Origin of the sequence: Paenarthrobacter sp. CAP02, from assembly GCF_040137855.1 — a bacterium.
Lineage (GTDB): Bacteria > Actinomycetota > Actinomycetes > Actinomycetales > Micrococcaceae > Arthrobacter.
This window is the reverse complement of the sequence record NZ_JBEEII010000013.1, coordinates 1-57671: the sequence shown is the minus strand read 5'-3', so window position 1 is coordinate 57671 and position 57671 is coordinate 1. Positions and strand designations below refer to the sequence as shown.

Annotated in this window: 50 protein-coding genes and 1 tRNA gene (1 of these 51 running past the window's edge); 28 read left to right on the top strand and 23 right to left on the bottom strand. The window is 62.6% G+C overall.

What is annotated here, in order from left to right; translation table 11 throughout:
• From ABHM97_RS19020 to ABHM97_RS18995, 6 genes are all read right to left on the bottom strand, one after another.
• On the bottom strand, window positions 1-2000 hold the 5' portion of the coding sequence (locus ABHM97_RS19020) for a thiamine pyrophosphate-binding protein (RefSeq protein ID WP_235521924.1). It extends 373 nt beyond the left edge of the window; only the first 2000 of its 2373 coding nucleotides appear in the window; it begins with the start codon at window positions 1998-2000; the stop codon falls past the left edge of the window.
• A gap of 128 nt (window positions 2001-2128) precedes the next feature.
• Entirely contained in the window at window positions 2129-2446 is a 318-nt protein-coding gene (locus ABHM97_RS19015; protein ID WP_349471853.1) for a putative quinol monooxygenase, read from the bottom strand.
• Between the two features lie 61 nt (window positions 2447-2507).
• Window positions 2508-3008, bottom strand: coding sequence for a DUF1097 domain-containing protein (locus ABHM97_RS19010; RefSeq protein ID WP_235521926.1), 501 nt, complete (start codon window positions 3006-3008; stop codon window positions 2508-2510).
• Between the two features lie 77 nt (window positions 3009-3085).
• Window positions 3086-4120, bottom strand: a complete 1035-nt coding sequence (locus ABHM97_RS19005; protein WP_349471852.1) for an NAD(P)-dependent alcohol dehydrogenase — start codon at window positions 4118-4120, stop codon at window positions 3086-3088.
• On the bottom strand, window positions 4117-4935 hold the full coding sequence (locus ABHM97_RS19000; protein ID WP_349471851.1) for an iron-sulfur cluster assembly protein: 819 nt from the start codon (window positions 4933-4935) through the stop codon (window positions 4117-4119). Before ABHM97_RS19000 ends, ABHM97_RS19005 begins: the two co-directional genes overlap by 4 nt.
• Window positions 4932-5978, bottom strand: a complete 1047-nt coding sequence (locus ABHM97_RS18995; protein WP_235521929.1) for an amidohydrolase family protein — start codon at window positions 5976-5978, stop codon at window positions 4932-4934. The genes ABHM97_RS19000 and ABHM97_RS18995 overlap by 4 nt, the downstream gene beginning before the upstream one ends.
• 162 nt (window positions 5979-6140) lie before the next feature.
• On the opposite strand from ABHM97_RS18995, the gene ABHM97_RS18990 reads away from it, so the two are divergent.
• From ABHM97_RS18990 to ABHM97_RS18980, 3 genes are all read left to right on the top strand, one after another.
• On the top strand, window positions 6141-7643 hold the full coding sequence (locus ABHM97_RS18990) for an AAA-type ATPase lid domain-containing protein (RefSeq protein WP_349471850.1): 1503 nt from the start codon (window positions 6141-6143) through the stop codon (window positions 7641-7643).
• A 259-nt stretch (window positions 7644-7902) separates the two neighbouring features.
• On the top strand, window positions 7903-8172 hold the full coding sequence (locus ABHM97_RS18985) for a DinB family protein (RefSeq protein WP_349471849.1): 270 nt from the start codon (window positions 7903-7905) through the stop codon (window positions 8170-8172).
• A gap of 191 nt (window positions 8173-8363) precedes the next feature.
• Window positions 8364-8621, top strand: a complete 258-nt coding sequence (locus tag ABHM97_RS18980) for a hypothetical protein (RefSeq protein ID WP_349471848.1) — start codon at window positions 8364-8366, stop codon at window positions 8619-8621.
• A gap of 143 nt (window positions 8622-8764) precedes the next feature.
• Here the strand turns inward: ABHM97_RS18980 and ABHM97_RS18975 are convergent, their stop codons facing one another.
• From ABHM97_RS18975 to ABHM97_RS18965, 3 genes are read right to left on the bottom strand one after another with little or no spacing between them, the layout of a single operon-like run.
• Window positions 8765-9337, bottom strand: a complete 573-nt coding sequence (locus ABHM97_RS18975; RefSeq protein ID WP_349471847.1) for a flavin reductase family protein — start codon at window positions 9335-9337, stop codon at window positions 8765-8767.
• Between the two features lie 2 nt (window positions 9338-9339).
• On the bottom strand, window positions 9340-10377 hold the full coding sequence (locus tag ABHM97_RS18970; RefSeq protein WP_349471846.1) for a methionine synthase: 1038 nt from the start codon (window positions 10375-10377) through the stop codon (window positions 9340-9342).
• A gap of 20 nt (window positions 10378-10397) precedes the next feature.
• Window positions 10398-11390: a DUF1852 domain-containing protein gene (locus tag ABHM97_RS18965; RefSeq protein WP_235521935.1), complete on the bottom strand. Its 993-nt coding sequence runs from the start codon at window positions 11388-11390 to the stop codon at window positions 10398-10400.
• Between the two features lie 120 nt (window positions 11391-11510).
• Between ABHM97_RS18965 and ABHM97_RS18960 the strand changes: the two genes are divergently transcribed.
• Together ABHM97_RS18960 and ABHM97_RS18955 are read left to right on the top strand one after the other, a co-directional pair.
• Window positions 11511-12452 carry a LysR family transcriptional regulator gene (locus ABHM97_RS18960; RefSeq protein WP_235521936.1) on the top strand — a complete coding sequence of 314 codons (942 nt, stop codon included), beginning with the start codon at window positions 11511-11513 and terminating at the stop codon, window positions 12450-12452.
• A 165-nt stretch (window positions 12453-12617) separates the two neighbouring features.
• Window positions 12618-13622, top strand: a complete 1005-nt coding sequence (locus tag ABHM97_RS18955) for an intradiol ring-cleavage dioxygenase (RefSeq protein ID WP_349471845.1) — start codon at window positions 12618-12620, stop codon at window positions 13620-13622.
• Window positions 13623-13631: 9 nt separating this feature from the next.
• Here the strand turns inward: ABHM97_RS18955 and ABHM97_RS18950 are convergent, their stop codons facing one another.
• Complete coding sequence (locus ABHM97_RS18950; RefSeq protein WP_235521938.1) at window positions 13632-14261, bottom strand: DUF1345 domain-containing protein; 630 nt, start codon at window positions 14259-14261, stop codon at window positions 13632-13634.
• Between the two features lie 130 nt (window positions 14262-14391).
• On the bottom strand, window positions 14392-15426 hold the full coding sequence (gene fliG / locus ABHM97_RS18945; protein ID WP_349471844.1) for a flagellar motor switch protein FliG: 1035 nt from the start codon (window positions 15424-15426) through the stop codon (window positions 14392-14394).
• Between the two features lie 565 nt (window positions 15427-15991).
• Here fliG and ABHM97_RS18940 point away from each other — a divergent pair.
• From ABHM97_RS18940 to ABHM97_RS18930, 3 genes are all read left to right on the top strand, one after another.
• Window positions 15992-16717, top strand: coding sequence for an EAL domain-containing protein (locus ABHM97_RS18940; RefSeq protein WP_349471843.1), 726 nt, complete (start codon window positions 15992-15994; stop codon window positions 16715-16717).
• A gap of 532 nt (window positions 16718-17249) precedes the next feature.
• A complete protein-coding gene (locus ABHM97_RS18935) occupies window positions 17250-17834 on the top strand; it encodes a helix-turn-helix transcriptional regulator (protein WP_349471842.1) in 585 nt (194 codons plus the stop codon).
• Between the two features lie 90 nt (window positions 17835-17924).
• Window positions 17925-18599, top strand: a complete 675-nt coding sequence (locus tag ABHM97_RS18930; protein WP_235521942.1) for a DUF1345 domain-containing protein — start codon at window positions 17925-17927, stop codon at window positions 18597-18599.
• A 283-nt stretch (window positions 18600-18882) separates the two neighbouring features.
• On the opposite strand, the gene ABHM97_RS18925 is transcribed toward ABHM97_RS18930, so the two are convergent.
• A complete protein-coding gene (locus ABHM97_RS18925) occupies window positions 18883-19824 on the bottom strand; it encodes a proline dehydrogenase family protein (RefSeq protein WP_349471841.1) in 942 nt (313 codons plus the stop codon).
• On the opposite strand from ABHM97_RS18925, the gene ABHM97_RS18920 reads away from it, so the two are divergent.
• From ABHM97_RS18920 to ABHM97_RS18900, 5 genes are all read left to right on the top strand, one after another.
• Window positions 19709-20365 carry a TetR/AcrR family transcriptional regulator gene (locus tag ABHM97_RS18920; protein WP_349471875.1) on the top strand — a complete coding sequence of 219 codons (657 nt, stop codon included), beginning with the start codon at window positions 19709-19711 and terminating at the stop codon, window positions 20363-20365. The genes ABHM97_RS18925 and ABHM97_RS18920 overlap by 116 nt on opposite strands.
• A gap of 68 nt (window positions 20366-20433) precedes the next feature.
• Entirely contained in the window at window positions 20434-20700 is a 267-nt protein-coding gene (locus ABHM97_RS18915; protein WP_235521945.1) for a hypothetical protein, read from the top strand.
• A gap of 99 nt (window positions 20701-20799) precedes the next feature.
• Complete coding sequence (locus ABHM97_RS18910) at window positions 20800-23382, top strand: bifunctional lysylphosphatidylglycerol flippase/synthetase MprF (protein WP_349471840.1); 2583 nt, start codon at window positions 20800-20802, stop codon at window positions 23380-23382.
• Between the two features lie 85 nt (window positions 23383-23467).
• Window positions 23468-24217 (top strand): ABC transporter permease, encoded by a 750-nt coding sequence (locus ABHM97_RS18905; RefSeq protein ID WP_349471839.1) that lies wholly within the window; start codon window positions 23468-23470, stop codon window positions 24215-24217.
• Between the two features lie 234 nt (window positions 24218-24451).
• A complete protein-coding gene (locus tag ABHM97_RS18900) occupies window positions 24452-27796 on the top strand; it encodes a galactose oxidase-like domain-containing protein (protein WP_349471838.1) in 3345 nt (1114 codons plus the stop codon).
• 21 nt (window positions 27797-27817) lie between these two features.
• On the opposite strand, the gene ABHM97_RS18895 is transcribed toward ABHM97_RS18900, so the two are convergent.
• Window positions 27818-28270 (bottom strand): rhodanese-like domain-containing protein, encoded by a 453-nt coding sequence (locus ABHM97_RS18895; RefSeq protein WP_235521949.1) that lies wholly within the window; start codon window positions 28268-28270, stop codon window positions 27818-27820.
• A 126-nt stretch (window positions 28271-28396) separates the two neighbouring features.
• On the opposite strand from ABHM97_RS18895, the gene fdh reads away from it, so the two are divergent.
• From fdh to nrfD, 3 genes are read left to right on the top strand one after another with little or no spacing between them, the layout of a single operon-like run.
• Window positions 28397-31705: a formate dehydrogenase gene (gene fdh, locus ABHM97_RS18890; protein ID WP_349471837.1), complete on the top strand. Its 3309-nt coding sequence runs from the start codon at window positions 28397-28399 to the stop codon at window positions 31703-31705.
• Window positions 31706-32707, top strand: coding sequence for a 4Fe-4S dicluster domain-containing protein (locus tag ABHM97_RS18885; RefSeq protein ID WP_235521951.1), 1002 nt, complete (start codon window positions 31706-31708; stop codon window positions 32705-32707).
• Complete coding sequence (gene nrfD / locus ABHM97_RS18880; RefSeq protein WP_349471836.1) at window positions 32704-33795, top strand: NrfD/PsrC family molybdoenzyme membrane anchor subunit; 1092 nt, start codon at window positions 32704-32706, stop codon at window positions 33793-33795. The genes ABHM97_RS18885 and nrfD overlap by 4 nt, the downstream gene beginning before the upstream one ends.
• A gap of 15 nt (window positions 33796-33810) precedes the next feature.
• Here nrfD and selD read toward each other — a convergent pair whose 3' ends face one another.
• Window positions 33811-34836 (bottom strand): selenide, water dikinase SelD, encoded by a 1026-nt coding sequence (gene selD, locus ABHM97_RS18875; RefSeq protein ID WP_349471835.1) that lies wholly within the window; start codon window positions 34834-34836, stop codon window positions 33811-33813.
• Window positions 34837-34879: 43 nt separating this feature from the next.
• On the opposite strand from selD, the gene ABHM97_RS18870 reads away from it, so the two are divergent.
• From ABHM97_RS18870 to ABHM97_RS18850, 5 genes are all read left to right on the top strand, one after another.
• Window positions 34880-34974: transfer RNA gene (locus tag ABHM97_RS18870), tRNA-Sec, on the top strand.
• Window positions 34975-35013: 39 nt separating this feature from the next.
• The gene (gene selA / locus ABHM97_RS18865) at window positions 35014-36345 is read left to right on the top strand and encodes an L-seryl-tRNA(Sec) selenium transferase (RefSeq protein ID WP_349471834.1); all 1332 of its coding nucleotides are present in this window, start codon (window positions 35014-35016) and stop codon (window positions 36343-36345) included.
• Between the two features lie 3 nt (window positions 36346-36348).
• The gene (selB, locus tag ABHM97_RS18860; protein ID WP_349471833.1) at window positions 36349-38145 is read left to right on the top strand and encodes a selenocysteine-specific translation elongation factor; all 1797 of its coding nucleotides are present in this window, start codon (window positions 36349-36351) and stop codon (window positions 38143-38145) included.
• A gap of 129 nt (window positions 38146-38274) precedes the next feature.
• Window positions 38275-39306: an aldo/keto reductase gene (locus tag ABHM97_RS18855; RefSeq protein WP_349471832.1), complete on the top strand. Its 1032-nt coding sequence runs from the start codon at window positions 38275-38277 to the stop codon at window positions 39304-39306.
• Between the two features lie 209 nt (window positions 39307-39515).
• Complete coding sequence (locus ABHM97_RS18850; RefSeq protein WP_349471831.1) at window positions 39516-40136, top strand: flavin reductase family protein; 621 nt, start codon at window positions 39516-39518, stop codon at window positions 40134-40136.
• A gap of 78 nt (window positions 40137-40214) precedes the next feature.
• Here the strand turns inward: ABHM97_RS18850 and ABHM97_RS18845 are convergent, their stop codons facing one another.
• Together ABHM97_RS18845 and ABHM97_RS18840 are read right to left on the bottom strand one after the other, a co-directional pair.
• Window positions 40215-41591, bottom strand: coding sequence for an SLC13 family permease (locus ABHM97_RS18845; RefSeq protein WP_349471830.1), 1377 nt, complete (start codon window positions 41589-41591; stop codon window positions 40215-40217).
• 12 nt (window positions 41592-41603) lie between these two features.
• Window positions 41604-42425 (bottom strand): maleate cis-trans isomerase family protein, encoded by an 822-nt coding sequence (locus ABHM97_RS18840; protein ID WP_349471829.1) that lies wholly within the window; start codon window positions 42423-42425, stop codon window positions 41604-41606.
• A gap of 169 nt (window positions 42426-42594) precedes the next feature.
• Here ABHM97_RS18840 and ABHM97_RS18835 point away from each other — a divergent pair, with 169 nt between their 5' ends.
• On the top strand, window positions 42595-43398 hold the full coding sequence (locus ABHM97_RS18835) for an IclR family transcriptional regulator (protein WP_349471828.1): 804 nt from the start codon (window positions 42595-42597) through the stop codon (window positions 43396-43398).
• A 31-nt stretch (window positions 43399-43429) separates the two neighbouring features.
• Here ABHM97_RS18835 and ABHM97_RS18830 read toward each other — a convergent pair whose 3' ends face one another.
• The 6 genes from ABHM97_RS18830 to ABHM97_RS18805 form a co-directional block, all read right to left on the bottom strand.
• Window positions 43430-43834: a hypothetical protein gene (locus tag ABHM97_RS18830; protein ID WP_349471827.1), complete on the bottom strand. Its 405-nt coding sequence runs from the start codon at window positions 43832-43834 to the stop codon at window positions 43430-43432.
• Window positions 43835-43913: 79 nt separating this feature from the next.
• Window positions 43914-44627, bottom strand: a complete 714-nt coding sequence (locus ABHM97_RS18825) for a response regulator transcription factor (protein WP_349471826.1) — start codon at window positions 44625-44627, stop codon at window positions 43914-43916.
• Window positions 44612-46105 carry a sensor histidine kinase gene (locus tag ABHM97_RS18820; RefSeq protein WP_349471825.1) on the bottom strand — a complete coding sequence of 498 codons (1494 nt, stop codon included), beginning with the start codon at window positions 46103-46105 and terminating at the stop codon, window positions 44612-44614. Before ABHM97_RS18820 ends, ABHM97_RS18825 begins: the two co-directional genes overlap by 16 nt.
• A gap of 328 nt (window positions 46106-46433) precedes the next feature.
• Entirely contained in the window at window positions 46434-47825 is a 1392-nt protein-coding gene (locus ABHM97_RS18815) for a sensor histidine kinase (RefSeq protein ID WP_235521964.1), read from the bottom strand.
• Between the two features lie 15 nt (window positions 47826-47840).
• Window positions 47841-49172, bottom strand: a complete 1332-nt coding sequence (locus ABHM97_RS18810) for a BTAD domain-containing putative transcriptional regulator (protein ID WP_235521965.1) — start codon at window positions 49170-49172, stop codon at window positions 47841-47843.
• A 254-nt stretch (window positions 49173-49426) separates the two neighbouring features.
• Window positions 49427-51703, bottom strand: a complete 2277-nt coding sequence (locus ABHM97_RS18805) for a fibronectin type III domain-containing protein (protein WP_349471824.1) — start codon at window positions 51701-51703, stop codon at window positions 49427-49429.
• Window positions 51704-51908: 205 nt separating this feature from the next.
• On the opposite strand from ABHM97_RS18805, the gene ABHM97_RS18800 reads away from it, so the two are divergent.
• From ABHM97_RS18800 to ABHM97_RS18775, 6 genes are all read left to right on the top strand, one after another.
• Window positions 51909-52418: a hypothetical protein gene (locus tag ABHM97_RS18800; RefSeq protein ID WP_349471823.1), complete on the top strand. Its 510-nt coding sequence runs from the start codon at window positions 51909-51911 to the stop codon at window positions 52416-52418.
• Window positions 52419-52534: 116 nt separating this feature from the next.
• Window positions 52535-54145, top strand: coding sequence for a multicopper oxidase family protein (locus tag ABHM97_RS18795; RefSeq protein WP_349471822.1), 1611 nt, complete (start codon window positions 52535-52537; stop codon window positions 54143-54145).
• A complete protein-coding gene (gene lepB / locus ABHM97_RS18790; RefSeq protein WP_235521969.1) occupies window positions 54142-54609 on the top strand; it encodes a signal peptidase I in 468 nt (155 codons plus the stop codon). Before ABHM97_RS18795 ends, lepB begins: the two co-directional genes overlap by 4 nt.
• A gap of 105 nt (window positions 54610-54714) precedes the next feature.
• Window positions 54715-55305, top strand: coding sequence for a sulfite oxidase-like oxidoreductase (locus ABHM97_RS18785; RefSeq protein WP_235521970.1), 591 nt, complete (start codon window positions 54715-54717; stop codon window positions 55303-55305).
• Between the two features lie 10 nt (window positions 55306-55315).
• Window positions 55316-56053 carry a ferredoxin reductase gene (locus ABHM97_RS18780; RefSeq protein WP_235521971.1) on the top strand — a complete coding sequence of 246 codons (738 nt, stop codon included), beginning with the start codon at window positions 55316-55318 and terminating at the stop codon, window positions 56051-56053.
• Window positions 56050-56382: a DUF6510 family protein gene (locus ABHM97_RS18775; RefSeq protein ID WP_235521972.1), complete on the top strand. Its 333-nt coding sequence runs from the start codon at window positions 56050-56052 to the stop codon at window positions 56380-56382. Before ABHM97_RS18780 ends, ABHM97_RS18775 begins: the two co-directional genes overlap by 4 nt.
• A gap of 112 nt (window positions 56383-56494) precedes the next feature.
• Here ABHM97_RS18775 and ABHM97_RS18770 read toward each other — a convergent pair whose 3' ends face one another.
• Window positions 56495-57517: a LacI family DNA-binding transcriptional regulator gene (locus ABHM97_RS18770; protein ID WP_349471821.1), complete on the bottom strand. Its 1023-nt coding sequence runs from the start codon at window positions 57515-57517 to the stop codon at window positions 56495-56497.
• Window positions 57518-57671 lie beyond the last annotated feature (154 nt).

The window sequence follows — 57671 nt, the reverse complement described above, 5'->3', positions numbered from 1 at the left end:
GCTCCCACTCCGACCAGGGTCACAGTGTCCTCGGCCGGGTCATGGCCACTTAGCCGGTAACCGCCGGCTACCGCATGCCTACGGCGTCGCTCCAGCAGTACCGCGTCCGTCGGTATGGCAGCCAGGGCTTGATCCAGTGGACGGGTCGTGAGCCGAAAGTAGGCCGAGCGTCCTCCGGGAATGCCGATCCGGCTCATGGCTTCGAGCATGCACCATTCCAGATCCTGCGCGAAGGCTGGCTCCCAAGCTGTACATTCCGGCTGTTCCAGCCCGATGGAGGGAGTGGTGAGAGACTGATGGGCTCCGCCTTCCGGGGCCAGGGTCACACCCGAGGGCGTTCCAATCAGGATGGACTGCCCGCCAGCGTACATCCCAAACGACCAAGGTTCGAGGGCGCGGGCCACGAACGGGTCGTAGATGGTGGCGATCGGGATCAGCGGTTGGCCCCAACGGCTCCAGGTCGTTCCGAGTTCGGAGACCAAGCCCACGAGATTGGTTTCGGCGATGCCGAGTTCGATGTGTTGGCCTTGGAAGTTCTCAATCCAGCGGAGGACCCGTTCAACGTCGTCCGCGAACCAGTCCTGGCGTTCGCCAACGGACCAGACCCCGGTTTTGTTGATCCAGCCACCAAGATTGGTGGAGGAGGCGACGTCGGGACTGCAGGTAACGACACGGTGGGCCACCTCAGGCGCTGCCCGCTTCAGGTCGGACAGGAACCGTCCCAGCGCGGCTTGGGTGGAAATTCTGTCACCGTAGCTCCATGGCAAAGAATCGGGGATTGGGAGGGTCGGAGCCGGATCGGGTTGCCGGCGCCGGAGCCGGAGGGACGTACGGGCGCAGGCTTGTTCTTCGACGGTGTCCGGCTGGAATTGTTGCCATGGATCGCCAAGGTCCATCCCGGAGGTCTTGGCCAGGGCTTCCATTTGATCCTTGGACAGGAGCGCCGAGTGGTTGTTTGGATGTCCTTCCGTGGCTAGGCCGCGGCCCTTGATGGTGTAGGCAAAGATAACGGTGGGCCGGGTAGGGTCGACTTGCTTGTAAGTGTCAAGCAGCAGTCCGATGTCATGTCCGGCGAGATCTCGTACCGCGGCGGCCTGTTCTGTGGCGGTGAGCGAACCGAGAAGGGTTTCCATGGCGGGGGTCGAACTGCTGGAGCGCAAGCGGTCGAAGATCTCAGAATCGGCTGAGCGGAGCATGCGCTGGTATTCCTCGTTCGGCATGGTCTCGAGCCGGCGGCGTAGATCCGCACCTCCCGGGCGGGCGAAGAGTTCCTGAATCCGGGTTCCCCATTTCCGGGTGAGGACCTGCCAGCCTGCGGCTTCAAACATGCCTTGCAGGCGCATGATCTGCGAGTCCGGTACCACCCGGTCCAAGGACTGCCGGTTCAAATCAACGATCCAGAGCAGTTCGCCAAGCTGCCCAACGGAGGGGTCGGCGACAGCTTCCCAAATAGCACCCTCGTCCAGTTCGGCGTCGCCCAGAAGTCCGATGAAGCGACCCGATTTCCGTGATGCGGCGTACCTGTCGCTCACGAAGCGGTGTGACATGGCCGCCCAGATGGTGGCCGTGGCTCCGATCCCCACACTGCCGGTGGAAAAGTCCACGGTGTCCGGGTCCTTTGACCGGCTGGGGTAACTCTGCAGGCCGCCCTTTTGCCGAAGCGTGCTGAGTTTGCTTTCGTCCAGGTCACCAAGGAGGTAACTGATGGCATGCAGGACAGGAGAGGCATGGGGCTTGACTGACACGCGGTCCGCCTCGGTCAGCTCGGAGAACCAGAGGGAGGTCATGATTTCAACCATGGAGGCGCTGGAGGACTGGTGACCGCCGACCTTGATGCCGCTGGTATTGGTGCGCCCGCGGTTGGCAGCATCCACAATTGCGGTGGCGGTCCAGCGCACCCGCCGGGCAATACTCTCCAAAACTGCCGTCGTGGACCCTGCATCCCCCAGACCGGCAGCGCCGGGACGTGTGGCTTTAATCTGAAAATCTTCGACCCTCATGGTGGTCTCCTCTACAAGTACGCGTTGGGGCACGGTGCTGAACTGCTCTGGTCATCCGGGGGAGCCCCTGAGGGGGGCTTCCCCGGATGACGGTCCATCACAGCGGTAAAGCTCTCGGGGCTATTCGCTTAGCTGACTGCGAGTTCCCCCAGCTTCGACCAACCTTCTACCTTGACGTTGACTATGTCCGGCGTCGCAGAAAGATATCGGGGAAGCTCCTCGCAGGCCTTCCTGAAGTGGTCCGACTGCACGTGGGCTGCGCCGGACTCATCGTCGCGGAAAGCCTCGACCAGGATGTAGGTGCTCGGATCTTCGACGGAGCGGGCCCATTCGAAGAACAGGCAGCCCTCCTCGGCGTTCGTTGCGGTGGTGAAGTCCTTGGAGATTTCGGGCCACGCATCGGCGTGGGAAGGCAGGATGGCAAATTTTGCGGTGATGAAGATCAACTCTGTTTCCCTCTTGATAGGCCCGTTCGGAAGGACAAGGTCCGACGTTGCGGGTGATTGGTCAGGCTGTTTCGACCGGACGTTTCTGCCCAGCGGTCGTAGGCGCAGCGGGGGCCTTGTTGATAAGGGCTTGTATGCGGTCGCCCAGGAACGCCGAGGCCCAGCCCAGTCCGGCGCCGATGATGAGGGCAATGACGGTGGGCCACAAAGACAACTGTGTTCCGAAGAACACGGCGGTCCCGGCGAACGCTCCCGGGATGAAGGAGAGCGGCGCCCACCCTGCCTGCAGGCACATGGCGAGTGCGGCAAGGGCCACGGCAACGGCGAGCACGCCGGGGAATTGCACCCAGGTGGTCAGAAGCGCCACCAGCCACCCGTAGATGACGCCGGACAGGTTGGCTGCAAGCCCTCTGGAGAATCCTGTCCTGTTTCCTCCTGCGGCGAAAAAGCATGCCCACGCGACGAACGCCACCCAGGTGATGAGGCCAAGTTCTGTGCTTACCTGCGTCCAGAGCCCGGCTAGTGCACCGACGGCGATACCCACGCCAATGTATGGTTTCATGTCGATTCTCTCTTTACGTTGATGCGAGCCCCCAGGGTTTGCTTGTTTCAGGGTTTGCTTGTTTCAGAGTTTGCTTGTCAGGGCACAAGGATCGCCCGGCCACGGACTTTCCCTGCGTCGAGGTCGCTGATCGCTAGTTGGAAGTCATCGAGGGCGTATTTCTGGGTATGGAGGGTGACGGCACCTCGAGCCGCCAGGGCCATCAGGTCCTGAAGGTCGTTGTAGGAGCCGACGAGGTTGCCGATGATGTTGATCTCGGCTGAGACGATGTCGATGGTAGGGACATCGATGTTCTCGCCGTAGCCCACAACGTAGTAATCCCCTGCCTGACGCAGCATGGCGAGGCCTTGGGCGGTGGCGCCGCCTTCGCCAACGAAGTCGATAAGTGCCTCCGCTCCATGACCCCCGGTGAGGGCAAGGACCTGCTCGACCTGTGACCCGTCGGCCAGGACGCCCTCATGTGCTCCGATCTTCTTGGCCAGGTCCAGGGCAGCCGGGTTACGGTCGACGACGATGATGCGGGCCGGTGTTAGGGCAGTCAGGACTTGGATACCTATGTGGCCCAGCCCTCCGGCGCCGATGACAACGGCCGTATCCCTTGCGGTCAGGCGCTTGGCAGCCTTGGCGGCAGCGTGATAGGCGGTGAGGCCGGCATCGGCCAGGGCTGCGACATCGGCAGGCTCGAGAGAGTCGTCGATTTTGACGACGGAGCGGGCGGATGTCAGCAGGTATTCGGCGTATCCGCCGCTGGTGTCGATACCGGGGAACTTGCTCTGCTCGCAGTGCACGTCGTCCCCGGAACGGCAGGCACGGCATAGGCCGCACGTGATGAGGGGGTGCAGGATGACTTTGTCGCCTTCTTTCACATTGGTAACGGCGCCACCGATTGCGTGTACCCAGCCGGCGTTCTCGTGGCCGATGGTGTAAGGCAAGTGGACCTGGGATTTTTCCGCCCACTGGCCCTCCAGAATGTGCAGGTCCGTGCGGCATACCCCGGCTCCGCCGATTCTGACGACGACGTCAAACGGTCCGGTCACCTGGGGAAGTGGCACTTCTGCCATTTTGAGGCCTTCGTGGTAGCCGACGACCTGTACGGCCCGCATGGTGCTCATGGGTGAATCTCCTTGACTGTCAGTGGAAGTAGTTCGTGGTGGTCCGCCGCTTCCGCGCCCTCGGTTCGTGGTGTCTGGTCCGCGCCGGATCCCGCATAGCGTGTCCGCAGCAGACCCCGGCAGAAATGTGCGTTTCCGTCAATGGAAATGCGTGTCGAGCGTGCACGACGCAGTGCCATCGGCACCGCATCCGGTGGATAAAGCTGCCCTTCGTGGTCAACCAGGACAATCGACTCCGAACCGTCCGGCAATCCAAGTGCCTCTCGTCGGCGCAGCAACGCTTCCTTATTCCGTCCAGGTGGAAGATCCCAGAGACGAATGGTTCCCATCATCGTCTCCTCGATGCCGGCGTTGGTGCGCAACAGATCAGTGAGGCATCGTTCCATCGCGGCGGTGTGGGCCTTGCGCTGGAACAATTGCCGCAGCTCGTCCAGGCTGTCCTCGGCTTCATGCAGGAACGTGCCCCTATAGCCTGCGTCCGCGGCGAGCCCGGCGTTGATGAGATCGGAGTCGTGGTGGTCATCGAGCTCCACCACCACCTGCGTCACCGCCGGCAGCGCAGAGATCACATCCTTGCTGTCGGACGCCATGAGGTAGGCGAAATTGGGCGAGCAGAAGGAGGTGGGCAGGCGCAGGTGAATTTCCACCCTGGCGCCACCGGCGACGGTTGTGACGTTGAGGGAGCGAACAAAGCCGAGATCGGTGATCGGTTCATCCAGTTCCGGGTCGAGCACCGCGCCCAAGGCATGGCGGATGTCCTCCTCCGTGACATCCCAGCGGGATGCAACTGCTGGACCGACGTGCAGCGCCGTCACCGGACGCCTGCCAGATCTGCGCGTTCGGGCTGCCGGGGTCCTGTCTTCGTCTCATCTGCAGCGGGGAGCTGCAGCTCAGCGGGCACCGGGATGTCATACATCTTTGCGGCGTTGAGTCCCAGAATCTTCTTCTTTTGGGCTGTGGTGAGCGGGGCATATTCGGTCATGTCTTCCGGAATCTGGAAGTCAACGAACCGCTCAATCAGCCAGCGGGGCGTCCAAATGGCGTAGTCACTGGAGAATTGGATCCGATCCTCTCCGATCCAATAGATGAGCTCTCCGATGATCTGGGCAAAGTACCGCGGCCGCGTGTGCATGAAAGGCATCGCGACGGCCAGGCCGCCATGAACATTGGGCTCCTGAGTGGCGATCCAGCAGAAGTCTTCCAGTCGGGGCAGGCCGACGTGCTCGACCACAAAGTTCAGGTCTGTGAAGTCTGAGGCTGCATGGTCGACGTCGGCGACGTCGAAGGCGTCACGGTCGAGCGGGCGTACGGTAGGTCCTTTGTGGATATGGATGTTCTTGATGCCGAGTTTGCGGCACTCCTCGAAATACCTGTAGGACCACGGGTCCGAGAGTTTGTACCCACGCGATTCGCCGTGCCACTCGGCGGTGTACAGCTTCACGCCTTTGAAGCCCATCTTCTCGTGATCGGCGCGCAGCCGGTCTAGGCCCGCCTCACCATCCCGGGGGTCATAACAGTGGTTGTACGTGAGCTTGTCCGGATTCGCAGCGGCCAAGCCGTACGCCTCCTCGACCTGCGCGAAGCCGTTCTTGTAGAAGGCGCCAAGGTAGGCCGGCTGAAAGATCGCGTGGTCGACGTAGCCGTCCTCAAACAGATCCTTCATGAGGCGCTGACCGCCTTGGTAAAGGAACTCCTCATAGCTCCACTGTTCCGCGTCGGGAGAGAGGTTGCGGTGGTAGTCGTAGAAGCAGTCGATGAACTGCTTACCAGGGATGTTCCGCTGGTTCTCCGGGCGAGCGTCCCACAATGCGATGTGGGCGTCGACAATAAAGTAGTTTTCGCCGTCTTTGCTGTACATGTCCGGTCTCCTTCTGGCGACTGCCGTAGTCGCGACAAGATCGAGAGTAGGCTGATGGAACAGGCGTCAACATGTGGTGTGTGTCTCATTTTGAGACGATCCTTTTCTGATTGGTCTGGTGAGACCAAGTAACCTCGAAACATGGAGACGAGGAGGTCGGCGATGATGCCGAACAAGGACGAGGGGACTGCCGGCTTCGCGCACGATGACGTGAACCAGCTCGCCACTCCCGCCAAACGCCTCCTTGCTTCCTGGCAACGGAGCGAGGAATACGGGGTTTCCGCCGAGGCAGTAGATCCGACGTGGGCTGGCCCTGCAGGGTCCGACTCGCTGTTTTTCCAATGCGGCCAGGAAGTGCTCACCAGCCTCTACGGCACGCTGGCAAACGAACCCCTAAGCCTGATGCTCACCGATGCCAACGGCCTGCTCCTCAACCGCTTCAGCGGAGATACTTCCCTCTTGAGGGCGCTGGACAAGGTGCATCTGGCACCAGGCTTCGCCTTCTCCGAAAGGGATGCCGGGACCAATGGCATGGGATTGGCACTCGCGGACCGCATCCCGACCCTCGTACGCGCGGAAGAGCATTACAGCGCCAGTCTTCGGACGTACACCTGCGCGGCTGTACCTGTCTTCGACCCCGTCACCGGCTTGCTGGAAGGCAGTGTGAACATCACAACATGGTCCCGCTCATCCCCGCAGTTGCTGCTGGCTTTGGCGGAATCAGCTGCGGGCAACACCTCAGCCCTGATGCTTTCAAGATCACAGGGCCGCAAAGGAAAAACCGGACCGAAGGGCGGCGTCTTCCGCATCCAGAGAGGCAAGCTCGAGCCGGCAGCGGGCACAGTGCGGAAAATCTCGTCGGCCTGGGCAAACGCCCTCGACCAGGCCAGTGGTGCCTTGGCGGCAGGACGGGTTGTTGCCGCCGTAGGGGAGCAGGGTGCCGGGCGCGCAACTCTCCTGGCGCAGGCGCTGCGGCATGTTCAACCCGGGAGCCGTATCATCTCAGCGGCCGTCCCTGCTCCTGCCGACGTCGAAGCGTGGCTGTCCTTATGGGCGCCGGAACTGGCCAAACCCGCTACCGCTGTGATCGTCGAAAACGTAGATTTGCTGCCGGCTTGGGCGGCGCAGGAACTCCACGCGCAAGCCCTCCGGGCGGTTCGGTCGCTTCCACTCTCCCAGGGCGGGAGCACACCAACACTCGCATGGGGTGTCACAGCTGCAAGTCATGACGGTATCCCGCAACCCCTGGCGGGCATGGTCGATACGGTGATTCCTGTTCCTGCCCTGCGGGATCGCGGCGAGGATGTCCTGCACCTGGCCAGCTACGCCGCCCGCCAAACCCGCCTGCGGGAAATCAACTTCACCGGCGCGGCAGAAAAAGCACTGATGGCCCATAGCTGGCCAGAGAACATTGATGAGCTTTTCAGCGTTATTCACGCCGCCGCTGTCCAGACAGAGACCATTGACGTGAGCCACCTCCCTGCTAATCTTCTGGGCGGGAGCAGCCGCCATCTCAGTCGGATCGAGGTGGTGGAACGCGACGAAATCATTCGCTGCCTTTCGACGCCGGGGGTAACAGTAAGCGGTGCGGCAGCAGAACTGGGCATCAGCAGGGCCACCATCTACCGTCGTATGGCCAGGCTTGGGATCGCAATCCCGAAGTAGGCAACCACCGGCCCGGCCCCTGGCACGGCTCCTTTGTCGACGAGTCGCACATCGTCGTCAGCTGCTCCATAGGAAAGCGTCGCTCCATCCGCGGGAGCCCGCTGGCCGGAAAAGCCGAAGGCGGTCCGCAGCATCAGCTCCGGACCGCCTTTCGCCCAATATGCTTCGTGCGTGCTACTTCTTTTGCCCCTGCTTGGCCAGGACGTAGTCATAAACTACTTCCTCACCAATGCCGTCCTAGCGGGTCTCCGAGGTGGTGGTGCACCACCACGACCTGGATACTGCCTGGACCATCGAGGAAGCCGACCCGGATTCGCTGTTGAACGCCATTGGGGCCGTGGTGCGGACGATGCGTGCCAAGGGCGCGCCGGGGATGACCCTGCTTACTGAGGAACGCGACGAATGGGTGGTTGGCGACGGTGCGCTGCGGATTGAATCGGACCGGGAAGGCCTTCTGAAGTGGTTGGCCCGCGGTGATGCCGGTTTCATCGAGGCCGAAGGTCCCGTGCCCGTCCTGCCGCGCTGGTAGGTGACTCTCCCTCTTTATTTTGATCAACTCAAAATAAGGAGGTAAGCTGGGTATAGGCCAGAGCCGCCCTTGAGTACCGCACCGGTGAACATTCCCGGGCCGGCAGGGCGCGCCACAACCGCAAACACCCTTCCGCTTGAGCGGTACTGGAATCCCGGACTGGCCATGATCCTGAACCCCAAGGAGAACCCATGAGTTTACTGACTGAACGTCCCGCAACGCCCGCACCCGCCTCCGACGCAGCTGCGGCAGTCACCGTGTCCAAAACCGCATTGATCGGCGGCAGCTACGTAACCCTGCCGACTGCCCTTTCCCGGACGCATAGTGAAGGTGCCTACGTCACCGCCCCCGGCAACCGAAACGTTTCCCGTGGCAGTTACGTCACAGTTCTCGGCGTCCACAAAGACCCAGTCGGTGGCAGCTACGTCACGCTTTGCAAGGCAGCCTAAACGCGGCGTCTGTGCTTGATGGCACTACGCGGCTTTGAAAGGAGGCCGACGACGACACTTTGTGCCGCCGTCGGCCTCCTTTTGTGCAAACGTTTGTTGGCGAAGCCTGTTCGGGATTCCGCCTCACGTTGATGCTGTGCCGCTCAGCCTTCGAGCCTCGAATGCTCGCCCAGACGGTGCCATGAACGGTTGTGGTAGACCAGAGCATCGCCGGGCTCGCCGGCTTGGACGTCACGCATCACGTGTGACTCCAAAGCGTGGACGGCGATGATCGTGGAGGTCCCCACCTCCATGCGATTGATGACTGCGCAGCGCACCCAGGCGCGGACATCGTCATACACCGCTTCGCCGGTCGGAAGGGCCGACCAGCGGTGCGTCTGGTCAAAGCGGTCGGCGCCTGGCGTCGCTCCAAACTTCGCCAAGTCGACGTCGTGGGCGTCCAGCAGGTGAACGACGACGGTTTCCGCTCGCGAAAGCACCTTCGACGCTGAGGACAGTGCCGAGACCGAGAAAATCAGCAACGGAGGTTCCGCACTTACTGAGACCACCGACGATACAGTCAGTGCCACCGGTCCCTCGCCGGCATCCGCCGTGATGACGGCGACACCTCCTGGGTGGCCACGGAACAATGCTTTGAAGTCGTCAGCCGAAAGGGAGGACGGGAAGCTTTGCTTCGGAGCCTCGAGCCAGGTGTCTGTGGGGTAGGCGTGAAACATCGTTATGAGACCCTGCGGGCGAGTTCCTCGCGAACGATGTTCGTGCCTGCGCTGAGAGCACTCAGCTTGGCCAAGGCGACATCCCGGGGGAACGGTGCCATGCCGCAGTTGGAGCTGGGGATGAGCTTGTCCGCATCGACGAACTGCAGTGCTTTGCGGAGGGTGTCGGCGACCTCTTCCGGGGTCTCGATCGTCTCGCTTGCGACGTCGATTGCCCCGAGCATGACCTTCTTGCCGCGGAGGAGCTCGATGAGGTCCATGGGCACGTGGGAGTTCTGGGATTCCAGCGAGATGATGTCAATGCTGGAGCTCTGAAGCAACGGGAATGTCTCCTCGTACTGCCGCCACTGTGAGCCGAGCGTCGCTTTCCAGTCATTATTGGCCTTGATCCCGTAGCCGTAACAGATATGCACGGCGGTCTCCGCGCGCAGGCCTTCTGCCGCTCGCTCAAGCGCAGCCACGCCCCAGTCCTTGACCTCATCGAGGAAGACATTGAACGCGGGCTCGTCAAACTGGATGATGTCCACGCCGGCCGCCTCCAGCTCCTTCGCCTCCTGGTTCAGGATCGCAGCGAACTCCCAGGCCAGCTTCTCGCGGCTCTTGTAGTGGTCATCGTAGAGCGTGTCCACCATCGTCATTGGACCGGGAAGAGTCCATTTGATCGGCTGGTCCGTGGTTGCGCGGAGGAACTTTGCGTCTTCGACAAATACCGGCCGCTCGCGGCGCACCGGTCCGACGACGGTCGGCACGCTCGCGTCGTAGCGATCGCGGATGCGCACGGTCTTGCGCTGTTCAAAGTCAACCCCGCTGAGGTGCTCGATGAAGGTCGTGACGAAGTGCTGGCGGGTTTGCTCGCCATCGCTGACGATGTCAATGCCGCGTCGGCTCTGCTCGTGAAGCGCGATGCGCAGCGCATCCTGCTTACCCTCGTGAAGCGCATCTCCCTCCAGCTTCCAGGGGGACCAGAGGGTCTCCGGCTGTGCGAGCCAGGATGGTTTCGGCAGGCTTCCAACAACGGTGGTGGGCAAGAGTGTGTTCATGATTGGCGATTCTCCGTGGGTCAGTTGACGAGGGCGGGGTATTTGGCGGTCCACTGGTCCAATAGATCCTTGTGGGGCGTGATGAAGTGTTCTTCTGTGTACTTCGCCTGCGTGATCGCGAGCTGACTACGCTCGACGCGGTCATAAGCGATCTGCGTCCGCGAGAAGTCCTGCTCTCCCAGGCTCGGTTGATAGACGACGGCGGCGGCGGAGTTCGCGTTGTAGACCTCCGGGCGGTAGATCTTCTGGAACGTCTCCATGGTGCTGATCGTGCCGATGAGCTGCAGGTTTGAGTAGTCGTTGAGCAGGTCGCCGCGGAAGTAGAAGGCGAGTGGCGCCACGCTGCCTCGCGGCATGAAGTAGCGGACCTGAAGCCCCATCTTCGCGAAGTACGCGTCCGTCAGCGAGAACTCGTCCTGCTGGTACTCGACGCCCAGGATGGGGTGGCGGTTTTCCGTTCGCCGGTAAGTCTTGCTCGTGGAGACGCTGATGCACACCACTGGCGACTGCGGGAAGCGTTCCTGGCATGCCGGGGAATCGAGGAACTGCTGGAACAGTTTGCCGTGAAGATCGCCGAAGTCCTCGGGAACAACGGGCTTGCCGGCTTCTGCTGCTGCAGCCGGCAGGACGACGCTGAAGTCGAAGTCACGGACGTAGGAGGAGAAATTGTTTCCCACGATTCCCTGGTGACGGACGCCGTTCAGCTGGTCGACGATCTGGATGTCGAGAACCTCGAACAGCGGGAACCGCTGATCGGTACCTTCCGCAGTGAACTCTATGTGCACGGAAACGATCTCAAGCTCGAGCGTGTAACGGTCCCGGTCCGGGTTGTCCCAGTCTGCGAGATCGTTGAAGCGGCGCCGAATCATGGTCAAGGCGTTGCGGAGGTTCTCCTGGCGGTGCTCGCCACGTGCCAGGTTGGCGAAATTCGTCGTGATCCTCGAGCCTTCCGACGGGGAGTAGTCCTCGTTGAAGGGGGTCGTGGTGATGCTGAAGGTGAAGTCGTCTGCCATGTTGCCAATCCGTTGTTGATGGCCGGAGACGGCCTTTCAGAAGGTGGTGTATCCATGGTGCAACCTTCCGAGGGCTATCAGGTAACTAGTGGTTGCTATGCGTGCATATAGAATCTACCTATGGCCCAAATTTCGAGCGGATTGACCTTGCAGCAGCTCCGCTACTTCATAGAAGTTGCCGCTGAGGGATCGATCTCCGCGGCCGCCGATCTTCTCTACGTAGCGCAGCCGACAATGTCCGCCGCGATGAAGGACCTTGAGGCCCGGGTGGGCCGTGCGCTCCTGCTCCGCTCCGCCCGCGGAGTCACCCTCACCGCCGACGGGGTAGAGTTCCTCGGCTACGCGAGGCAGGTCGTCGAGCAGTTCGCTCTCCTCGAGCAGCGCTACCTTGGCAGGCCGCCGAGGCGACGTCTGCTCGGGGTGTCAACGCAGCACTACTCGTTTGCCGTGGACGCCTTCGTCCGGATGGTCAAGGCCTCTGATGTGGCCGAATACGAGTTCTCACTGCGTGAGTCCCGCACCTGGGACATCATCGAGGATGTCCGGACGCTCCGCAGCGAAATCGGGATTCTCTACCGGAATGATTTCAACCGGAAGGTCATCGACAAGCTGCTCAGGGAGTCCGGGCTCGCGTTTACTCCACTTTTCCTCGCTGATCCGCACATATTCATTTCACGGAAGAACCCGCTCGCTGCAAAGGAGCGTGCGACACTCGATGATCTTGCCGGTTTGCCGCGGCTGACTTTCGATCAAGGTGCCAACAACTCCTTTTACTTCGCCGAGGAAATTCTCTCCACTTTGTCCAGTAAGCAGGAGATCCGGGTCTCTGACCGCGCCACGATCTTCAACCTCATGATCGGGCTCCACGGCTACACGATCTCGACGGGCATCATCAGCGGGCAGCTCGACCCTGAGATCGTCGCCATCCCGCTCGACGTAGACGAACGCATCGAGATCGGCTGGATCGGCCACGCCGCAATTCCGCTGACCGACCAGGCGCAGCGCTACCTCAAGGAATTGCGGACCGTCGTCGCTGAGTTCGGCGTAGCGCTGCTCGACTGAGGGCCATTGAGCGGGCGGGGCAGGGAGGACATCTATTGTCCGATGTGGCTTGCGATGTTTATAACCCGGCCACGCTTCAAAGGCGCAACACAGCTTCACCACAGTCCGACCCTTGATTGCCAATGAAGGCTGTAAGCATTGATACCAGCAGTCGAGTGAGGAACCATGAGCAGCAGAATCCCTGAACCCGAGTACAGCGTCAACGGTCCCATGTATGAGGGACGGGCGCTCCACCGCGTCGACGACGAGGTCGTCGACCAAGGCATTGCCTTCGACATTGGGACTTTAGTAAGCCGCCGGTCGATGTTAGGGATATTCGGAGCCGGCATGGGAGCAGTCGCCCTTGCCGCTTGCTCACCCGGCAGCACGGGTAGCACCAGTGCCCAGACCCCGGCCGCCAGCTCCATGGCCAACGCTTCCACTGGGTCCGCCACGGGCGCTTCCGGATTGACTGAGATTCCTGACGAGACTGCCGGGCCTTATCCTGGCGATGGTTCCAACGGTGCGGATGTTCTTGAACAGTCAGGCATCGTGCGAAGTGACATCCGCTCCAGCGTCGGCGGCGGGACCACGGCAGCCGGCGTGCCCATGACGCTCACCCTCACAATCCTTGACATGGTAAACGGTGGCGTCCCCCTTAAGAACGCAGCTGTCTATGTGTGGCATTGCAATGCCGAGGGCGGGTATTCGATGTACTCCCAAGGCATCCAGAACGAAACCTACCTCCGCGGAGTACAGGTCGCCGACAGCGACGGGAAAGTCACCTACTCCTCGATTTACCCCGCCTGCTACACAGGGCGTTGGCCGCATATCCACTTCGAGGTGTACCCCACCGTGGACGACATCACTGATTCGACCAAGGCCATTGCAACTTCCCAGGTCGCGTTGCCCCAGGACATCAGCGAAAAGGTGTACGCGTTGTCTGAATACAAGGGTTCAAGCTCTAACCTTTCCCGGGTAAGCCTGACCTCGGACAACGTCTTTGGCGACGATGGGGGTGAGTTCCAACTCGCGCAGGTTACCGGCGACACCACTTCCGGCTACCAGGTGGCCCTTACCGCCGCCGTCGACACCACCACCACTCCGAGTGCCGGCAGCGTCCCGGGCGGCGGATTGCCACCCGGAGGCGGCCCTGGCGGAACCCCACCCACCGGGGCCCCGCCTGCCTAAGCGGACCGTTTAACCGGACTGTCCCAGGCTGACGACAAGGTTGATGGCGACTGCGACGACGAAGGTGGCGAAGAAGTAAGAAAGCAGCGCGTGTCCCAAGGCGATCTTGCGGGATGCGGTCGATGACTCCTTCACGTTGCTCGCGCTGTAAGACATGCCAATTGAGAATGCTGCGTAGGCGAAGTCGCTGTACGACGGTTCCTCGTCCTGGTTGAAGCGGAAGCGATGATGGTCGTCGTGGTAGTACATCCGGGCGTACTTGAACGCGTAGACGGTGTTGACGAGGGCCCATGCGAGCACCACGCTGAGGGCCGCCAGTAGCGCGGCGGCCACGCCTATTGGATCCTTTTGCTGGCTGCGGATCAAGGCAAAGACAACCGCCACAAGACTGAGGAACGTCGCGCCGGTGATAAGGGAGTCAACAAGCCGTCGAGAGCGATCCTCCTGGCGGGCGAGTTCACCTGTGGCCTCCGGGCCGGCGGGCCACGCCTTGATCCAGGCCCAGGTCAGGAAGACGCAGCCTGCGACAGACCACCCGATCAAGGGCGCAAGTTCGGGAGCACCCAGCAGTGCCGGAGCGAGCGCGACAACCAGTCCGATGAGGGCGGCAATCAGGGCCTTGCGATCAATGTGCGACATATAAGAGGCTGCCCTCCGGGTTTATGCATATATGAAGGACCCAGCCGGGAATTCTTGATCCCTGACCTTGCTCACCAACCGTGTGCTTACCCACGCAATGCTAAGCACGCTTAGTATTAGATGTCGAGGGTCAGTCTATGTAGTCCTCGTCCTCGGCGCGATGGATCACCATGGTGCCGGATGCGGTCTCGTCCCGTATGAGGCGGACGATTTGAGCCCGGGCCTCTTCAACCTGTGAAGCTCTTATTGGCCCGGAGTTTGCCATTTCCGAGAGCAGGATTTCCCGGTTGCGTTCGGAGATGTTGCGTTTCACGGATTCCAGAACGACAACGGGGGCTCCCTTCAGTGCAGTAGCCAGGCTCTCTGGACTTACCCTGCGCAGAATTTTTTGCAGGTCGCGTGGGTCCAGTCTGACCAGATCCTTGAACGTAAGCATTTGCGCCCTGACCTCACCCGCCAGTTCGACGTCGACCTGATCAAGGCCGTTAAGGATGGTGCGCTCGGTTCTTGAGTCTGTGCGCGTGATGATGTTCACAAGAGGTTGAACGCCGCCAAGGTTTTCGTTCGAACTTGCCAGCTTTGCTGCCGAACCGGCGCGCTCCCGAAGGACCTCCGCGACTGTTGCGATCACTTCCGGTGCTACTGGACCCATGGTGGCGATGCAGCATGAGACTTCAACGGCCAGGTTGTCATCTAGGCCCGTCAAAATGGCTGATGCTTTGCTTGGTCGTAGATGCGCGAGCACGAGGGCCGTGGTTTGTGCCAGTTCGCCGTCGAGTAGTGCGATTATCTGTTCGATCGCCATAGGTTCCAGGAACTCGAAGGACTTGCCTACCATCACACCGGTGAGCCTGTCCATGAGACCAGCGGCCTTGTCTGTACCGAAGGACGCCTCGAGTAGCCCTGCAGCGAAGTCGCGACCTCCACGGGCGGAGCGGCGGCCCTTCTTGACGTAGTCATGGAATTCGTTGACGACTGTGGTTGCCACAGCAGATGGGACACGTTGGAGGCGGACAATTTCTGCCGCAATTTCTTCGGCCTCAGGCTCGGAGAAGCGGGCGAACACAGAGGCGGCACCGGCAGGACTTAGCTGCATCAACACCACCGCGACTTTTTGCGCGCCAGTCAGGGTTGAAGCCGGGACCGCAGCCTCTACAGAATTCATGCAACCGGCCGATCTGTCAGGGTGCGAAAGGGAGATTTGCAACGAACACTGTGCGGCATTGCACAGACCCGCCCGTCCTGTCTGGGGGAGACCGGACGGACGGGAATACTCTTTCAGACTAGCCCCGGGCCAAGGGCTGCCCCGCAGTTCTGATGACGAACAGTGCAGAAAATCTCCTTGTAGGACTCAACGAGTGCAATGAGCGGCGATATCTTGTCTGCCGTGCACGAATCGATACCGCCAGGCAGCACTTACTGCACGATGTGAAGCTGATGCCGATCCGCTGGCCGGCTAAGGAACCATAGTGTTTTGCAATGCTGATCTTTAGGGCCAACAAGAAGTCTGGGGGCGGGGCATGCTCCGTAGAACAATAGGATCCAGCGAGGAAACAGCGAGCTGTCCTCGCTTGGCGCCCGGCAAGCGATGGGAGCGCGCTGGATCATTGCTGTCATTGCTGTCATTGCTGACGCGCTGGAGGCGGTCAGGCACATCGGAGTCCAGCGGGTTGGCTGGGCAAGGTGGTGGGGGCCGGCCTGGGATAGCCGCCGAACTTCGAGTTCAGGATTTGATCGCAAGCCGGACGCTGTCAACGGCTTTCCAGCCGATCCGTGACCTTAGCAACGGCCACGTGGTGGGCGTTGAAGCGTTGACTCGCTTTTCCGGGGAACCCGACAGGTCACCAGAGGAGTGGTTCGCTGACGCTGCCTCGTCAGGATGCGCGGCCGAGCTCGAGTTCCTGGCCATGAAAACGGCGCTCAACGCCGCCGCGGAATTGCCGAATCATCTCTTTGTTTCCGTCAATCTCTCCCCAACAGCCTGTCTTGACCGGCGGATGGTCGCTCTGCTGGAAGAGTCGCGGGTTGCGCCGACAAGGATCGTCTTGGAGCTGACGGAGCACTGCGCAGTGACAGATTATGAGAGTCTCAAGGCTTCCCTGGCGCGGGCGCGAGAAGCCGGCTTGCGTATCGCCGTCGATGACACGGGAGCGGGGTTCGCTTCGATGCGGCATGTACTTCAACTCAGGCCCGACTTTATTAAACTCGACAGGACAATCATCGCCGGACTCGACGCGGACGATGCGAAGAAGGCCTTTGGATCCGCGATGGTCAAGTTCGCCGAAGGTATTAGTGCAACTCTGGTGGCTGAAGGTCTTGAAACGATGGGGGAACTCGCCGCAGTGATGGAGCTCGGAGTCCCTGTGGGGCAGGGATATTTGCTCGGGGAGCCCACCGTCCATCCCGAGGAGTGGAGCAAATGGCGGAACCACTACCCACAGGCCGCCAGCACCTAGACTTATAAGTCCTCATTGCACTCGCTTGCTTCGTTGCCTTGAGTTTCCCTCGAACCACGGTTGTCCAGCAGCCAAAAGGCGTCACTTCATGAAATCCTCACCCTCGACCAGCGACATCGACCCATCCCCGGAAGGACTCACGCATTACAGCGTGCCGATGGACTTGAACCTGGAGGAGAAGTTTGAACACTGGAGGTGTTGGTACGGCAACGCGATAGATACGCCAGCACGGCTTGAAAAGACCGAAACACTGGTCCGGCCAGGCTTTAACCCCACTGCCCTGAGCCTTGGTGGGCCCGGTTTCAGTCTCGTGGATGTCAGCAACGAACCCGCCAACTGCCGTTGGAGGGCTCCCGCCCGTTCCCAGAACTGGTTACTGTATTTCCGAAGTTCATGCGCGGGTTTCAGTTTTTCCGGTCGCTCTGAGGAGATCGCCCCTGGCAGCGTCCGGTTCATGGACCACTCTTACCCAGGGAGCTTCCATGCCCCATCAGGTCTTAGCGCCGTAAGAATCCAATTCGACCGTCAACTGATGGGCTTGGACGATCAGTCGATGAAAAGGTTGGAGGGCCTCGGCGATATCCGGACGCATCCCATGGTCCGCGGGCTGATTTTGCCGGCGTTGTGCAGTTGGCAGGAGCCGGATCTGGGACGGGACCTACCGCGGTTGCAGCCGGTCTTCCGGTCCATGATGACAGCTTTGATCGGTTCACTCCTGGAAGCACCGGCCGACGATTCCGACATGAAGCCGGCCCGCATCGCAGCGGTCAAGAAGTTCATTCGGATGAACTACAGGAACCCGGCATTGGACGTTGGTGAAGTTGTGGCCTACTCCTTTCTGTCCCGTCGGGCCCTCTATTATCTTTTCGAGGACGAAGCCCTCCCGGTCAACAAATACATCCGGACACTGAGAACCGTGGAGGCTCTGGAACTCTTTGCGGAGCCCGGTTCGTGGCGACGTTCCTTGGGAAATATTGCCGAGGCCAGTGGATTTGCGAACTTACAGGCGATGCGCCGCGCAATCAAAGAAACTGGACTTACGCTCAGCGAGCTTCAGGACAACCCGGAACTTGCACGGATCACTTCGTTTGGCCTCAGGAGGGTGATCGGCTTGTGACGTCGCTGGACCCAGTGCGTCGGGGGCCCAAAACTCATGTCGTTCAGAGGAACAACGCGGGAATTGACGTTCCCGGTGAGATGATCGGATATGACCGAAAGCAACGGCTCCGCCAAGCCCGAACAGGACTTTGATACAACGGCGCATCACTCGAGACTGCGGGTCGCGGTGATGATCGCCGTGGGTCTGGTAACTGCCTTGATGGTCGGTCTGCTGAAGTCTTGGGCCTATGCCCCGGCGATCGGATGGGCCGCGGCGTCCGTAACGTATCTGGTTTGGGTTTGGACGGTCATAGGCAGGCTCCAGTCATCTGCGACAGCCGCACACGCCCGGCGCGAAGACCCTGGACGGGCAGGGGCGGATGCGCTGGTGCTGAGTGCAACGATTGCCAGTTTCGCCGGCGTTGCTTTGATTCTGCTGGACGCTGCCGACGCCGAGGGAGGCAAAAAGGCCGCAATCATCGCCATGGCCGTTGGCAGCGTGGCACTCTCTTGGTTTCTTGTCCATACCCTTTTCACCTTGCGCTACGCATCCATTTACTACCGGGACAAAACCGGTGTGGACTTCAACGAAAGCAAACAACCGCGCTACATGGATTTCGCCTACCTTGCCTTCACAGTTGGTATGACCTTCCAGGTCTCGGACACCGACCTGAAGACGGACGCAATCCGCACCACAGTTCTGCGCCAGGCTTTGCTGTCCTACCTCCTTGGCACCATCGTCCTCGCTACCACCATCAACCTCGTCGCCGGACTGATTCGCTAGGGACCCCAGCGCTGAAGCTCCAGGATCCTCCCGACTGGCCCGGCTACTTGCGGTCCAAGTCACTGGCGGAGGAGGACCCGAGCGCCATGGAGAATTCTCGGGCGACTTTAGCGGCCAGCACTCCGGCTGGTCCACACAGTGGTCCTCACGCTTTCGGGCACCGTTCATCGGCCGTTCGCGCGACCGTGTCCAGATATTTTTTCCCTCAAGGCGTAACCCCTGACGCCGCGCGTCCTACGGCACTGATTTGTTGCGCGCGGGTTGTCGGCAGGAGGGGCCCCGTCTATTGAGCGGCAGCTACGAGTGCCGTGAACACCCGTTCGGGTTCTTCTGCGATGCGGTTCAGGACGTACAACCACCATTGATCGCCAAAGATCGAATATTCCCGCGTGGTGTAGCCGTCCTTGTGCAATTGGTCCAAGGTGGCGGTGCCCAGCCCGAGCAGCATTTCGAATTCCACGTCCGGCCGACTGATCAGGTCCGGGTGCTCTGTTGTGAGTTTTCCGATAAGTGCTGCGTCGTGGGTTGCGATGGACAGCGCGTGTCCAGCCTCCAGGATGCGGCCCGCCAAACGGAGGTATGCGTTCTGTAGCTCGCTGCTCCCACGCTGGTAGGCCCGGTCGGCCGGTTCGAGGAAGGCTCCCTTGACCAACCGGATGACGCCCGGGCGTTCCAGCACACGTTCCAGGTCGGCTGCACTACGGTGCATGCGAGCTTGGATGGTGATCCCCACTGGCAGTTCCTCCGCGATGAGGGCGTCATAGGTGTCCAGGACCAGGTCGGTACGGTCCGAGCCCTCCGCGGAGATCATGAGCGAAGTGCCCAACGGCGCGAGAGCTTTGGCCATCGCGCGGACGTTCTCCATTGCCGGATCCTGGCCCAGGAGCAGCCCGACGTGGGAGAGGTCGAAAGAAACGGTGCTTGCAATTTTTGCTTCCCGAAGTGCGCTGATCAGCTCCAGGAAGACGGTTGTTTCATGGCGGGCCAGGTCGGCATCGCGGACGCTTTCACCGGCGTATTCGATACTGACCAGGTGCCCGCGTGACATCGAGCGCTGAGCTGCCTCCACGGCGTCGGCCACGGTGTCGCCAGCCGAGTACTGGCGTGCGATCCTGGAGGCAACGGGTGCCAGCAGGGGCGAGGCCATCACCTTTTCCTTCAGATCTTCGTCCAGCGCCCAAGCTCGCAGCACATCCGCTGCTGCTTCACGATCACTCCCGTTCACTGCTCTCCCATTCGTTGCGGTATTCCGTAGTCGGCACTACCGTATTACAGCCAGTGCCGTGGCAAAGGAGGCTGGATGCACCACCGGGCTGGTGTTCCATACTTTCCCCACGAAGCGTGACCTTCTTGTCCATGCGCGCAAGACACTGACCGAACGCGCCGTTGCCCGGCTTGAAGAGGTAGAGGCCAACGCACCGGACCCTCTCGCCGCCCTCCAGGATGTCGTTCGCGCCCTGCCCGCAGGTCTCTGTGGCGCCAGCGACGAAGCGCGGGTCTGGGTCAGTTTCCTGGCTGCGGCCGTTGCTGATGAGGACATCGCGGAACATCACCGGCAGGGCAACCAGATGTTGCTGCGCCGCATTGAACGGCTGGCTGCGGCAGCACGACCAGACTGGACCCACGACGACGTCACGTCCTTTGCGGTGGACGTTTCGGCGTTGAGCGAGGGACTTAACGCAGTGTCGCTGCTTGACAACGAGAGCTATTCCACTGAGCAGCAGGAGAGGTCCATCGACCGACTCTTGGAACGCACTAGACTTTGAGCTCAATCAGGCTGGGCAACGGAGGCCGGACAGCTTCCATTGTTGAACACTTCGAAAGGGAACCGCATTTGGCTTCTTCGACCACTATCAGCACGCAACGCAACGGTTCGTTTGCCATCTTCATCGGATTCGTCGTCATTGCAATCCAGTCCTTCCTGACCGGCTCATTTGTCCTTTGGCCGCTGGTTGTTGGCTCGCTTCTCGTGTTCATGGGTTGTTGCCTGAGGATTGAATCTGCCATCCTTCAGTCCCGGACGGAGGCTCCCGCTGCGGATGCGCAGCAGGCCAGAGAGCCCCGGACTTCGTCATCCTCCGAGGTTCCTGTGATGGAATAGCAAGGTGGCGCCGGATTGGTCCGCGCCGCTCGGCCGGGGCGTCCTGGCGCGGGACGGGTGCCACGGTCTGCATTCCCGTTCCCGGAGAGGAAGCCCGTAATGACGCACTTGGACGGTGCTGCAGTGGCGCCCCAAGAGCGCCGTCGTTTGGGCCAGCTCGTGGCCAGCGTCGCCGGTGCCCCGGTCAGCATTGGCTGCGTCCTTCTTATCGGGATTTTGGCAGCAGTTTTTGGTGGGTTCGGTGACGGTTCGCGGGTACCCCTGGGCGCGACAGCGCGGTCTTTCCCCGAGCATTGGTGGGTGCTGCTGAGTTCGGCTTTCTGGGCTCGCAACCCGACAAGTGCCGTGATCGGAATACTGCTGTTGTTGGGAGTAGGCGTCCCGGTGGAACGCCGCATCGGCAGCCGCCGGTTCGCCGTGGCTGCGGCCGCGGGCCATGTGGTGGGAGTTGCTGCCGCGATGGGGTTCGTGGCCGTGGCGGCTGGCGTGATGGGGGATTGGGTTGGCCAAATTGGTGGAAACGCTTTTGCCGGCCCCAGCGCGTTGGTTTGCGCCGTCCTGATGGCGTCCACCGCATCCATGACGACGCTATGGCGGCGCCGAATACGATTGGGCGTGTTTGCCCTGCTCCTGCTGCTGGCTTTGTACAACGGTGGTTTCGCCGACTTGGTACGGCTCTTCGCCGCTACCGTGGGAGCTCTTGTAGGACCAGTACTCTCGGGACGTAGACCGGTAACGCCGCATCCTGTAAGTTCCCGGCATGAACGCCGGGTGCTGATTGCGCTCCTCGTCGCTGTAACGGCCATCGGGCCGGTCGTAGCCGGGCTGGCGCCCCACGCGGTAGGTCCTTTGTCGGTTCTTCGCTTTCTCTTGACCAACCTCCAACCGGTGGACCCTGAGACATTGCAGACGCTTTGCGCGTACCCCGCCCTGGCCAGGGACTGTGCTGCCGCTGGTTTGCAATTGCGGGCCGGAGCGGGCGGCACTTTCATGGCGGTCCTTCCGTCGTTCCTGCTGCTCTTGTTTGCCGACGGGTTGCGTCGCGGACGCCGGTTCGCTTGGGCGGGAACCCTGCTCATTCAAGCAGCACTTTCCGCCATGGCTGTGGCTACCATCGTTGCGGTTTTGCAGCCCTCAGCTCCGGATACCGCTGCAGCAGAGAGTATGACTGCTGTGGATGGCGCCGGTTATGGCCATCCGTTTGCCCTTGTTCTGCCGTTGTTGCTGCCCCTGCTGCTCGCGGTGCTTCTGCTGACCCGACGAAAACTGTTTACAGTCCGCGCTCCGAGGGGGACCTACCTCCGTCTGGCTGTTTTCGTCGTGGGGCTGGCGGCGGTCCTGGCCTTGACATACGTGGCTGCGACGTCGGCCATGGCCCAGGATTTCAATCCGCAGCCCGGGTTGGCCGGGATTCTGGCTGACATCCCTGACCGGTTCCTGCCTCTGGGTTATATGTTCGACCTGACTCCGGCGTTTGTACCAATGAGCCCCGGAGCGGTGGCTGTGTACGAGGGTGTGGGCATCGTTTTCTGGGCCGTGACGGGAGCCGCGCTGCTCCGGACCTTCCTCAGGCCGGCCCACAACCGGCACAGCCTGGACGAAGATCGGGCACGGGCCATCATCAAAACCCAGGACGGGGGAACGTTGTCGTGGATGACCACCTGGCCGGGGAACAGGTACTGGTTCACTTCGGACGGACACAGTTTCGTGGCCTATCGCGTGATCGGCGGTGTGGCCCTCACATTGGGCCCACCGGTCGGCCCCATAGAGGACCAGCAAAAAACGTTCGACGAATTCTCGGTCCACGCAGCCGCGAACGGCTGGAGCCCTTGCTTCTATTCCGTGCCGCAGGACCTGAAAGACCATGCCACCGCCAGGGGTTGGGCGGGTGTCCCGGTCGCCCAGGAAACCATCCTCGACCTGGACCAGGTCACCTTCAAAGGAAAGAAGTTCCAGGACATCCGGACGGCAATGAACAACGCCGCGAAAGCCGGTGTCCAGGCTCAATGGACTACGTACAAAGCCGCGCCACGAGGCGTCCAGGCACAAATCCAGGAGATCTCCGAAGAGTGGGTCGCGGACAAAAAGATCCCCGAAATGGGTTTCACACTCGGAAGCCTTGATGAGCTCGACGATCCCGAAGTTCGTTGTCTTGTGGCCATTGATAAGGACAAGAGAGTGCACGCAGTGACCTCATGGCTCCCTGTCCACAGTGACGGCGTCGTTGTCGGCTGGACGTTGGATGTGATCCGCAGGCGAAGCACGGCCATGCGCGCCAGCGCCGAGTTCCTCATAGCCTCCGCAGCCGTCACGTTGCGGGACGAAGGATACGCGTTCATCAGCCTGTCGGGAGCCCCGCTGGCGCCACCCCCAGCCAGCGAGGGCGGGACTGGACCGGACCCCTCCCCGAACGCCATGGACAGGTTCCTTGAAGGACTCGGATCCACCCTTGAACCCATCTATGGATTCCGCTCATTGCTTGGCTTCAAGTCCAAATTCCAGCCCCGGTACGTTCCGCTGTACATGGTTTATCCCGATCCGGCCGCGTTGCCGACCATCGGCAGCGCCGTTACCCGCGCCTACCTGCCGGAGGTGGGCTTCGAACAGGGGCTCTCGCTCGCCCGGACTCTTCTGCAGTCGGTCCTTTCCCGGGTGCGACGGTCCCTGCGTTCGCGGCCATGAAAAGGAGGGCACAGGAGAAGGTCCGCGGCTTGATTGTCCCGCGCATTGCCCCGTGGCGATGGCCGTCCCTCTATAGGCTGGGCGGATGACAACTGTGGCCTTCTGGGGCACCATTCTCGGCGTCGTCCTCCTCGCAGCAGTGACGTGGGGAGTCCTTGGCGGGTACGGAGTGCCCCATCGGTGGGCTCCGGCGATGGCGATCCTGCGAGGGGCAGTCCAGCTCGCGGCCATCAGTGTCATTCTCAGCGGTGTGATCACCAACCCCACGTTCGTTGCTTTGGCGCTCTTGGTCATGTTCAGCGTCGCGGGGATAACTGCTGCCCGGCGTCTTGGCTGGAACTGGCGAAACCTTCGTCGTGTTGGGGCCTCCATGAGTTTGGGGATCGGGGTCAGCATGGGCATCATTTTCGCCTCTGGCGCGATCGAGTTGACCCCTCGCTATGCGCTGGCCATCGGTGGGATCATCATCGGCAATTCAATGACCACGGCGGTCTTGGCCGGTCGCCGATTCACCGGGGCGGTCAATGACCACTGGGAGGAAGTTGAGGGGTGGCTGGCGTTGGGTGCGACTCCCCGTCAAGCCACGTTGGACTTGGCCCGCAGCGCCGTATATTCCGCTTTGATTCCTTCGATTGACCAGACCAAGACAACGGGTTTGGTGACTCTGCCGGGTGCTTTTGTCGGTGCCATTTTCGGCGGTGTCTCGCCGCTGGAAGCAGGACGGTTCCAGATTGTGGTCCTGGCGGGGATCATGGCCACCGGCGCAATCACCGCAGTCTCGGTCGTCGCTTCCCGTGCGAACGTCCGTACACGTCCTGCTCCATTGGATCGATGAACAGATTTGGGGAATGGTCTTACCATCTCTCATTGCTAAGACCGCTCTCACGCAGTTATTCTTCGACTGTGGAGCCGGCTCAGGAGGGTCTTTCCATCTGCCTCCGTACCTGGCCCGGCGCTTCACGCGGCTAACTGCCGCCGTCAGGGTTTCACCCGTTCTGAACGCATGGTCTCCGCCCGATGGGTGATGCGTTTCCTTGCGAACCGTCAGGAGAGCAACGTGTGACCAACCATGCAACGCATCTTTTCCTCCCGGGCGCTCGTTCTGCTGGCGAGCTTCTCCCTTGCCGTCGCAGGCTCTGTCCTGGGTCTGCTCCCCGCTGCCGGGCCCGCAGCGGCTGCCGTTCCGCTGGCAACTGACCGGATTGTCAGCACGCACCAGAGCACCCCTTCGACGCGGATCGTCTCGCCTGCCTTCACTACAAGCCAGCCGAATGAACTCCTCGTTGCATTCCTGATGTCCGATGGGCCGAAAACCACTGGGGGAGAGTCCTTTGTGTCCGTCGCCGGTGGCGGCCTCTCCTGGCGGCTACGCAAACGCACCAACACCCAGTGGGGCACGGCTGAGATCTGGCAAGCCGTAGCACCGAACCTGCTAACGAACGCAACGGTCACCGCCACCAACGCGGGCTCGTTCCAGTCCTCAATGACGGTGGTCACCTTCGCCGGCGCCGATGTGGCGACTGACGGCGCCGTCGGAACAGGGAATGCCACCACAGGGGCTCCAAACGCTTCCCTGACCACAACCCGGGCGGGCTCGTGGGTGTGGGGACTGGGAAACGACTGGGACAAAGCCGTTGCCCGCACTGTTGGCGCCGGCCAGACCAAGGTCGATGAGTACCTGTCAAACCAAGGCGATTCCTTCTGGGTCCAGCGCCAAACTGCTGTGACGGCCCAAGCGCCCCCTGCCGTCGTGGCAATCAATGACACGGCACCGACGACTGACCGGTGGAACCTCTCCGTCATCGAAATTCTTCCGGCCGCGCCAGCAACCGGAGACACCACTCCGCCCGTGATTTCGGGTGTGTCAGCCGGCACACCGAGTACGAGTGGCGCAACCATCACCTGGACTACGGACGAGGCTTCCAGCACGCAGGTGGAATACGGCACGACTGCGGCTTACGGCCAAAACACAGTTCAAGATCCCACGCTTCAGACCACCCACTCGGCGGCATTGTCCGGGCTGTCGGCGGGCACCCTCTACCACTACAGGGTTAAATCCGCGGACGCTGCGGGCAACCTCGCCGTCTCGGGCGATGCGGCCTTCACCACGGCCGGCTCCGGCACGGACCCGTCCGTGGTTGGCTCGTGGGGACCTGTCGTGGCTTGGCCTGAGGTGTCCATCCACGCAACGCTGACGCCCACGGGCAAGGTCCTTACCTGGCAGGGCGACTTCTCCCAAGGCGGCCAGCAATACCTCCTCGATCCAGTGACAGGTAACTACACCCAGGTGCCCAGCGCAGCAGTTGACCTCTTCTGCGCAGGGCAGGCGGTCCTGCCTGACGGACGTATCCTCGTCGTCGGTGGGACGGCGACAAGCGGCGGGCTGGGGATCCGCGATGTCACGGCGTTCGACCCCACCACGGAAACCTGGCAAAGCCTGGCCCCCATGAACCACCCACGGTGGTATCCGACGGCGACGACGTTGGCTGACGGCCGGGTCCTGGTGACCTCGGGTGCGAATACCAACTCGACAGACATCGTGACCATCCCGGAGGTCTATTCACCCACCACGAACTCCTGGACCGACCTGCCGGGAGCGAACCGGAATATTCCGTACTACCCCTTCATCTATCAGTTGCCCGACGGCCGCATCCTCCAGGCCGGAGCCTCTGAACAAGCTACATCGAGCCTTGCCCTCAACATCTCCACGCAGCAATGGACCACCGTTGACGCCCGCGTCCTGGACGCCGCTTCGATCGCGAACTACGCGCCGGGCAAGTTCATCAAGGCCGGATCTGCCGCAGACGGCGGATTCACGGGCCAGTCCAGCAATACCGCCTACACCTTGGACATGAACGCGCAAAGCCCAGCCTGGCAGGCGACAGCGTCGATGGCGTTCCCGCGCAGCTTCGTGAATTTGACGAACTTGCCCGATGGCACTGTCCTTGCGACAGGAGGGGGGACCGACAAATCGGGCCAGGACATCAGCAAGGCCGTGATGCCGGCCGAGATCTGGCAACCGACCGCCGGAACGTGGAGCACCGTGGCACCGATGTCGGTTCCCCGCCTCTACCACTCGGTGGCCGTCCTGCTTCCGGACGGCAGGGTGTTCGTATCAGGCAGCGGCGGCGATACAGGCGTTGCGGACCAGAAGAGCTATCAGATCTACTCGCCGCCATACCTTTTCAAAGGTCCGCGGCCGAGCCTATCCAGCGTACCGGGCAGTGCCCAGTACAGTTCGACGGCGTTCATCGGCACCCCTGATGGGGGGCGGATTCAATCCGTGTCACTGATCAAGACGGGATCCGTGACCCATGCCTTCGACCAGAACGCGGTAGCCATGAACCTGGGCTTCTCGCAGGCCGCCGGTGGACTCAACGTCCAAATGCCGGCCAACGGCAACTACGCCCCTCCGGGGTATTACCTGCTCTCGATCGTTGACGGCAATGGCGTTCCGTCCACGGCCGCAATGATCCGATTGTCAGCGCCGAGCCAGGACACCACCCCTCCAGCTGCTCCGACGAACCTGGCTGCGTCAGCATCTGCGGGACAGATCGCCTTGACGTGGACGGCCGGCACGGACAACGTAGGGGTCACCTCTTACCGGGTCTCGCGTGACGGAACAGTAGTCGGGAACCCGGTGTCCACCAGTTACAGCGACACTTCGGTGCTCGCCGGGACGACGTACACCTATACGGTCGCCGCCGTCGACGCGGCAGGCAATGTCAGTCCGCCGTCGAACACTGCAACGGCGCAAGCCGTTGCTGCGGGCAGTGGAATCACGGTCGACAAAATCGTCTCCGTCCACCAAGGAACCAGTACGTCGACGATCAGCGCTCCGGGTGTGACAACCACGGGCTCCAATGAACTCCTCCTTGCCTTCATCAGTTCAGACGGTCCGAACTCCGCGAATTCGGCAAGCATCAGTGCCGTCTCCGGCGGAGGGCTCAGCTGGACACTCCGACAAAGGTCCAATGCACAGCCAGGGACCGCGGAAATCTGGCAGGCCGTCGCCCCCGGACCGCTCTCGAATGCGACAGTCACCGCCACGCAGGCCTCGGGAAGCTGGCAGGCCGCCATGTCGGTTGTCGCCCTGCGCGGAGCGGATATCACGACGGGCGCAACATTGGGCGCAAACGCCGCCTCCGGCGCGCCAACTGCCACCCTCACCACCACGGGGGCCGGCTCCTGGGTCTGGGGCGTCGGTACGGACTGGTCCAACCCGATAGCCCGCACGGCAGGGTCCAATCAGACCCTCGTCGACCAGTACCTGGCGCCAGCGGGCGACACCTACTGGGTTCAGCGCCAGAACTCCGCCACCCCAAGCAACGGCACGGCTGTGACGATCAACGACACCTCACCGACAACGGACCGTTGGAACCTCGCACTCATAGAGATTCGTGCCGCACCATAACCGCCGGACTCCGGTGCCCGATCAAGTGGATTCGGTGCGCTTCAGTGCCATCCAGGCTTGAAAACCGCCGATGAGGTCTGTCGCCTGGGCCAGCCCCAACCGTTGCAGGTTGTGTGCGGCCAGGCTGGAACTGTAGCCCTCATTGCAGACGACCACGATCCGCCGGGCGGCATCCCCGGCGCCCGGGATACGGTGCGGGCTGGACGGATCGAGTCGCCATTCGAGAACGTTCCGGTCGATGACCACCGCTCCCGGGAGCTCACCGTCCCGGTCCCGTTGATCGACCGGCCGTGTATCAACAACCAGGGCGCCCTCCTCGATCTCCCGCTCAAGATCCCCAGCGTGAACCCGGTCCAATCCAAGGCGGCTCTCAGCGAGTAACTGGTCAATCGTCAGAGGCCCGGGGACGAAGGTTGGGGCCAAACCCCCCGGGCCCGATGCATGTTCGTCGTCGGGAATATCCCGCTGCGTCATGGTCTTCCTCCAATTGCTGCCGTCCGGTGCGCCTTCCACCATTAAACGAAACACTGCGGAAAAGGGTTAGCGGCGCCGGGGTGTTGGTCCTGTTGCTGCCGCAGTGGTTTGGGCTATGCTCCAGAAATGGTGCCGAGAAGTTTTCTTCAATGGCCGGTCGTCCGTCAACTGAGTACGGGCGACCTGTTTGGCCGTGGGCCTGCGGTCACATCGGCCAAGACCGAAGCAATAACTGCGCGAACAACCACTGCTGACCGGGTGGTCCAAAGCATCTGCCCGTACTGCGCGGTAGGGTGTGGCCAGCGCGTCTATGTCAAGGACGAGAAAGTTGTCCAGATCGAGGGCGACCCGGATTCGCCCATCTCCCGCGGCCGTTTGTGCCCCAAGGGTTCCGCCAGTGAACAACTGGTCAACTCGCCCGGCCGCCAGACCAAAGTACTTTACCGGGCACCCCGGTCCACCGAGTGGGAACGCCTGGACCTGGGTACCGCCGTCGAGATGATCGCGGACAGATTCATCGACACACGCCGCAGGACATGGCAGCAGAACGACAGTGAGGGCCGACTGCTGCGCCGCACCATGGGCATAGCTTCACTGGGCGGCGCCACCTTGGACAACGAAGAAAACTACCTCATCAAGAAGCTGTTCACGGCTGCGGGGGCGGTGCAGGTCGAGAACCAGGCCCGCATATGACACTCTGCCACGGTTCCCAGTTTGGGAGCCTCATTTGGACGCGGTGGTGCGACGCAATCACTGCAGGACATGGCCAACGCCGACTGCATTGTCATCCAGGGTTCCAATATGGCCGAATGTCATCCCGTGGGTTATCAGTGGGTAGCGGAGGCGAAGGCCCGGGGAGCAAAAGTCATCCACGTTGACCCACGGTTCACGCGGACCTCGGCGGTCTCCGATAAGCACATTCCCATCCGGGCAGGCTCTGATGTTGTGCTCTTGGGTGCCCTGATCAACTACGTCATCTCCAACGACCTTTGGTTTAAGGAGTACGTGGGCGCATACACCAATGCGGCAACACTGGTGCATGACGATTACCGTGATGCCGAAGACCTCGGCGGGTTGTTCTCCGGCTTCGATGCCGGGAAGGGCGCCTACGATACCTCATCGTGGGGGTATGCCGAACGGGGGGAGGGAGCCATTGACGAACCCGGTCCCGGTTCCGAACACGGCGCCGACGCGACCGCCCGGGCCGCCGGTCACAGCTATGGCAGCGGTGGACCGCCCTTGGAGCATGCAGAGGTTCAGCGCGACGACAGCCTGCAGGATCCCCGGACTGTCTTCCAGATTGTGAAGCGGCATTATGCCCGCTACACCGCGGAGATGGTGCAGGACATGTGCGGCATCAGCGTGGCGGACTTCGAGTATCTGGCGCGCGCCATCACGGACAACTCGGGACGCGACCGGACCACGTGTTTCGCCTACGCCGTGGGTTGGACCCAGCACTCCCTGGGCGCACAGTTCATCCGGGCCGCCGCCATCCTGCAACTCCTGCTTGGAAATATGGGGCGCCCGGGCGGCGGGATCATGGCCTTGCGTGGCCATGCCAGCATCCAGGGCTCCACGGACATTCCAACCCTGTTCAACCTGCTTCCCGGGTATCTGCCGATGCCCAGCGCGGGTCGCCACGACAGCCTCGACGAGTATCTGGCAACGATTGGGTCCAAACAACAAAAGGGCTACTGGGCGAACGCCGATGCATACACCATCAGCCTGCTTAAAGCGTGGTGGGGCGAGGCAGCGAACGTGGACAACGACTGGGCCTATGACTATCTTCCCCGGCTGACGGGAGCACACGGCACCTACGAAACAGTCATGGGCATGCTGGACGACGAAGTGGAAGGCTACTTCCTTCTCGGACAAAATCCCGCAGTAGGTTCGGCCCACGGCCGCATGCAACGCCTGGCGATGGCCCACTTGAAGTGGATGGTGGTGCGCGACCTGAACCTCATCGAGTCGGCAACCTGGTGGAAGGACAGCCCGGAGATCGAATCGGGGGAGTTTCGCACCGAGGACATCGAAACGGAGGTGTTCTTCCTTCCGGCCGCAACGCATGTGGAGAAGGCGGGGTCTTTTACGCAGACCCAGAGGCTGCTCCAGTGGCGGCACAAGGCTGTGGCGCCGCCGGGTGAATGCCAGAGCGAGCTGCAGTTCTTCTTTGAACTCGGCCAACGGATCCGGGAAAAGCTCGCCGATTCCGACGACGAACGGGACCGGCCGCTGCTGGACCTGACGTGGGACTATCCCACGGACAAACACGGTGATCCGGACCCCGAAGCGGTACTTGCGGAGATTAACGGCCGTCACCTTGATGGCCCCGACGCGGGCGCACCACTCTCCGCCTACACCGAACTTCGTGCCGACGGTTCCACGGCGGCAGGCTGCTGGATCTACACCGGTGTGTATGCCGACGGCGTCAACCACGCCGCCAACCGCAAACCGGGCCAGGAACAGGGCCCGGCCGCCTCGGAATGGGGCTGGGCATGGCCGGCCAACCGCAGGATCCTCTATAACCGGGCATCTGCGGACCCCGCGGGTAAACCGTGGAGCGAGCGCAAAAAATACATCTGGTGGGATCAGGACCAAGGCAAGTGGATTGGGGACGATGTGCCCGACTTCCCGGTTGACCGTGCGCCAGGGAGCCATCCCGACCCCTCCGTCGGCGGCCCTGAAGCACTGAGCGGAGACGATCCCTTCATCATGCAGGCCGACGGCAAGGGCTGGCTTTTCGCCCCCAAAGGACTCTTGGACGGGCCTCTGCCTACTCACTACGAGGCTCAGGAATCGCCGGTGGCCAACGCGCTCTACCCGCAGCAGCAAAGCCCCGCCCGGTTGGTGTTCCCCCGCGCGGACAACCCGAGTGCGCCGAGCGCCGGGACCAAGGGCGCCGACATCTATCCTTATGTGTTCACCACATACCGCCTCACTGAGCACCACACGGCAGGCGGGATGAGCCGGTGGCTGCCCTACCTGTCCGAACTGCAACCGGAGATGTTCTGCGAGGTCTCGCCTGAACTTGCGGCTGAACGGGGACTGGAACCTTACGGCTGGGCCACGATCATTTCGCCGCGCTCCGCCATCGAGGCGAAGGTGCTGGTTACCGATCGGATGGTGCCCCTCAAGGTCGGTGGCCACACGGTGCATCAGATCGGGCTGCCCTACCACTGGGGCGTCGGAAACAACGCCGTCGTGAGCGGTGATGCGGCCAATGATCTGCTGGGCGTAACCCTGGATCCGAATGTCCAGATCCAGGAATCAAAGGTTGCCTCGTGCGACATCCGCCCCGGGCGCCGGCCCCGCGGCGAGGAACTCCTCGCCCTGGTTGCCGAATACCGGGAGCGGGCAGGAGTGACCATGGAGACCGGCAACGCCGCCGTGACAAACCCGTCGGCCGAAGGCGTCGACCAGACATTGGAGGACTAGATGGGCCAGTTGTCCGGACCGACCGACCCCACCACCGATGCCCATTGGGAGCACAACCATCCACGCAAGGGGTTCTTCACCGACACCTCCATTTGTATCGGTTGCAAGGCCTGCGAAGTCGCCTGCAAGGAGTGGAACCACAACCCGCAGGACGGGAACCTGGAACTCCTCGGGTCCTCTTACGACAACACCGGATCACTGGGTGCCAGCACATGGCGACATGTCGCCTTCATCGAGCAGGGCCAGGAACGCATCACCCAAGCAAGAGAGTCCGGCCGCGCCCTGGTCAACCTGGGCATGCCGCGCATCGGTCCTCCCGCGCCGGATTCCAGTGATCCTGCTGAAGCGGACACCACACCGCCGGACACTGCTGACTTCCGGTGGCTGATGTCTTCGGATGTATGCAAGCACTGCACGCACGCCGGTTGCCTTGACGTCTGCCCCACCGGAGCGCTGTTCCGCACCGAGTTTGGGACCGTGGTGGTACAGGACGACGTCTGCAACGGCTGCGGAACCTGCGTGGCCGGCTGCCCGTTCGGGGTTATCGAGCGCCGCAGCAACGGTACGGTCAAAGTGGCAACCAGCAGGGAAGACCAGCACGACGAACATCCCGCGGTTCCCAATGCAGGCATCGCCCAGAAATGCACGCTGTGCTACGACCGGCTGGTGGATGACCAGACACCCGCCTGCGCCAAAGCCTGCCCGACGACGTCCATCAAGTTTGGTGACCACGACGCCATGGTTGAGACCGCCAAGGAACGCGTGGCCGACCTCCACGCCAAGGGCCTGACGGAAGCCAGGCTGTACGGTGCCAACGAAAACGACGGCGTCGGCGGAACCGGATCGGTCTTCCTCTTGCTGGACGAACCTGAAGTTTATGGACTTCCGCCGGATCCCCGCGTGCCGACTGCAGATCTGCCCACGATGTATCGCCGGGCCGGGCTTGCGGTCGCTGGTATGGCCGCGGCGGCTGCCCTGGCTTTCCTTGGAGGACGCGCGTGACCCTGTCTGAGTTCGACAACCTCCGCCCCTCCGGGCCTGCCCGACGCCGAGGGGTGGACGGCAAACCCGGCACCCGCCGTCGTCGGGAGAACGGTGACGGCTCCCGGGAAATGCCCATGGTTCCGGAAGCTGAATTCACCTCCTACTATGGCCGTCCAGTGGTCAAACCGGCGCCGTGGGGCGAGGACGTCGCTCTTTACTTGTTCCTTGGTGGCGTCGCAGGGGGTTCGGCCCTCCTTGGCCTGGGTGGACAGCTCACCGGGCGGCCGATACTGCGCCGCAATGCCCGGCTGGGTGCCTTGGCAGCACTGAGCCTGGGTGCCGGCGCGTTGGTGAAGGACCTCGGCAGGCCCGAGCGTTTCCTTAATATGCTGCGTACCTTCAAGGTAACTTCGCCGATGAGCGTGGGTTCGTGGATCCTGAGCGCCTTCGGTGCGGGGACCGCCGTCGTGGCGGCCGCCGAGATTGATCGGATGACAGGCTGCCGGATTCCGCTGGGTCCGTTGCGGAAGGCACTGCAGGCTGTTGAGGGGCCCGCGGGTTTTGAGGCGGCGGTGTTCGCGGGTCCGCTTGCGGCGTACACGGCCGTGCTGCTGGGGGACACCGCGACCCCGACGTGGAACGCTGCGCACGAGGAATTGCCGTTTGTCTTCGTGAGTTCTGCCTGCCTGGCATCGGCCGGGCTGGCCATGGTCACCACGCCGGTCCACGAGGCCGGTCCTGCCCGGAAGCTCGCAGTGCTGGGCGTCCTGGGTGATCTGGCAGCAATGAAGGTGATGAGACACCGGATGGATCCTGTGGCCGCGGAGCCGCTGCACCTGGGCAAGGCCGGGACCATGCTCACATGGAGCGAGCGGCTGGCACTGGGTGGTGGGTTGGGAGCCTTATTGGCCGGCCGCAACCGTGCAGTGGCCGCGGCATCGGGGTTTGCGTTGCTTGCCGCCTCAGCGCTCACACGGTTCGGGGTGTTCGAGGCAGGTCTGGCCTCGGCCCGGGATCCGCGCTACACGATTGAGCCGCAGAAGAACCGGCTGGCGGCGCGCCGTGCTGCCGGTGTGTCCGACGACGCGATCACCACAGCCAGGTAGTGCTTCCCGGGCACGTTAGCGGATCTCGATGCCCCGACCCGCCGTGGTGTGGCCAATCACCGGGTACCCGGGCAACTCGCCGATTACCAACAGTCCGCCGGAGGTCTGGGCGTCGGCCAGAAGCAGGAGATCGTCTTCAGTGACGGTTCCCGCCGAACCTAGATGTGGCCGCACCCATTCGAGGTTGCGACGGGTTCCGCCGGACACAAAACCGTCCCGCAGGGCTTCCAGCGAACCATCGAGCAGGGGCACCGCCTTGACGTCGATCACCGCCCCAATGCCCGAGGCCCGGACCATCTTGTGCAGGTGGCCCAGCAAGCCAAAACCGGTCACGTCCGTTGCCGCGCGAAGGCCTGCCGCCACTGCGGCCTCGGACGCTTCGCGGTTAAGGGCCGCCATCATCTCTACAGCTTCAGGGAACACCTCGCCAGTCTTCTTATGACGGTTGTTGAGAAGTCCGACGCCGAGCGGCTTCGTCAGCGTGATCGGCAGCCCGGGCCGGGCCGCATCGTTGCGGAGCAGCTGCTCAGGATGGGCGACGCCGGTCACGGCCATGCCGTACTTCGGCTCCGGATCGTCGATGGAGTGTCCGCCCAGGACGGGACACCCTGCCTGGGATGCGACACTCAGGCCTCCGCGGAGGACTTCGGTCATCACTTCGATCGGCAAAACCTCGCGGGGCCAGCCGATCAGGTTGATGGCCGTGATCGGGCGACCTCCCATGGCGTAGATATCCGAGAGGGCGTTGGCGGCTGCGATCCGGCCCCAGTCAAAAGCGTCGTTGACCACAGGGGTGAAGAAGTCGGCGGTGGAGAGGACTGCAAGGTCCTCGCGCACCAAGACCGCAGCGGCGTCGTCCCCGCTGTCCAAGCCGACCAAAACGTCCGCGCCCGGTTGGCCAATCAGGCCGCGGACAGCATCTTCGAGTTCGCCGGGCGGGATCTTGCACGCGCAACCCCCGCCGTGGGCGTAGTCGGTGAGCCGGAGCGCTCCATGGGTTCCCTGTTCGACGTCGTTTGTTGTGGCCTGGGTCTCATTCACCCGTTCAGCGTACCCTCGTAAGCAACCTGCTATATTGAGGCGCGGTGGCGTCCGGGTCCTGGTGGGCCCCCCGGTCTTCAAAACCGGTGAGGCTGAGCATCTCGGCCTGGCGGGTTCGATTCCCGTCCGCCACCGCCAAAGCACCGCCGTGCAGTTGCCGTGAAGCGAGGAGCCGCCGTGGACCACGTAGATCCCCGCAGAATGATTCCACGTACGAATGACCTGCTTGCGCTGCCGGCCGTCGTCGAAGCCCGCCACCGCTTGAGCGAACACGTCATCCGACGAATCGTTCGCGACGTCCAGGAGCAGGCCCGGCGCGGCGAGCTCCCGCCGTCGGACGTGGAGCCGACCCTGCTGGCCGCCGTCGCTGGACACAAGGCGACGAGCCTGCGCCCCGTCCTGAATGCCACCGGAGTGATCGTCCATACGAACCTCGGGCGCGCGCCCCTTTCCGCTGATGCGGTCGAAGCCGTTGTCACCGCCAGTGGCTACGTCGACGTGGAGCTCGACCTGACGGACGGCAGCCGGTCGCGCCGTGGAGCCGGTGCCAGGAACGCTTTGCTGTCGGCCTGTCCGGCCGCCGAGGACGCACTGGTAGTGAACAATGGAGCGGCGGCGTTGGTACTGGCCACCACGGCGCTCGCCGCCGGCCGCGAAGTGGTGGTCAGTCGTGGGGAATTTGTCGAGATCGGTGCCGGTTTCCGGTTGTCCGACCTGATTGAGTCAACGGGGGCAAGGCTTCGCGAAGTAGGCACCACGAACAGGACCCACCTGCGCGATTATGAGGGTGCCCTCAGCCCGGACACCGGTTGCGTGCTCAAGGTGCACCCGAGCAACTTCCGGGTGGAGGGATTCACCTCGACAGTAGCGCTGGAGGACCTGGGCACGGTGACAAGGGCAAACGCAGTCCCGCTTGTGGCCGACCTCGGCAGCGGGCTGCTGGCCCCCGATTCGCACCTGCCCGATGAACCCGATGTTGCTTCGGCTTTGGCGGCCGGGGCCGACGTCGTCATCGCCAGCGGTGACAAACTTTTGGGCGGCCCCCAAGCAGGATTGCTGCTGGGCCGCAGGGAGATCATTGAACGGTTGGCACGCCATCCGCTGGCGCGCGCCGTTCGTGCAGACAAGCTCGCTCTCGCCGCCCTCGAGGCGACTCTTGCGGGCGGACCACCACCGGTTGTCCAGGCACTGCACGCCGACGTCGGGCAACTGCGGCGCCGCACGGACGCGCTGGCAGAAGCGCTCGGAGTGCCAGTCGTGGCCCACGATGGCAGGGTTGGCGGTGGGGGCGCTCCCGGGTTTCCCTTGCCAGGATGGGCGCTCCAGCTACCTGAGGGCCTCGCAGTCCATCTGCGCACAGGCGATCCGGCCGTGCTGCCGCGCGTCCACGATGGATCGTGCCTGGTCGACCTGCGCTGCATTCCCGTGCAGGATGACCACCGGGTCCTCGAGGCCATACAGCGTGCGCTCACACTCCTTCCTGGTCGCGACGCGGGCGGAGTCGGCTAAACAGTGCACGTCATCGCAACCGCCGGACACGTCGATTCCGGCAAGAGCACCTTGGTCCGCGCCCTCACCGGCATGGAACCGGACCGCTGGGAAGAGGAGCGCCGCCGTGGGCTGACCATCGACCTGGGTTATGCATGGACCACCCTGCCGTCCGGACAGGAAGTGGCATTCGTGGACGTACCCGGCCACGAGCGCTTCCTCGGGAACATGCTCGCGGGAATCGGGCCGGCGCCGGTGGTCTGCTTCGTCGTTGCTGCTGACGAAGGCTGGCAAGCGCAATCCAGCGACCACCGCGATGCAGTTGCTGCCCTCGGCATCCACAACGGGGTCGTGGTCCTCAGCCGCGCGGACAGGGCATCCGCCGCGCGGATCTCAGAAGTCCTCTCCAAAACCCGTATCGAGTTGGCTGCAACAGGTCTGCAGGATGCGCCCGCAGTAGCAGTTTCCGCCATTGACGGGACTGGCCTGGATGATTTGCGTGCCGCGCTCGGCGGTGTCCTGGCGCGGGTGCCTGCTCCTCCAGTGACTGGGCGGGTTCGGTTGTGGGTGGACCGCTCGTTCACCATCACCGGTTCCGGAACAGTGGTGACCGGTACCCTGGCAGCCGGAACAGTGACCCAGGGAGACGTGCTGGACCTGCTCGGCCACGCCGGTTCCCGGCCCGTCGTCGTCCGTGGCTTGCAGAGCCGTGACACGGCCCGCCCGTCCGTGGAGCCGGTCAGCCGGGTGGCGTTGAATCTTCGCGACGTCGCCGCCACGGACATTCGTCGTGGCGACGCACTGCTTACTCCCGGCGCCTGGCCCACCACTTCGGTTATCGGCATCCAACGCACCACCGGGGTGGAGTACACGGCGACTCCGGAGCAGCTCACTGTGCACGTCGGCACCGCGTCGGTGCCGGCACGGTTGCGTCCCTTTGGGGCTGACCACGCCCGACTCGTCCTCGACAGGGAACTGCCCCTTGTGCTCGGCGACCGCCTCGTATTGCGGGACCCCGGGAGCCGTTCGGTGCTGGGCGGTGCGCGTATCCTCGATGCAAACCCACCTGCCCTGCGGCGACGCGGCGATGGTGCCCGCTGGGCTGAGCGCCTCGCAGGCATGGATCCCGCCGGAGACGTGTTGGGTGAGGTGGCAGCCCGCGGAGCTGTCCAGGTGCAGCAGTTGCACAAGCTTGGGCTCGTGGCCGGCCCCGACTCGGAAGCCCCGCAGGGAGTCAAAGTTTTGAATGGCTGGTGGGTGCATGTCCCGGTTTTCGAGGCATGGCAGCGTCGCCTGCGCGCGTCCGTCGAGCTGTTGCAGGAACGCGATCCCCTGGCCCCGGGTCTTTCCATGGGCGCGGCGCAGGACCTGCTCAAACTCCCTGACGGAAAGCTCCTTTCCCACGTCATTGATGGCGCGGCCCTGGAGCAGGATGGCGGACACATCCACCTGCCCGGCAGCGGGGACAATCTTGGCCCCATCGAGGAGGCCGTCGCCACGCTGGAGGCCAGGATGGGGGCGGACGCATTCCGCGCACCCGAATCCGATGAACTGGCCGCGTTGGGTCTGGGCGCACGCGAACTCGCTGCTGCAGAACGCAAGGGTCGCCTCCTGAGGTTGCGCGACGGTGTAGTGCTGCTCCCGACGGCGCCGGCCCTTGCGATGCGAACGCTTGCCCGCCTTGACCAGCCCTTCACCACGAGCCAGGCACGCCAAGCACTGGACACGACACGCCGGATCGCGGTTCCTTTGCTGGAATATCTCGATTCGCGCGGCTGGACAGTGCGCCTGGACGCAGGGCATCGCAAAGTGGTGCGCTGACCCGCTGCTCCCAAGGTAGGACTCAGCGTCCTAGGAAGAACAGGGACAGGAAAACCTGCTGACCAGGCAGTGCGAAGTGGGTATCGTCGACTCCAGCCGGAACACCCCGCCCGAGATCCGAGGAGAGTTATGCAGTATCGCACACTAGGTAACAGCGGGGCAGTGGTATCGAACTACGCGCTCGGAACAATGACGTTTGGAGCCGAAGCCACGGAGGAAACGTCACACGCCATCCTGGACAACTATGTTGCCGCGGGCGGCAACTTCATCGACACAGCCGACGTTTACAGTGCCGGCACGTCGGAGGAAATCATCGGACGCTGGCTTGCACGCCGGCCGGAGCAACGCGACCTGGTGGTTCTGGCCACCAAGGGACGCTTCCCCATGGGCAAGGCCCCGAACGATGTAGGCACATCCCGCCGGCACCTGACCAAGGCCTTGGACGATTCCCTCCGCCGCCTCGGAGTGGAGCAGATTGATCTTTATCAAATGCATGCATGGGACCCCATCACGCCGCTGGAAGAGACCCTTCGTTTCCTTCACGACGCTGTCAGCAGCGGAAAGATCGCCTACTACGGATTCTCGAACTTCCTCGGATGGCAATTGACCAAGGCTGTCCACGTCGCCAGGGCTCATGGCTGGAACGCACCCGTTACCCTGCAGCCGCAGTACAGCCTGCTGGTTCGCGGGATCGAGAGTGAGATCGTGCCGGCGTCCCTCGACGCGAAGATAGGCCTGCTTCCGTGGTCGCCGCTTGGTGGCGGCTGGCTGTCCGGGAAGTACAAGCGCGACGAGCCGCCTGTTGGCGCGACCCGGTTGGGGGAGAACCCCACACGGGGCATGGAAGCATGGCAGGCCCGCAACGATGACCCGCGCACGTGGGACATTGTTGGAGCCGTAGGACAAATTGCCGCTGACCACGGCGTGAGCGCCTCGCAGGTCGCGCTGGCTTGGTTGGCGGATAGGCCAGCCGTAACGTCCGTGATCCTGGGTGCCCGTACTGTTGACCAATTGATGGACAACCTTGCCGCTGCTGAACTTGAACTCACGTCCGACGAAACTGAGCGCCTGACCCATGCCAGCCAGCCGCGCGTCGGGGTTTATCCCTACGGGCCCATGGCCGATGAGCAGCGCAGCCGAAAGATCGAAGGCGGCAGGTAGCGGCGAGGGCCAATACGGCCGAAACTTGTGTTGAAGGCGCGATCAGTTAAGCGTAAAGAAGGTGCGTTCCCGCAGGCCGAGAATCGCCGTCCGGAGCTCCGGGTTGTCCTGGCGAAGGCACCTATGTGACCGACGGCAGACTATATCCGGATCCTACGGCAAGGGAGCAATTCGCTTGTTCAGGGGTTCCGGATCGATAGGCTGGCAACATGCGAAATGACTTTAGTCCTTCAGCGACGGCCCCCGGTGACTTTTACCGGTTTCTGACCGCGGTGGTGGTTCCCCGGCCCATCGCCTGGGTATCGACCGTATCGCCGGAGGGTACTGACAATGTCGCGCCTCATTCGTTTTTCACCTTGGCGTCAACTAATCCGCCGATTGTGCAGTTCACGTCGGTAGGCGAAAAGGATTCACTTCGGAACATCATCGGCTCGGGAGAATTCGTGGTCAACCTGGCCCCGGCAGGGCTCTTGGAAGAGGTTAACGCCACCGGCACCAACTTCCCGCCGCATGTCAGTGAGTTTGACGCGGCCGGCCTGACGCGTGAGCCGAGCCGGACTGTGTCCGTACCGCGCGTCAAGGAGTCACCGGCCGTGCTTGAATGCAGACTTCATTCCGTGCTGCCGGTAGGTAACTCAACCCTTGTTTTTGGCGAGGTGACGCATGCCGCCGTTAATGAGGCAGTGCTGGAGGGCAACCACCCGCGGATCGACCTCCTGGAGCCGCTGGCCAGATTGGGCCGGGACGAGTGGGGCACGTTGGGTGCCGTCCAGGACCGGAAGCGGATACGACTCGGGGACTGGCCGGGAGATTTTCGGCCGAAGGCCTAGGGAGAGCCCGCAGCCAGTTCCAGGGAAAGGAAAGGGACGTCCCGATCGGGACGTCCCTTTCCTTTCGGTGTGCAGCCCTTAGCCGAGCCCGAGCTGAACGAACAGGAACCAGACCAAAAGCGGTACAACGCCGATCATCGCTATGGCCCACAGCAGCAGTGCGCGGAAAAACATCCGCTCGTCCTTGGGCTGCGCGCTTGCCATCAGAAGTGCTCCACTGGTGGACATGGGGCTGACGTCAACTACGGAGGAACTGATGGCGATAGCCGTCACCACGCCTATTGGCGAGAGCAGGGGGTCCATGGCAATGGGCTCGATCACGGGGCTGATGACCCCCAACGTTCCCGTGGTGGACGCGAAGGCCGAAACAATGGCCACCACGTAGCTGGCGATCAAGGCAGCAATCGAACTGTTACCCAGGCCCGCAATGCCTTCCTGGAGTTCCTTCAGCGCACCCATTTTCTCAAGCATGCCCACATAGGTGACGATTCCGGTGACCAGGATGATGGCTGACCAAGGCATACTTTCCAACGCCGGCTTCTGCACGTTGGAGTCCAGGATGATCAGCACGCCCGCGATGACCAACGAGGCAACTCCCACATCCAGTCCCAGCACGGTGGTGAGCACCAGGAGGGATGCGATCCCGGCAAGCGTCAGGATGCGCATGGGGGTGGCAGCCACCTTGGCCGGGCCTGATGCCAGGGTGCTCTGCCCCGCAACTGAAGTTTGCGCCGGTGCCGTAAGCACGGCCACGCCGGATCCTGCAGTGCCTTTGGGTGAGGGTGCGGAGGCGCCGCCGTCGATGGCTATGGCGGGGGCGCCGTCGCCGATGGGGCCCGCTTTTGCTGCCCGGCGCTTCACGATGGCCTGCACCAGAACGTAGGCAATCACGGCCAGGGCGGCATTGAAGACGAAGCAGTAGGCGTAGAGCTTGAACGAGCCGTCTGAGGCTCCGGCGCCGTCCAGCATTTTGTTGCCCAGGACGCCGAAGGGGTTGACAGGGGAGAAGGCCCCGGCGTTGGCGCCCTGGACAATGACCAGGCCCATGGCCAGAGTGCTGATGCCGAATCGCATTCCAAGCGCCAGGCCAACCGGAGCGACAATGGCAATGGCGGCCGGTGTGAAGGCGCCGGCCGAAGCCAGCGCAGCAGTGAGCAGGAACATGAGGACCGGGACCAGTACTCTGCGGTTACCGGCGAGCCGTTCTGCCCAGTAGGCCAGCAAATCGATGGTGCCGTTGATCCGTACAATGGCGAAGAGCAGCGTGGCCCCTACCAGGATGAAAAACAGTCCGGCGGGGAACTGCCCGATGACGTCCTTGACGGACATCCCGGCCAGCAGTGTGCCCACGCCGAACGCGGCGATGGTGGCAAGGAGTCCGGCGTTGATCTTGGTGAACGAGCCGACGGCGAATGCCGCCACGAGCACCAGGAACGCGATGAGTGACAGCGACATGGTGCCCGCCGCCTAAGCTTTCGCCGCTGTCAGCACACCAGCGCCCGACAGCAGGCTGCCCGCTCCGCTGATGGCCGGCTGGTGGCCCAATGCCTTGAGGATTTCGTAGGTGGTGGCGGTGGCCGCTGTGATGACTGGGAGCCCCAGCTCGTCCTCGACTGCCTGGACGGCGGCAAGCGAGGGCATCTGGACGCAGGCGGAAAGGACGACGGCGTCGGCGCCTTCGCGCTGCAGGCTTCGGGCCAGTGCGGGCAGGTTCTGCGGATCAAGGCAGCCCACTGCGAGGTTATCGGCTACTTCAAGGCTGATGGCGTCCAGCACGGTGATGCCCGAGCCTTCGATATAGTCCACCACCATTTTGGTCAGCGGCTTCATGTATGGGGTGATCATGGCTACCTTGCGCGCGCCGATTTCGTGCAGGGTGCGGACCAATGCACCAGCGCTGCTGGTGACCGGCGCGGGGTGTCCATTGCTGGCGGCGGCATCCGCGATCACCCTTTCGGAGCCGTCGTGGGCTTCAGGGCCTTGGGCCATCACGGCCACCAGGCAGGCGTAGGCGATGACGTCCACGTCGGCGTCGGAAACCGCTTCGGCGCACTGGGCTGCCTTGCCGACCATGGCCAGCAGCTCTTCCCGGGTGACCTTCTTCATGCCTGCGCGGGCGGAGTGGAAGGTGTATTTGTGGCCGGTCACTTCAGCTTGGCGCCGGAACAGTTCCGGCAGTTCAGTCTCCATGGTGGTGTTGGAGCTGGGGACGATCAGTCCCACGCGGCTGCTCCCGGGACGCTTGGGCTCGGGGGCGGTTTCGCAGGTGGTTGCGGCGTTGTTGCTCATGGGATTCTCCACGTCTTTGTGATGGGGCATTGGGGTAAACCCATAAGGTGGGTTCGCATCCCATGATGTGGGACACAGGGAGGGATGTCAAATAGATCACGTTCACGTATTGCCGACAGCCTCGCTAAGCTGGAGCCTGCTGGCGAAGAGGACTGAAGGGGCATTGGACGTGGCGAAGGAACAGGGGGCTGGGGCTTCGCCCCTGTTGGTCCTGCATAAGGTCGCGGAGATTCTGGACTGTTTTTCCGTGGATGAGCCGGAGCCAACGCTGCAACAGATCATCCGCAAGACAGGACTGCCGTCCAGTACTTGCCAGCGATTGGTCCAGAACATGCTCCGCGAGGGGTTCCTGGATCGCGACGGCGACCGGTACCGGATCGGCATCGGACTGGTCCGCTGGGCAACCCCTGGGACGTTCGGACTGGACGTGGTCCGGCTGGTGAAGCCGGTTCTGCAGCAGTTACGCGACGAAACCGGTGAAACCGCCTGCCTGTACGTCCGGGATGGCGCGTTCCGCACCGTCGTCGCGGTGGCCGAGACCCGGCACGTGGTGATGCGTCCGTTCATGGTGGGTATGGTCATGCCGCTGCACGCGGGCGCTCCAGGAAAGGTGTTCCTGGCCTTTGACCCCGGCGCCTGGGACGCCTTGGACGAGGAGGTGCTCGAGGCCTTTACTCCTGATACCCCGGTGACACTTCAGACGTTGAAGGAGCAAGCTGCCGTGGCACGGGCGCAGGGATACTACGCGGCCTTCGGGGAACGTAACCAGGATGTGGGGTCCATCAGTGCGCCGGTCTTCGACCACGCCGGTCGTTTGGCATGCGCTGTGGGCCTGGGCTTCCCCACCCAGCGGGTCGGACCCGCCGATGTTGCGCGGTTGGGGCCCGTGGTAGCCCGCGCGGGTCGAGAAGCAAGTTACGCCCTTGGGTACCAAGGCAGCGACACCTTTGCCGGGCTCCACGGCAACGCATAAACAAGTGTGCCAACCCTGCCCCTGGGCACGATTACGGGCCCAGCGGCCCAGTACGACGCGGGTCCTGGCGGAGCCCGCCCTTGTCGTCCTTGAGCTCGTGGCCGGGGCTGTCGTCGGAAGCGTCCCGTTGACGAAGCCCACCTTTGTCGTCCACCCGGGCTGGCGGCAACGTGACCGGTTCGGCCGGGACGATCCGGGTCGCCGGGACGGGCTCAGGCACCGCCGCGATGCTTGGTGCGGGTGCTGGACTGACGGACGGCGGTTGTCCGGGTGCGGGCGTGTCTTCAGCAGCAGTGGCCCCGGTACTGATATTTACAGTTGAGACCACGACGCCAGGGGCGACACCAGGCGGCGGTCCGGCACTCGCTTGTGCCCACACAGACAGGCCTGCAGCGCCGAGAACGGCAGCGAGTGGGAGATACCACATCTTTGACATTGGTCTTCCTTCCATGTGCTGGTTCCACCACTCTTCCTTGCCGCTGTGAAAGGGAGATGAATCTTCCATGAGAGACTTCTCATCCATGGTCCACAGGGGTGCTCCCGGTTGCTGCTTCAGTGCCTGCTTCGACAGGGGTGAACCGGTAGCCGGCTCCCCGGACTGACTGGAAATGCTCAGGACCAAGTTTGGCGCGCAGATATCCGACATAAACGTCCACCACGTTTGAGGCCCCGTCAAAGTCGTAGCCCCAGACCCTGCTAAGCAGCTGCTCGCGGCTCAGCAGCTTGCCAGCGTGGTCCAAGAACACGTGCGCCATGGCAAACTCGCGGGCGGTTAATTGGACCGAACGGCCCCGGACGATGGCGCTGCGGAGGTCCATGTCCAGCCTGACGTCGCCACTGGCAGGGGCCGCGGCCTCCTGCGTGGCTGGATTCTCCCTCAACCTGAGCCGTATCCGCGACAGCAGCTCCTCGAAACGGAACGGCTTGCTCATATAGTCGTCCGCGCCGCCGTCGAGCGCCGCCAGCGCGTCAGGGAGCGAATCCCGTGCAGTCAGGACGATTACCGGAACCGTGCACTTCATGTCACGCAACGCCGTCAGTACGCTCAGTCCGTCCATGCGGGGCATGCCAATATCCAGTATCAGCAGGTCGAATTCACCGGAACTGCCGTAGTCCAAGGCCTGTATGCCGTCTCCCGCCGAGGAAGTGGTGTGGCCGGCCGCCCTCAGGCCTTTGCCGATAAAGGCAACGATCCGCGGCTCGTCGTCGGCGATCAGAATGCGAGCCACGATGTTCCACCCGGCAGGGCAAGGGCGAACCGGCTGCCTCCGTTGACACGGGATGTCAGCCGGACCGAGCCCCCGTGCGCCTCAGCAATAGCTTTGACGATGGCCAATCCCAAGCCTGATCCTTCGGCGCCCCTGGACACCCCTGCCCTGGCGAACCGGTCAAATATCCGCTCCTGGTCCGCCGCGCTGATGCCGCAACCGGTATCGGCTACCCAGATTTCAATGATGGGCTCGTCGTGTCTTTCGCCGGAAGGGCAGTTCTCCGGCGCGACCCACGCTGCACCGATGGAGATAATGTCCCCGGGGTCCGTGGATTGTACGGCATTGGCCGCGAGTTGTTCCATGGCTTGGGTGAGGCGATTGCGATCTGCCCGGAACCAGCCGCCAGGCAACTGTTCAATCTGCCAGTGCCGGTCTCCCAGCACCCGGATCCGTTCCATGGCAGCTTCGAGGAACGAATCGGCATCGACCCAGTCCGGCTGGAAAAAGTCGGCCCGTCCGCTTCGGGCCAGAACAAGGAGTTCGTTGACAAGGGACTGCATTCGGTCCACCTCTTCGAGGAGCAGGCCCCTTGTTTCCGCGACCTCGAGAACATCCGAGGGCTCGAGGAGCTGAAGGTGGCCACCGATGATGGTCAGGGGAGTGCGCAATTCGTGGCTGGCATCATCCACGAAGTGGCGCTGGTCCTCAATGCCTGCTTCCAACCGGTCCAGCATGCGGTTGAAGTCGGCTGCCAACTGGGACACGTCGTCATCGCCGGGGGGTACCGAAACACGGCTGCTGACGTCCTCGAAGGTGGTGTGTTCCGTTGCCTGGCGCAGCCGGCGGATGGGAACGAACAGGCGGCCCGTCACTACGTACCCCACACCACCGGCCAGCACCAGTATGACCAAGGAAACTGCAGCGAAGGTTCCGAATGAGGCCACCATCTGTTCCCGTTGTTGTCCGATCTGATTGGCTGCAACCAAGAGTCCGATTGCCGAATTTCCGCCCAGGGAAACGGGGGTGATGGCCAGCCGCACGGTATGGCCATCAAGGTTCAGATCCCGCAGGGCTATGGAGTCGTTGACGGGCACAGCGCGCACGGCGTCGAGGACTTGGGGGTGGCCCAGGTTGAGCGCCTGTTCCCCGGCGGGCAGGAAGGTGTTCCCGCCAATAACGGTGGCCATCACGGATTCGTGGCGTCCCAAGGTGCCGCCGCGGAGGAAGACGGTGAAGAGATCATCCAGGGAATCATAGGGTCGGCCCTCGGGAGTGCCCTGGTCCGCGATGGTCTGGAGGCGTTGGGACTGACGGAGGAGATCCTCGCTGACCCGGTTGTTCAGCTCCCCGAGGTCCACCGCAAGTGTGGTAGTGCCGGCCACGAACAGTCCCACTGCCAGGAAGGCCACGACTGAGGCCAATACGCGGGCCCGCACAGTCCGGAACCCTGCCCGAAGTTTTTGCACCCTTGTCCGTGTGACCTGCATGAGGGTCATGGCTGTATGCGGAACATGCTGTTGGAACCCTGGGCGAGTTGGACCGGATGGGGTGGCGGCGGGGGCTCTGCGCAGTTCCATGGGCGCTCCGATCGGCTTCAGGCTGGGTTCCGCGGCAGGGTGCTTCATTCCACCTCGGTTGACCGTCTATCTTCTAAACTAGAGGGCCCTGCTTGGAGAATTCTTTGGTGCGGGCAACCAGGATTCAGGCAGGCACTGCATGGTTTTTCCAACGTCCCCCGCAACGGGTCGGCGGCAACGTAACGAACCAGCCCCGTCTGCCATTCGGGTTGCCTTTCAGGCCCTGGAGCCCTTTCCGCCGGTTCTGTCAGCCCGCAGCTCTGTCTGCAAGTTGTTTGCGGTGATTTCGTCGGGTCGGCCGGACGGTGTTCAGGCCCGGCTCAGCCGGCCCGCTCAATGTCACATCGATGATGGTGCCGGCCCCCGGGGAGGATCTGACGTGAAAGGTGCCGCCGGCGTGCTTGATCGTATCGCCGAGAATCCTCAGCCCGTAGTGCCCTTCGTTGCTCTCCTGGTTCGGTTCAAAGCCGTGTCCGTTGTCGCTGACTGTAATCCTCGTGAGTCGATCAGATTGCCGGATCCGGATGTGTACTGAGGTCGCCGAGGAATGCTTCGTTGCATTGACCAGTGCTTCCCGGACCACCCGGTACATCAGTGCGGCCCGGTCCCGGTCTGCGACCAGATGGTCGGGAAATTCCATAGTCAGCGTGATGCCCCTGTCTACCAGTGGAGCCGCCAACCGCGTGAGGGATGCTTTGAGGCCCATGCGCTCCAAGTCCGGTGGATACAGTTCGTTGGTCATGGCCCGCAGTGTCCGTACAGTGTTTTGAAGCATCAATCGGGCGTTGCTGAAGACGGGCCGTAAGTTTGGCGGCCCCCGCCGCTCCTCGGATTCCAGTGCGTAAGCCAACCCCGAGAGGTCTTGGATGACGTCGTCGTGAAGTTCACTCGCGACCTGTCGCCGTTCCCGGTCGGAGGCTTCTACGGCGTACCTCAGGAGGGCGTGTTTTGCGGCTTGATGTCCCTGGATTCTCCGGGCCAACCGGACAGCCGGAAAGAGTTGGGCGAGCTGAAGTGCTGCAAGGGACAGGATCATCGGAGGGATCATGCCCATGAGGACTTCATGTTGCTCGCGGCGGACATTTTCTCCAGGGGAGTACGTTTCGAAGATCATCGGTGCGCCGCTGACCGAACGTGACCGGACGTAAACTTCCACCAGTTCCCCCGCACCTGATTCGTAAACATTCTCCTGCTCGGTTTGGGTTTCCAAAGTTGCAGTAGCCGGTCCGCCGTCAAGAAGCTTGCGGGCCCAGTCTTCCTGCTGAAATTGCTGACCGATCAGTGAGTCCATATCCGAGTAGACCACGGTGCCGTGTTCGTCCCACACCTTTATCCTGGTGAGCGTTCCGGTGGTCAGCCAGGGTGCCAAGCGCTGATCGAGCAGGTCCAGGGCCATACGTTCCCGGGCGAGCAGTTCCGTCGAGATGAGGGGGCCTACGACGTTATCAGCAAGGCGCTGTGTCATGTCACGGGCGTTCGCCAGCGCATGCTGTTCTGCTTCGGCGCGGATCCAAAAGATGACGGGCGTTGCAAGAAGGATGAGGGCCACGAACCCCGCGGTAACAAATCGTGCCACAGCTGCCTGGACTTCCCGGCGCTCAGCAGTACTGGGCTCGTATCCGCCTGGCGGCTGCTCCACCCTGACGCTTCCTGGTCAGCGGCCCGGATGCCCGGGAGCAACGGGGCCGCTGCCCAGTCCGGCTACCAGTGACGGGTGGACAATCATGTTGCCGGACCGTGCGTGCCGCAGGGTATCCAGCATGACGCCGAGGGATCCGTCTTTGGGAAGAAAGGCGCAGATTCCCATGCCGGCGGCTTCCCGCAGGGCTTCCTGGGACGGATTACCCGTCAGCATGACAATCCGCGTTCCAGGATCAAGGGCGAGGATGCGTTCGGCTGCCGTGAGCCCTGAACCGTCTGTGAGGTAGAGGTCCATGAGCACCACGTCGGGCCGGGTCTCTTGATACATCGTTACGGCCGCGGCAGCGGACCTGGCGGCACCTACGCTTTGCAAGTCGGGTTCCCTGTCCAACGCCCCGGCCAGCAGGTCGGAGAAGGTCGTGTGGTCATCGACGATGAGGATTCGCAGGCGTTCGACATCGGTCAGGGCTGTTCGCTCTTTGCTGGTCGTGGCGCGGGGAGGACCATCCACTGACCGGGTGTCCCGGACGGCCGTGAGCGCCAGCAATCTGGCCTGGGCCTCGGTCAGTGCCTGATTCGGTGTGCAGCCCAGTTCGCTGGCCATGATTTTGCGGCAGCGGTCAAAGGCCGTGAGGGCCGCGACCGCGTCTCCGTTGCGTTCGAGCCCGACTACGAGCGTGGTCCACGCCCGCTCATTGAGCGGGTCCAGCCTCGTGACAGACTCACTGATGGTTATTGCCTGATCCAGTTCGCCTACGGAGAGGGCAACTTCAGCGGCTCTGACCTTGACGGCTGCGACGCGTGTTGCATGCCCCGCCCGTTCATCCTCTGCCCACGCCGGCAGGAGCTCGTCACCAAGCAGCGGCGCGGAAGCGAGGTCCAGCGCCTCCGTGAGCAGGTCCAAGGCTCGCCTCGGTGGCGCTTGACTGGCCTGCTTGGTCAGGGTTCCGAACCGGTCCAGGTCCAGGTCCACCATGGTGGCATCGATGGCGTACCCGCCGGTGACCGTGCGGACGGGTCCGGATCTGCCGAAGCCGGGCTGCAGATGGCGGCGCAGAACACTGACATAGCTTTCGAGTGTTGGTAGGGCGACGGCGGGGTGCTTACCGTCCCAGAGCAGGTCCATCAGGCGGGTCTTGGAGACCGCAGTCCCGAAATTAAGGAGCAGAATCTCAAGGACCTGGCGGGGCTTCGGCCCGCCGAGGTCGTTGGCGCTCAGTTCGGTGTCGCCACGGTGGATGGTCAACGGCCCCAGCACTCGTACGTGGAGTCGGGGCCCGTTCCATGATGGCGTCGGTTCCTGTGGGATGGCCACCGGATGGTTGGCGAGATTGAGAGTGTTCACTGGTGTTCCATCGTGTAGTTCAGATGCATCCAGACCATTCAATCCACCGGCAGAATACCGGACAACAGTGGTGGGTACTCATTTTTCTGCTCATGTTGGTTCGCGGCTACTTGGTTCGGGAGTCCCGGTACTTGGTTTGCGTACCCGGGTTCTACCCATCCCGGCCTTTGCCCGGTAGCCGCAGAACACAGATCAGGGGCCCGGCGTCGTCCGTTTGGACGGACGACGCCGGGCCCCTGCGGCGGGGTGCAGTACTACTTGTTCACCACAGTGATGGGTCCTGCCGTGCCACCGAGCGTGGATTCAATCCAGATGGTGCCGGGGTTGGCTGCCGGTGCGTTCCCGTCCCTGAGCCGTAAGGTGAAGATCCCCCCTGTCCCAGGCGCGGCTGCTGCGGTAACAGGCGCCGTGCCGAGGACTGCGCCACCGGGCCCGCCGGACCGTACGGTGATCGTTCCGCCTACTACCGTGCTGGTGCCGTCGACCCGGAAGTCGCGGCTCTTCCATTGCCCTTGCGCTGTGACGCGGTCCGGGATAGGCGTCACAGTGACGACGTCGGTCTTCGTGCCTCGGCCTGCGGTTACCGTCAGCTCGAACGTGAGCGGTTTGTTGGTCATTGGGTATTTGTAGACGGGCAGGCTGAACGTGGGCTGCAGCGTGGTGCTGCCGGCCAAGTTGACTGCATCCGGGTCGGTCGGGTTGCTCAGCACCTGCCTCCATTGGTAAATGGCGCCAGTGGCGGTGGACCCTGTGCCGTCGAGCGTTACATTGGACGCTGTAGTGCGTCGGACGATGCTTTGGTCAGGTCCGGCGTTGGCTACTACCTCTCCCTGGACTGTGACCGGTTCGCTCTTGGCGGATTCGGGACTGTCGCCGTTGGCGTTGCTTGCCCTGACCGTGAAGCGGTACTCTGTGTCGCCGTCGAGTCCGTCGTAGACAAGGCTGGTTACGTTTCCCGCCACCTTTTTCTGTGACCCGAATGCACCGTTCCCGGTGTAGGCCTGGACGGTGTAGCCCGAGATGGTCAAACCTTCAGCGCCAGGGTTGGGTGCAGTCCAGGAAACTGTGGCGCTGCCCTTGCCGGCCACGGGTGCTCCGGTGAAGGCCGGGGCGTCCGGGACGGGGTTATTGGTGATGATGAATTCTACGGTGCCATTGTCCGAGACGTTTCCCGAAGGGTCGATGGCGGCGTACGTGAGCTTAGTGCTTGCAGATACTGGAACCGGCCCCTTGTAGAGGTTGGCACCCTCAGCGGCGACGCCACCGCTTCCGATGGGGTCGCTCCCGTCCAGTGTGTATAAGATGTCGCTGCCCAGCTCGTTCGCAGTAAGAGTCAGCTCCTGGGCTGTTGGGAAGGTGCCACCGTTGGGGGAGGCGGTCACCAGGGGTTTGGTTGTGTCCGTCTCCGGGATGAATGGAACAGCAGGGAAGGTTTCTCCTGCAGCACTGACAGAAACGACGTACACGTCGTAGGCTTCGTCGGACCTGAGGCCCTTGATGACCGTACTGGCAGCTTTGGGGTCACTGACGCGCACGCCGGTCTCGGTCTGTTCATTGCCCGTACGTGTGTGTCCGACGGCGGTGATCCGATAACCGCTGATGGCCGGGGTGCCGGGGATTGCCTCCGCCGGGGTCCAGTTGACCTTCAGGTCGGAGCCGGTCTTTGACACCTTGACGTTGGTGGGCCCTGCGGGGCCGGACTGTAGGGGCCCGTTGGGGCAGCCACCCATTCCCGGACCGCCCAGCTCACCAAACTCTGCGATGGTCAGGCCTTGGCGGTTGGCGTCCGCGTCTTCGACCTCCCAGGCCATGGCGCGCTCTCCTGAGGCCGCCGCAGCAATCCCGGCGGTGGCGGCGTCGTTGAATTCGTAGGTGGCCGTGAAGGTCCCGTCAGGGCCGAACGTAAGGCTTGAACTGTATCCGTTTTCGACCGTAAGCGGCCCTGGTACCGCGCGAACATCCCGGCGGCCAACACTGGTGTCCTTGAGGGCAGGCTCCACGATCCTCTGCTCCATTTGGGCTGGGTTGACGTTGGCTCCGGCATGGCCCTTGACCGTCAGGGTGGTGCCTGACAGTGATGAGTGCTCGGTGACGTACGCGTCTTGGACGGTCGTGGCCCCTGCCTCGGCGCCGTTGAATTTGATGGAAACGACGTCGCCGGGCCGGATGTCGGGGGTGACGTTCAGCCCGGTGCCGGCACCCCAGCAATACCCCCCGGGGTGGTTGATCTCGAAGGCGACGTCGCCGGCGGCGACAACGCCCTGGGCGGACCCTACGACGCCGGCTCCCTTTCGCGTGACCTCAACCAACCCTGTTTGGCCCACTCGGTCCTGGTAGCCCTCGATGGTGACGAAGTCCCGGTCCGGGAAAACCACCAGGTTGTCCGGGAACGTTGGCACGGCAGCGTTGGCGGAGGGAATAGCTATCAGGGACGTGGCGCAAAGTACTGCGGAGATTCCGGCAATGGTGCCGGCCCTGCCGTACCTGCGGGGGAACTGCGGTCCTCCCGGTGCATGTAGTTTTTCATTCATGACAACCTCACTGGTGCTGGGTGCTGGGTGCTGGGTGCTTGCGCGCGTTGACTGCGCATGAACCGACGTTAGGAAAGCGACCTTGCGGAAACGCTGTCCTGGCGGACCCCCGACAGGACGCGCATCACCCTGTGGGCTGCTGCTGAATCACCAGTCAGCACTGATCCCAAGGGTTTCACTAGAATCGGCGGGAACACTCGGCGCCATGGCACTGACAGCAGCCCGTAGGCACGTGAGGGTCCTTGTACCCCTGGCCTTGCTCATACTCGTAGGGTCCTTAGTGGCCGGAATCGTGACTACAGGGCCGCGGAAGCCGCCGGCCATGCTGGGCGCGTCCGGAACAACCGACGGCGGATTGGGACGTATCAATGGCGTCATCCCCGTCGAAGCCGACGGCTGGACGCCGCCGACAGCGGCGGCAGCACTCGACAAGCCACCGGTCGGGGAAATGCACCGCGTGCGAATCCTCGTGGAGTTCACGGCCACGGGTAGCGATGGCATCACCTTCGACCCGTCGCGGTACTCCGTCTCGGCCTTGGGTGCTGCCAAGTGGAAGCCGGTCTGGGCCGCGCCGGGCCCGGCCGTTGTCAGGCAGGGACAGAGCATCGACGCCACGCTGGTCTTCGAACTTCCGGACCGTGCAGTGGATCTGACCCTCGAGTTGCCCGGAAGCCCCGGCCTGTCCCTCGGTGCAGGTCATCATCGACCCAAGTGATCAAGCAGGGCCCTCGCATGAACTTCCAAGGTTTTCCCAAGAACACGGCAATGCGGGCAGGGAATCCCCAAGCTGGTCCCGGCAGAGTCGGCGTATTGAGCAAAGGAGGCACCTAAATGACCATTTCACGCCGCCAGGTCTTGTTGATTGGAGGCCTGGGAGTTCTCGGGGCTGGAGCCGCGATGTTTCCGACCGGTTCGGTGGAGGCCAAATCGGCCAGCCGCCTCAGTGACAAGGAGATGCCCCGACCATTCCAGGCAGACTTTGTCCAAGCACCCTTCCTTGCACCCTATGCCAAAGGCATCGATCCGGTCGACGGGCTGCCGGTCAATTACTACAAGGTGACCGAACAGGCCGCAACAGCCAGGATCCTCCCGAGGCTGACCACGCCTATCCTTGGGTACAACGGAATCTTCCCCGGACCCACTATCAGCCTGGATCAAGGTACAAAAGCTGTGCTGAGAGTCCGCAACCAGCTCCCCGCGCAGCATGCGCTGGATGGACACGCCCTGTCTACTTCCACCCATCTGCACGGATCAGCCTCGTTGCCACAATATGACGGCTACGCCTCCGACATCACGCATCCTGGGTTCTTCAAGGATTACCACTATCCCAACTTCCAGCCCGCCCGTACCCTCTGGTACCACGACCACGGCGTACATTTCACGGCGATGAATGCCTACTCCGGTTTGGCAGCGCAGTACCACATGCATGACCCGATCGAGCGGCAATTGCTCCCGCAGGGCCGGTACGATGTGGCTCTGACCATCAATGACGTCATGTTCGCCTCAGACGGCTCACTCGGCTACGACGACAACACCCACTCGGGACTTTGGGGAGACGTGATCCTGGTCAACGGCAAGCCTTGGCCTGTGATGAAAGTTCAGAAGCGTGTCTACCGCTTCAGGGTACTGAACGCCTCCATTTCCCGTTCCCTAAGGCCCACCCTGAGCACAGGGGATCCTTTGGTGGTGGTCGGAACCGATGGGGGCCTCATGCCCACGTCCCAAAGCGTAGCCAGCTATCGGCACGGCGGCGCGGAACGGTACGAGATCCTCATCGACTTCCGAAATTACAAGACCGGACAGCGGGTTGAGCTGAGAAACCTGTCCAACAAGAACAACGTGGACTACGACTACACCAACAAGATCATGGCCTTCGATGTCACCGACGAGGCCGTGGACACCACGGACCCGACGTGGAACCGGATACCCACCACCCTGACGGGGAGCGAGGCGATGACGCTGAAATCAAGCCAGGCGGTAAAGACCCGCACCTTCCGGGTCAAGCGCAGCGACAGCACCAACCTGTGGACCATCAACGACGACAGTTGGCAGGACGTCATTGCCAGTGGATACAAAAAGGTCGCCGCGGACCCGGCCTTGAACTCGGTGGAACTTTGGGAGATCGAAAACAAATCGGGCGGCTGGTTCCACCCGGTCCACATCCACCTGGTCGATTTTCAGATCCTCAGCCGCAACGGTCAGGCACCTTACCCCCACGAACGGGGACCGAAGGACGTCGTGTACGTCGGTGAGGACGAAAAGGTCAGGCTACTCATGAAATTCACGCCCCACCCTGGCCTCTACATGATGCACTGTCACAACCTCCCGCATGAGGACCACGACATGATGGTCCAGTTCCGAGTGGGCCTCAAAGAGTCGGATCCGGACGTCAACGACCCGATGACGGCGGCGAAAGCAGAGTGGGACGACACGAAAGAATGAGAGCACGTGGCCTCGCGCTGGCAATCATCCCGGTCCTGGTCATCCTCGCCACGCGAGCGTGGTTGGTGGAACCGTTCACTGTGTCCTCCGACAGCATGGAGCCAGCCATTGGCGAGGGTTCGGTGGTGCTGGTGTACAAACCGGCCGCATCAGCGGGGCTCATACGCAGGGGCGTTGTTGTGGCCTTTGCAAGCCCTGATGGCAATACGGCCATCAAAAGGGTCGTTGCCCTTGAAGGTCAGATTGTAGAGCTCCGAGACGCTGAGCTCTACGTGGACGGGAAACACGTGGAGGAACCCCGCATCGATCACAGCCGTATCGATGCGAGCTACTTCGGACCAATGACTGTTCCGGCCGGCACCATTTTCGTGCTGGGCGACAACAGGGGAGTCTCCATTGATTCCCGGGACTACGGGACGGTGCCCCTGACGTCCGTCCAAGGCACCATCATGGCCCATACCTGATTTCACGAGCCATGCGGTTCATGTCTGGACCCCTGCGTCGGGGTGTCCTATGGTGGGGGAATCAACGGCCTTTGGCCGGATGGGGCTCCACCGTGGAGGTGCATCTTGGGTATCATTTCGTCCGGATTCCGTGGACGGCGTGCGGAGAACCCTGCCCTGCCTCCAGGCCAGCATGAGACACCGGACTTTCCCGTACTCACGGCCGGACCCGCTCCGTCAATCCCTATCGACTCCTGGGAATTCTTCATCACCACGGAGGGTGGCCAGCGGTATTCCTGGTCCTGGGACGACTTCATGGCTTTGCCGCAGGAAGAAATTTCCCAGAATATTCACTGTGTGACCAGTTGGTCCAAAATGGGAACGAGGTGGCGGGGAGTTCTGCTGGACACGTTCTTCGAAATGGTGGAACCGACCAGCGACTTCGCCATGGCCCATTCCTTCGGCGGCTACACAACGAATATCCCACTCTGGGATCTCTTGGGCGGGAAGGCCTGGGTGGTGTGGGAATTCGATGGACAACCGCTGGCCCGGGCCCACGGTGGTCCGGCGCGGCTTCTGGTACCGCACCTGTATTTTTGGAAAAGTGCCAAATGGATTCACGGCTTGGAGCTGACGGGGGAGGACATTCCCGGTTTTTGGGAATCAAACGGCTATCACCTTCATGGCAATCCGTGGCGAGAGGAGCGGTACTCGTGAGGCGCGTGCCATGAGCTCCGTATGGCAGGTCGCTGAAGTGGTCGGCGGGACGCACGAAACCGACACAGCACGGACGATACGGCTGCGCGTGGAGGGCCTGAGGGGACACCTTGCGGGCCAGCATATCGACATCCGCCTTACCGCCGATGACGGCTACACTGCCATCCGCTCGTACTCGGTGGCATCTGCGGGTTTGGATGGACATCTGGAAATTACCGTCGATGAACTGCCCGACGGCGAAGTGTCCCCTTACCTTGTCCGGAACCTGTCCGTAGGCGATCAGTTGGAAATTCGGGGGCCCGTAGGCGGCTGGTTTGTTTGGCGGCCCAGCCGCGTGAACCCCGTGCAACTGATCGGGGGAGGTTCGGGGGTGGTGCCGCTCATGTCCATGATTCGCGCCCACCAGGCTTCCCGTAACGTATCGCCTTTCCGGCTGCTTTACTCCCTCAAGTCCCCTGAGACCTTGCTTTACCGAGACGAACTGCGCAGGTTGGACCGCGAATCGGCAAAGTTGTCGGTGGACTACGTCTTTACGCGTTCGACGCCGGAGGGGTGGCCGTCCGTACCGGCCCGTCTGACGTCGGACACCCTTTTGGCAACGATTTTTCCGATCAGGGAGATTCCGGACGTATTTGTCTGCGGACAAACAGTATTCGTAGAGGCGGTTGCGGACTGGCTTGTGAACGCCGGCTACCCGGCGGAGTCGATCCGGACCGAACGCTTTGGCGGGACGGGAGGCATCCAGTGAACAGCGCCGACAACTTCACTGCTTCCGAACCCGAGGATCAGGACATCGCCGCTGCAGCCCATCATGCGATCCCGTATCTCGACGGGAATGCAGCGGCGGGCGCCTTGTCTGAAGTCTTCCGGATCGACATCATCGCCGCCCTCGGACGCTGCCGGCATTGCGGTTCAGTACGCTACTTTGGGGCGGCCATGGTCTTTACCGACGCCCCCGGCCTGGTGGTGCGGTGTCGCGACTGCCAGGGTGTCCTCCTACGGGTGGTCGAGACACCAACCCGGTATTGGCTGGATCTGAGCGGTCTTAGCTACCTCGAGATCGACCGCGAGGAGTAATCCGCACCAGGGTGGATCACCCAGCGCCGGAATCGTCCGATCTCTTGCGGTTCCGCTCGCTTGCAGGCTTGGTGCGTCGCTCCTCTTCGGGCTCCCATTGACGTGCGAGTAGTCAGGAAGGTGCGTTCCCTGTGGACCCCCGCACCTGCAACTGGGATGGCACTTCGTGCAGCCGGGCCGGAAGACCCGGAGCTGCCAGGCGCTCGAGGATGAACTTTCCGGCCTCGACGCCCACTGCCAGATTGCCGTTGTCCACGGAGGTCAGCGAGAGGTGCCGGATTTTGGCCAGATAGGTGTTGTCGTAGCCCACGAGTGAGAGGTCCTTAGGTGCCGAAAGCCCAAGGTCGTCAGCGGCGGATAATGCGCCGATACAGGCGATGTCGTTGTAGGCGAAGATCGCGGTTGGCCTGTCCGTTCCTGCCAGGAGGCGGCTCGCGGCAGCGTACGCGCTTTCCTCACTCATTCCGCCGGCAACCACCACCATTGGTTCCAGTCCGGCCTCGCGTATGGTTCGTTCGAATGATTCGCGCCGGATCTTGCCCACCTCGCCGGGCCCCTGCAGGTGCGCGATCCTGCGGTGCCCCAGTGTGAGGAGGTGTTCGGTCGCCTGCCGGGCGCCGTCGTCGTCGTCATTGACCACGATGTCGACGCCGGGGAGGTGCGGTTCGCGGGTTCCGGCCAAAACGACGGGAATACTCTGCGCCGCCTTTTCGATGGCGGCCGACTCCGGGGTGGTACCCACCACCACCACGCCATCGATCCGCTGCTCCAGCAAGGTTTCCAAGGAGCTGCGGCCCACGCGGTTATCGGTGTAGGAATCGGCCAGAACCGGTGAAATACCGGCCGCGTGCAGGGACGCCGTCAGCCCTTCCAGCAGTTCCACGAACCATGGGTTCCGGATGTCGTTGAGCATCACGCCGATGGTTCCGCTTCGAGGGCCGGACAGGCGTTGGGCCAGCCGGTTGGGCCGGTATCCCAGCTCCTCCATGGCCTTCAGGACATCGCGACGGCGGCTCTCGCTAACATTGGGAGATCCCTGCAGGACCAGCGAAACCAAGGACTTGGAAACCCCTGCGGCGCTCGCGACATCGCGGATGGTGGGCTTGGGCCTTGGTGTGCTGGAAGCGTCACTCACGCACTGGTCCTCTCGTTCCGACGAATTTCATTCAAGCTTAGAGGCTTGACTGTGTGGGCTCTTCATGGCCATTATGGACCGGTCCAAGTAAATTCCAATGAGTCAAAGAGGATCCTTCAATGAGTGCACCCAATTCGAGGCAGTTGGTCGCCGG

Excerpts from the sequence above, each read along its gene's own strand:
- ABHM97_RS18930 (WP_235521942.1), top strand. The coding sequence starts at position 17,925 with ATGACCGAAAGCAACGGCTCCGCCAAGCCCGAACAGGACTTTGATACA.
- ABHM97_RS18955 (WP_349471845.1), top strand. The coding sequence starts at position 12,618 with ATGAGCAGCAGAATCCCTGAACCCGAGTACAGCGTCAACGGTCCCATG.
- ABHM97_RS18845 (WP_349471830.1), bottom strand. The coding sequence starts at position 41,591 with ATGTCGCTGTCACTCATCGCGTTCCTGGTGCTCGTGGCGGCATTCGCC.
- ABHM97_RS18850 (WP_349471831.1), top strand. The coding sequence starts at position 39,516 with ATGCGAAATGACTTTAGTCCTTCAGCGACGGCCCCCGGTGACTTTTAC.
- ABHM97_RS18830 (WP_349471827.1), bottom strand. The coding sequence starts at position 43,834 with ATGTCAAAGATGTGGTATCTCCCACTCGCTGCCGTTCTCGGCGCTGCA.
- fliG (WP_349471844.1), bottom strand. The coding sequence starts at position 15,426 with ATGAATTCTGTAGAGGCTGCGGTCCCGGCTTCAACCCTGACTGGCGCG.
- ABHM97_RS19005 (WP_349471852.1), bottom strand. The coding sequence starts at position 4,120 with ATGAGCACCATGCGGGCCGTACAGGTCGTCGGCTACCACGAAGGCCTC.
- ABHM97_RS19010 (WP_235521926.1), bottom strand. The coding sequence starts at position 3,008 with ATGAAACCATACATTGGCGTGGGTATCGCCGTCGGTGCACTAGCCGGG.
- ABHM97_RS18965 (WP_235521935.1), bottom strand. The coding sequence starts at position 11,390 with ATGGCAGACGACTTCACCTTCAGCATCACCACGACCCCCTTCAACGAG.
- ABHM97_RS18935 (WP_349471842.1), top strand. The coding sequence starts at position 17,250 with ATGGGCTTGGACGATCAGTCGATGAAAAGGTTGGAGGGCCTCGGCGAT.
- ABHM97_RS18990 (WP_349471850.1), top strand. The coding sequence starts at position 6,141 with ATGATGCCGAACAAGGACGAGGGGACTGCCGGCTTCGCGCACGATGAC.
- ABHM97_RS18855 (WP_349471832.1), top strand. The coding sequence starts at position 38,275 with ATGCAGTATCGCACACTAGGTAACAGCGGGGCAGTGGTATCGAACTAC.
- ABHM97_RS18970 (WP_349471846.1), bottom strand. The coding sequence starts at position 10,377 with ATGAACACACTCTTGCCCACCACCGTTGTTGGAAGCCTGCCGAAACCA.
- ABHM97_RS18885 (WP_235521951.1), top strand. The coding sequence starts at position 31,706 with ATGGGCCAGTTGTCCGGACCGACCGACCCCACCACCGATGCCCATTGG.
- ABHM97_RS18950 (WP_235521938.1), bottom strand. The coding sequence starts at position 14,261 with ATGTCGCACATTGATCGCAAGGCCCTGATTGCCGCCCTCATCGGACTG.
- ABHM97_RS18975 (WP_349471847.1), bottom strand. The coding sequence starts at position 9,337 with ATGTTTCACGCCTACCCCACAGACACCTGGCTCGAGGCTCCGAAGCAA.
- ABHM97_RS18905 (WP_349471839.1), top strand. The coding sequence starts at position 23,468 with ATGACAACTGTGGCCTTCTGGGGCACCATTCTCGGCGTCGTCCTCCTC.
- ABHM97_RS18780 (WP_235521971.1), top strand. The coding sequence starts at position 55,316 with ATGAGCTCCGTATGGCAGGTCGCTGAAGTGGTCGGCGGGACGCACGAA.
- ABHM97_RS18995 (WP_235521929.1), bottom strand. The coding sequence starts at position 5,978 with ATGTACAGCAAAGACGGCGAAAACTACTTTATTGTCGACGCCCACATC.
- ABHM97_RS18805 (WP_349471824.1), bottom strand. The coding sequence starts at position 51,703 with ATGAATGAAAAACTACATGCACCGGGAGGACCGCAGTTCCCCCGCAGG.
- ABHM97_RS18900 (WP_349471838.1), top strand. The coding sequence starts at position 24,452 with ATGCAACGCATCTTTTCCTCCCGGGCGCTCGTTCTGCTGGCGAGCTTC.
- ABHM97_RS18910 (WP_349471840.1), top strand. The coding sequence starts at position 20,800 with ATGACGCACTTGGACGGTGCTGCAGTGGCGCCCCAAGAGCGCCGTCGT.
- ABHM97_RS18840 (WP_349471829.1), bottom strand. The coding sequence starts at position 42,425 with ATGAGCAACAACGCCGCAACCACCTGCGAAACCGCCCCCGAGCCCAAG.
- ABHM97_RS18895 (WP_235521949.1), bottom strand. The coding sequence starts at position 28,270 with ATGACGCAGCGGGATATTCCCGACGACGAACATGCATCGGGCCCGGGG.
- ABHM97_RS18960 (WP_235521936.1), top strand. The coding sequence starts at position 11,511 with ATGGCCCAAATTTCGAGCGGATTGACCTTGCAGCAGCTCCGCTACTTC.
- lepB (WP_235521969.1), top strand. The coding sequence starts at position 54,142 with ATGAGAGCACGTGGCCTCGCGCTGGCAATCATCCCGGTCCTGGTCATC.
- ABHM97_RS18980 (WP_349471848.1), top strand. The coding sequence starts at position 8,364 with ATGAGTTTACTGACTGAACGTCCCGCAACGCCCGCACCCGCCTCCGAC.
- ABHM97_RS18820 (WP_349471825.1), bottom strand. The coding sequence starts at position 46,105 with ATGACCCTCATGCAGGTCACACGGACAAGGGTGCAAAAACTTCGGGCA.
- ABHM97_RS18800 (WP_349471823.1), top strand. The coding sequence starts at position 51,909 with ATGGCACTGACAGCAGCCCGTAGGCACGTGAGGGTCCTTGTACCCCTG.
- ABHM97_RS18795 (WP_349471822.1), top strand. The coding sequence starts at position 52,535 with ATGACCATTTCACGCCGCCAGGTCTTGTTGATTGGAGGCCTGGGAGTT.